The 57671-nt window shown below is 58.1% G+C and carries 50 protein-coding genes and 1 other RNA gene (2 of these 51 cut by a window edge); 23 read left to right on the top strand and 28 right to left on the bottom strand.

Translation table 11 applies throughout. The features are described from left to right. On the top strand, positions 1-261 hold the final stretch of the coding sequence (gene cfa / locus KZO83_RS04625; protein ID WP_247619919.1) for a cyclopropane fatty acyl phospholipid synthase. 906 nt of this gene lie to the left of the window's left edge; the window shows 261 of its 1167 coding nt (coding positions 907-1167); its start codon lies beyond the left edge, outside the window; its stop codon occupies positions 259-261. A 105-nt stretch (positions 262-366) separates the two neighbouring features. Here the strand turns inward: cfa and pstB are convergent, their stop codons facing one another. The 5 genes from pstB to KZO83_RS04600 all read right to left on the bottom strand — a co-directional run bounded on the left by pstB (position 367) and on the right by KZO83_RS04600 (position 6175). Beyond that, positions 367-1260: a phosphate ABC transporter ATP-binding protein PstB gene (gene pstB / locus KZO83_RS04620; RefSeq protein WP_247619918.1), complete on the bottom strand. Its 894-nt coding sequence runs from the start codon at positions 1258-1260 to the stop codon at positions 367-369. A gap of 26 nt (positions 1261-1286) precedes the next feature. Then, a complete protein-coding gene (gene pstA, locus KZO83_RS04615) occupies positions 1287-2453 on the bottom strand; it encodes a phosphate ABC transporter permease PstA (protein WP_247619917.1) in 1167 nt (388 codons plus the stop codon). A 17-nt stretch (positions 2454-2470) separates the two neighbouring features. Next, positions 2471-3721, bottom strand: a complete 1251-nt coding sequence (gene pstC, locus KZO83_RS04610; RefSeq protein ID WP_040243824.1) for a phosphate ABC transporter permease subunit PstC — start codon at positions 3719-3721, stop codon at positions 2471-2473. Positions 3722-3842: 121 nt separating this feature from the next. Continuing rightward, positions 3843-4862 carry a PstS family phosphate ABC transporter substrate-binding protein gene (locus tag KZO83_RS04605; protein ID WP_040243826.1) on the bottom strand — a complete coding sequence of 340 codons (1020 nt, stop codon included), beginning with the start codon at positions 4860-4862 and terminating at the stop codon, positions 3843-3845. 95 nt (positions 4863-4957) lie between these two features. After that, positions 4958-6175, bottom strand: a complete 1218-nt coding sequence (locus KZO83_RS04600; RefSeq protein WP_040243827.1) for a Bcr/CflA family multidrug efflux MFS transporter — start codon at positions 6173-6175, stop codon at positions 4958-4960. 241 nt (positions 6176-6416) lie between these two features. Here KZO83_RS04600 and KZO83_RS04595 point away from each other — a divergent pair, with 241 nt between their 5' ends. Then, positions 6417-8105, top strand: coding sequence for a methyl-accepting chemotaxis protein (locus tag KZO83_RS04595; RefSeq protein ID WP_247619916.1), 1689 nt, complete (start codon positions 6417-6419; stop codon positions 8103-8105). Positions 8106-8161: 56 nt separating this feature from the next. Here KZO83_RS04595 and KZO83_RS04590 read toward each other — a convergent pair whose 3' ends face one another. The 8 genes from KZO83_RS04590 to KZO83_RS04555 form a co-directional block, all read right to left on the bottom strand. Beyond that, positions 8162-8677, bottom strand: a complete 516-nt coding sequence (locus KZO83_RS04590) for an STAS domain-containing protein (RefSeq protein ID WP_075369136.1) — start codon at positions 8675-8677, stop codon at positions 8162-8164. Then, positions 8670-9809, bottom strand: a complete 1140-nt coding sequence (locus KZO83_RS04585) for a PP2C family protein-serine/threonine phosphatase (protein WP_247619915.1) — start codon at positions 9807-9809, stop codon at positions 8670-8672. The genes KZO83_RS04590 and KZO83_RS04585 overlap by 8 nt, the downstream gene beginning before the upstream one ends. A gap of 15 nt (positions 9810-9824) precedes the next feature. Next, on the bottom strand, positions 9825-10574 hold the full coding sequence (locus KZO83_RS04580) for an MlaA family lipoprotein (RefSeq protein ID WP_075369134.1): 750 nt from the start codon (positions 10572-10574) through the stop codon (positions 9825-9827). Then, on the bottom strand, positions 10574-11716 hold the full coding sequence (locus tag KZO83_RS04575) for a beta-ketoacyl-ACP synthase III (protein ID WP_040243834.1): 1143 nt from the start codon (positions 11714-11716) through the stop codon (positions 10574-10576). The genes KZO83_RS04580 and KZO83_RS04575 overlap by 1 nt, the downstream gene beginning before the upstream one ends. A gap of 49 nt (positions 11717-11765) precedes the next feature. Then, on the bottom strand, positions 11766-15749 hold the full coding sequence (hrpA, locus tag KZO83_RS04570; RefSeq protein ID WP_247619914.1) for an ATP-dependent RNA helicase HrpA: 3984 nt from the start codon (positions 15747-15749) through the stop codon (positions 11766-11768). Positions 15750-15831: 82 nt separating this feature from the next. Continuing rightward, the gene (locus tag KZO83_RS04565) at positions 15832-17523 is read right to left on the bottom strand and encodes an AMP-binding protein (protein WP_040243837.1); all 1692 of its coding nucleotides are present in this window, start codon (positions 17521-17523) and stop codon (positions 15832-15834) included. Between the two features lie 354 nt (positions 17524-17877). After that, positions 17878-19695 carry a VWA domain-containing protein gene (locus KZO83_RS04560; protein ID WP_247619913.1) on the bottom strand — a complete coding sequence of 606 codons (1818 nt, stop codon included), beginning with the start codon at positions 19693-19695 and terminating at the stop codon, positions 17878-17880. 39 nt (positions 19696-19734) lie between these two features. Further along, complete coding sequence (locus KZO83_RS04555) at positions 19735-20190, bottom strand: hypothetical protein (RefSeq protein ID WP_178998079.1); 456 nt, start codon at positions 20188-20190, stop codon at positions 19735-19737. Positions 20191-20238: 48 nt separating this feature from the next. Between KZO83_RS04555 and KZO83_RS04550 the strand changes: the two genes are divergently transcribed. Further along, positions 20239-22335 carry a S9 family peptidase gene (locus KZO83_RS04550; RefSeq protein WP_247619912.1) on the top strand — a complete coding sequence of 699 codons (2097 nt, stop codon included), beginning with the start codon at positions 20239-20241 and terminating at the stop codon, positions 22333-22335. 71 nt (positions 22336-22406) lie between these two features. On the opposite strand, the gene KZO83_RS04545 is transcribed toward KZO83_RS04550, so the two are convergent. The 7 genes from KZO83_RS04545 to KZO83_RS04515 form a co-directional block, all read right to left on the bottom strand. Continuing rightward, entirely contained in the window at positions 22407-22853 is a 447-nt protein-coding gene (locus tag KZO83_RS04545) for a YcgN family cysteine cluster protein (protein WP_247619911.1), read from the bottom strand. Between the two features lie 3 nt (positions 22854-22856). After that, positions 22857-23147: a YcgL domain-containing protein gene (locus tag KZO83_RS04540; RefSeq protein ID WP_247619910.1), complete on the bottom strand. Its 291-nt coding sequence runs from the start codon at positions 23145-23147 to the stop codon at positions 22857-22859. A gap of 12 nt (positions 23148-23159) precedes the next feature. Further along, positions 23160-24287, bottom strand: a complete 1128-nt coding sequence (rnd, locus tag KZO83_RS04535) for a ribonuclease D (protein WP_247619909.1) — start codon at positions 24285-24287, stop codon at positions 23160-23162. A gap of 29 nt (positions 24288-24316) precedes the next feature. After that, complete coding sequence (gene recR, locus KZO83_RS04530) at positions 24317-24928, bottom strand: recombination mediator RecR (RefSeq protein ID WP_247619908.1); 612 nt, start codon at positions 24926-24928, stop codon at positions 24317-24319. Positions 24929-24931: 3 nt separating this feature from the next. Next, positions 24932-25258, bottom strand: a complete 327-nt coding sequence (locus tag KZO83_RS04525; RefSeq protein WP_040243846.1) for a YbaB/EbfC family nucleoid-associated protein — start codon at positions 25256-25258, stop codon at positions 24932-24934. A gap of 45 nt (positions 25259-25303) precedes the next feature. Beyond that, positions 25304-27352: a DNA polymerase III subunit gamma/tau gene (gene dnaX, locus KZO83_RS04520; protein ID WP_247619907.1), complete on the bottom strand. Its 2049-nt coding sequence runs from the start codon at positions 27350-27352 to the stop codon at positions 25304-25306. Between the two features lie 1200 nt (positions 27353-28552). Beyond that, complete coding sequence (locus tag KZO83_RS04515; RefSeq protein ID WP_247619906.1) at positions 28553-29317, bottom strand: hypothetical protein; 765 nt, start codon at positions 29315-29317, stop codon at positions 28553-28555. Positions 29318-30299: 982 nt separating this feature from the next. Here KZO83_RS04515 and KZO83_RS04510 point away from each other — a divergent pair. From KZO83_RS04510 to KZO83_RS04470, 9 genes are all read left to right on the top strand, one after another. Continuing rightward, positions 30300-30770, top strand: coding sequence for a hypothetical protein (locus KZO83_RS04510; protein WP_247619905.1), 471 nt, complete (start codon positions 30300-30302; stop codon positions 30768-30770). A 483-nt stretch (positions 30771-31253) separates the two neighbouring features. Then, positions 31254-31502: a hypothetical protein gene (locus tag KZO83_RS04505; protein WP_247619904.1), complete on the top strand. Its 249-nt coding sequence runs from the start codon at positions 31254-31256 to the stop codon at positions 31500-31502. Positions 31503-31506: 4 nt separating this feature from the next. Further along, positions 31507-32778, top strand: coding sequence for a phage portal protein family protein (locus KZO83_RS04500; protein ID WP_247619903.1), 1272 nt, complete (start codon positions 31507-31509; stop codon positions 32776-32778). Next, the gene (locus KZO83_RS04495) at positions 32775-33134 is read left to right on the top strand and encodes a hypothetical protein (RefSeq protein WP_247619902.1); all 360 of its coding nucleotides are present in this window, start codon (positions 32775-32777) and stop codon (positions 33132-33134) included. The genes KZO83_RS04500 and KZO83_RS04495 overlap by 4 nt, the downstream gene beginning before the upstream one ends. A 3-nt stretch (positions 33135-33137) precedes the next feature. Beyond that, positions 33138-33521 (top strand): hypothetical protein, encoded by a 384-nt coding sequence (locus tag KZO83_RS04490; protein ID WP_247619901.1) that lies wholly within the window; start codon positions 33138-33140, stop codon positions 33519-33521. A gap of 3 nt (positions 33522-33524) precedes the next feature. Beyond that, positions 33525-33863: a hypothetical protein gene (locus tag KZO83_RS04485; RefSeq protein ID WP_247619900.1), complete on the top strand. Its 339-nt coding sequence runs from the start codon at positions 33525-33527 to the stop codon at positions 33861-33863. A 23-nt stretch (positions 33864-33886) separates the two neighbouring features. After that, positions 33887-34897 carry a major capsid protein gene (locus KZO83_RS04480; protein ID WP_247619899.1) on the top strand — a complete coding sequence of 337 codons (1011 nt, stop codon included), beginning with the start codon at positions 33887-33889 and terminating at the stop codon, positions 34895-34897. Positions 34898-35209: 312 nt separating this feature from the next. Then, entirely contained in the window at positions 35210-36700 is a 1491-nt protein-coding gene (locus KZO83_RS04475; protein WP_247619898.1) for a terminase large subunit domain-containing protein, read from the top strand. Between the two features lie 40 nt (positions 36701-36740). After that, a complete protein-coding gene (locus tag KZO83_RS04470; protein WP_247619897.1) occupies positions 36741-37130 on the top strand; it encodes a hypothetical protein in 390 nt (129 codons plus the stop codon). A gap of 855 nt (positions 37131-37985) precedes the next feature. Here KZO83_RS04470 and KZO83_RS04465 read toward each other — a convergent pair. The 3 genes from KZO83_RS04465 to ffs all read right to left on the bottom strand — a co-directional run bounded on the left by KZO83_RS04465 (position 37986) and on the right by ffs (position 40458). Further along, positions 37986-38690, bottom strand: a complete 705-nt coding sequence (locus KZO83_RS04465; RefSeq protein WP_247619896.1) for a DUF5677 domain-containing protein — start codon at positions 38688-38690, stop codon at positions 37986-37988. 218 nt (positions 38691-38908) lie between these two features. Beyond that, positions 38909-40288 (bottom strand): site-specific integrase, encoded by a 1380-nt coding sequence (locus KZO83_RS04460; protein WP_247619895.1) that lies wholly within the window; start codon positions 40286-40288, stop codon positions 38909-38911. Between the two features lie 73 nt (positions 40289-40361). Further along, an RNA gene (ffs, locus tag KZO83_RS04455) (signal recognition particle sRNA small type) lies at positions 40362-40458 on the bottom strand. A gap of 224 nt (positions 40459-40682) precedes the next feature. On the opposite strand from ffs, the gene KZO83_RS04450 reads away from it, so the two are divergent. After that, complete coding sequence (locus KZO83_RS04450; RefSeq protein WP_247619894.1) at positions 40683-41906, top strand: ATP-grasp domain-containing protein; 1224 nt, start codon at positions 40683-40685, stop codon at positions 41904-41906. A gap of 69 nt (positions 41907-41975) precedes the next feature. Further along, entirely contained in the window at positions 41976-43961 is a 1986-nt protein-coding gene (locus KZO83_RS04445; RefSeq protein WP_247620181.1) for a hypothetical protein, read from the top strand. Positions 43962-44072: 111 nt separating this feature from the next. Here KZO83_RS04445 and KZO83_RS04440 read toward each other — a convergent pair whose 3' ends face one another. The 3 genes from KZO83_RS04440 to KZO83_RS04430 are packed head-to-tail and all read right to left on the bottom strand — an operon-like array spanning position 44073 to position 47022. Next, positions 44073-45587, bottom strand: a complete 1515-nt coding sequence (locus tag KZO83_RS04440) for a tripartite tricarboxylate transporter permease (protein WP_247619893.1) — start codon at positions 45585-45587, stop codon at positions 44073-44075. After that, positions 45587-46039, bottom strand: coding sequence for a tripartite tricarboxylate transporter TctB family protein (locus tag KZO83_RS04435; protein ID WP_178998070.1), 453 nt, complete (start codon positions 46037-46039; stop codon positions 45587-45589). The genes KZO83_RS04440 and KZO83_RS04435 overlap by 1 nt, the downstream gene beginning before the upstream one ends. Continuing rightward, positions 46036-47022, bottom strand: coding sequence for a Bug family tripartite tricarboxylate transporter substrate binding protein (locus tag KZO83_RS04430; RefSeq protein WP_178998069.1), 987 nt, complete (start codon positions 47020-47022; stop codon positions 46036-46038). Before KZO83_RS04430 ends, KZO83_RS04435 begins: the two co-directional genes overlap by 4 nt. Before the next feature lie 199 nt (positions 47023-47221). Here KZO83_RS04430 and KZO83_RS04425 point away from each other — a divergent pair, with 199 nt between their 5' ends. From KZO83_RS04425 to KZO83_RS04405, 5 genes are all read left to right on the top strand, one after another. Beyond that, complete coding sequence (locus KZO83_RS04425; protein ID WP_040243857.1) at positions 47222-47812, top strand: helix-turn-helix domain-containing protein; 591 nt, start codon at positions 47222-47224, stop codon at positions 47810-47812. After that, positions 47809-48498, top strand: coding sequence for a response regulator transcription factor (locus tag KZO83_RS04420; protein WP_247619892.1), 690 nt, complete (start codon positions 47809-47811; stop codon positions 48496-48498). The genes KZO83_RS04425 and KZO83_RS04420 overlap by 4 nt, the downstream gene beginning before the upstream one ends. Then, positions 48495-49877, top strand: coding sequence for a sensor histidine kinase (locus KZO83_RS04415; RefSeq protein ID WP_247619891.1), 1383 nt, complete (start codon positions 48495-48497; stop codon positions 49875-49877). Before KZO83_RS04420 ends, KZO83_RS04415 begins: the two co-directional genes overlap by 4 nt. Further along, the gene (locus KZO83_RS04410; RefSeq protein WP_247619890.1) at positions 49874-50974 is read left to right on the top strand and encodes an ABC transporter substrate-binding protein; all 1101 of its coding nucleotides are present in this window, start codon (positions 49874-49876) and stop codon (positions 50972-50974) included. The genes KZO83_RS04415 and KZO83_RS04410 overlap by 4 nt, the downstream gene beginning before the upstream one ends. Before the next feature lie 83 nt (positions 50975-51057). After that, positions 51058-51816, top strand: a complete 759-nt coding sequence (locus tag KZO83_RS04405) for a TlyA family RNA methyltransferase (protein ID WP_247619889.1) — start codon at positions 51058-51060, stop codon at positions 51814-51816. An 11-nt stretch (positions 51817-51827) separates the two neighbouring features. Here KZO83_RS04405 and mscK read toward each other — a convergent pair whose 3' ends face one another. Next, on the bottom strand, positions 51828-55313 hold the full coding sequence (mscK, locus tag KZO83_RS04400; RefSeq protein ID WP_247619888.1) for a mechanosensitive channel MscK: 3486 nt from the start codon (positions 55311-55313) through the stop codon (positions 51828-51830). A 116-nt stretch (positions 55314-55429) separates the two neighbouring features. Between mscK and KZO83_RS04395 the strand changes: the two genes are divergently transcribed. The 4 genes from KZO83_RS04395 to KZO83_RS04380 all read left to right on the top strand — a co-directional run bounded on the left by KZO83_RS04395 (position 55430) and on the right by KZO83_RS04380 (position 57582). Beyond that, entirely contained in the window at positions 55430-56494 is a 1065-nt protein-coding gene (locus KZO83_RS04395) for a phospholipase A (protein WP_247619887.1), read from the top strand. 83 nt (positions 56495-56577) lie between these two features. Further along, positions 56578-56910: an ElaB/YgaM/YqjD family protein gene (locus tag KZO83_RS04390; protein ID WP_247619886.1), complete on the top strand. Its 333-nt coding sequence runs from the start codon at positions 56578-56580 to the stop codon at positions 56908-56910. Beyond that, positions 56910-57305: a phage holin family protein gene (locus KZO83_RS04385; protein ID WP_178998064.1), complete on the top strand. Its 396-nt coding sequence runs from the start codon at positions 56910-56912 to the stop codon at positions 57303-57305. Before KZO83_RS04390 ends, KZO83_RS04385 begins: the two co-directional genes overlap by 1 nt. Beyond that, positions 57292-57582 (top strand): YqjK-like family protein, encoded by a 291-nt coding sequence (locus KZO83_RS04380; protein ID WP_178998063.1) that lies wholly within the window; start codon positions 57292-57294, stop codon positions 57580-57582. The genes KZO83_RS04385 and KZO83_RS04380 overlap by 14 nt, the downstream gene beginning before the upstream one ends. Positions 57583-57626: 44 nt before the next feature. On the opposite strand, the gene KZO83_RS04375 is transcribed toward KZO83_RS04380, so the two are convergent. Continuing rightward, positions 57627-57671: the 3' portion of a nucleoside-diphosphate sugar epimerase/dehydratase gene (locus KZO83_RS04375; RefSeq protein ID WP_247619885.1), read on the bottom strand. 378 nt of this gene lie beyond the right edge of the window; only the last 45 of its 423 coding nucleotides appear in the window; its start codon lies beyond the right edge, outside the window; it ends in the stop codon at positions 57627-57629.

The following is a 57671-nucleotide window of genomic DNA, read 5'->3' as shown; positions in this document are numbered from 1 at the left end:
GACGCAGCCGGGGGCCTGTTCGTCACCGAGGACCTACACAACTTCGGTGCCGACTACGACAAGACGTTGATGGCCTGGTGGGAGAACTTCGAAGCCCATTGGCCACAATTCAAGGAACGCTACGGCAACGAGTTCTACCGCATGTGGCGCTATTACTTGCTGTCATGCGCGGCAGCTTTCCGGGCCCGGGACATCCAACTGTGGCAATGGGTGCTGGCCAAGCCAGGCGTGCTCGGCGGGTACCAACGCATCACGGCGTAAGCACGGCTTGCCGTATACCCGGTGTTCGTCAAGCACCGCAAGCCGGGTAGCTACACGCAAAAGGGCGCCGAAGCGCCCTGCAAAATCACCTGTTTTATCAGGCCATTAACCGTAACGACCGGTGATGTAGTCTTCTGCCTTTTTGGTATGCGGGTTGGCAAACATTTGCTTGGTGGCGTTGTATTCGATCATCTCACCAAGGTGGAAAAACGCCGTGTAATCCGCCACGCGTGCCGCCTGCTGCATGTTGTGAGTCACGGTCACGATTGTGAAGTCCTGCTTGAGCTTATCCATCAGGTCCTCAATCGTTGCGGTGGAAATCGGATCGAGCGCCGAGGTCGGTTCGTCCATTAGGATGACGTCGGGACGCACGGCAATCGCACGCGCGATGCACAAGCGCTGCTGCTGACCGCCGGATAGCGACGTGCCTGGCTCATGCAGCTTGTCCTTGACCTCATTCCATAGTCCCGCATCGCGCAACGCGCGCTCCACCAGTTCGTCCTGGTCGGCCTTGCGGCTGACCATGTCGTGCATGCGCGGTGCATAGGCAACGTTTTCGAAGATCGACTTGGGAAACGGATTGGGCTTCTGGAACACCATGCCCACACGCCGGCGGAGTGCTACTTCATCCATGCCGCGGGCATTGACATCGCGGCCATCCATTTCCACTAGTCCCTTGATCCGTACGCTGCTGATCAAATCGTTCATACGGTTGAGACAACGCAGAAAGGTGGACTTGCCGCAGCCCGACGGACCGATCAAGGCCGTGACGGTATTTGCAAACACATCGATGCTGATGTCATCCAGCGCTTGGTGCTCGCCATACCACAGACTGAGATCGCGCACGCGTACGCTTAAATTTTCTTCGACGCTTTCGTTACGTGTTACCGGCTGCCCCTTGTCGGGTGTCGCGTCGCTATATTGGCCGCGTACGGTATCACCCGACGCCAAGGATTGATCTTGCTGAGGCTGAAAGTTTTGCAGGGTCGTATCGTTCATGGCGATGATGTCCTGTCGGAAGTCGCTTACCAGCGACGTTCGAATTTGTTGCGTAACCACACGGCGAGCGCATTGAGAAAGATCAGCACCGCCAGAAGCACCAGAATGCCGCCCGCTGTCTTCTCGGCGAAGGCACTATTCGGCTCACTGGCCCAAGTGAATATCTGCGCCGGCATGACCGTCGAGGCGTTCGTAATCGAGATCGAGGCATCGGGAATGAACGCCACCATGCCCACGATAATCAGTGGCGCGGTTTCTCCCATGGCTTGCGCCAGACCGATGATCGAACCGGTCAGTATGCCCGGCAGCGACACCGGCAACACGTGATCGCGCACCACCTGCCAACGTGAACACCCCACGCCAAATGCCGCGTGACGAATACTATCCGGCACACTGCGAAGCGCCGCGCGCGTCGAAATGATAATGACCGGCAGCGTCATCAGTGCCAGGGTCAACCCACCTACCAGCGGCGAGGAGCGAGGCACCCCGAAGAAGCTGATATAAATTGCCAGCCCCAGCAGGCCGAACAGGATGGAAGGGACGGCCGCCAGGTTGTTGATATTGATTTCGATGAGCTGAGTCAGCTTGTTGTCGGGGGCGAACTCCTCGAGATACACGGCCGTCATCACGCCGATCGGAAAGCATACCGCCATGGTGACCAGCATGGTCATTACCGTGCCGATAGCCGCCGAAGCAATCCCCGCCAGTTCCGGCATCTTGGAGTCACCGGTGGTAAAGAAGGTGGTATTGAACTTCAGCTCCGCCCGCCCCTCTTCGACCAATGCTTGGAGCGTTTCCTTGTCGGCGGGACGCAAGCGGTCCTCATTGCCCTTGAGATACTGATCGACACGGCTATCGGCGATGACCCACTGCGTCTGCGTCGTGCCCATCAGCGCCGGATTGTTTTCCATTTTCCGCGGCAAGGGCCGGAAAAACCCGCGCGAGATCAGCGGGCGCACATCTTCATCGACCGCGGCTAACGGCAACTTCTGGGACTGCTCGTCGTAGCTGACCTCGACCTGTATCTGCGCTTGCTGGAAAGCGGGCCATCCCCGCACCACCATGTCGGAAATGAAGACCACCAGAAACGCCGCCGATAGAATCAAGGCGCCCATGGTCATCCATTTCATGCGCGCCGAGCGCCGGTGGCGCTTCTTGAGCTGCGCGGAAATTTCTTCGAACGATTGGCTCATGCTCTCGACCTATCGGATTACAGGTTGTTGACGCGATACTTCTCGCGGAAGCGGCGAATCATGAACACCGACACCACATTCAGCGTCAGCGTCACGATGAACAGCACCAGTCCCAGGGCAAAGGCCGAGAGTGTCTGGGCGCTTTCGAATTCTTGATCGCCGGTCAGCGCCGCCACGATACTTACTGTCACGGTCGTCATGTCTTCCAGGGGATTGGCGGTCAGGTTGGGACGCATGCCAGCCGCCATGACCACGATCATGGTTTCCCCCAAGGCCCGAGAGACAGCCAGCAACGAGGCCGATATGATCCCCGGCGCGGCGGCGGGCACGACCACGTTGCGCACCATTTCGGCCTTGGTGATCCCCAGAGCCAAAGCCCCTTCCCGCAGGCTGTTGGGGACCGAGTTGATAACATCGTCGGAAAGCGAGGAGATGAATGGAATGATCATGATGCCCATCACCAAGCCCGGCGCCAGCGCATTGGAATAGGAGGCATCCAACCCGAACAGCCCTGCGATATCCACCACCAGCGGCGCCACGGTCAAGGCCGCGAAGACGCCATATACCACGGTGGGGATCCCCGCCAGCACTTCGATGACCGGCTTGGCCGCCTTGCGAATGCGCAAGGGCGCGAACTCAACCATGTAGATGGCGGCGCCCAGGCCGAAAGGAATCGCTACCAACATGGCGATCAAGGTGATCATGAAGGTACCGGCGAAGAGCGGAATCGATCCGAACTGCGCGGCACTGCCGCCCTCGTCGCCACGTCCGGCGGCGGATAGGAAACTTGCGCCGGGATTCCAGGTAGTACCGGTTACGAAGTCCCAGAAGCTGTGCATCTGGAAGAAGCGTAGCGCCTCGCTAATGATCGACAGCAAAATGCCCAGCGTAGTGAGAATCGAGATCATCGCCGCGGCGGCCAACAGCTTACGAATGACGCCCTCGATGGCGCGGCGCGCATGGAAATCGGAGCGCACCTGATTCAGCCCCATAACCAGGCCAATCAAGGCAATGACCAGGCTCGCTGCCAACAGATAAAACGTGGGGATATCCGCCCCCATCAGTAACAGAACAAACGCCCCCAGGGCGCTGACCAAAAGCGCCGGTCCGGCGGTAACGAGTACCGCGAACCACGCATATTGATCCGGCTGTGCATGCATAGTCGTGCCCGTGGCCCGCACGCGCGCGGCCTTGGCGCGACTCAGCGTGAAAGCGATTCCGCCTAGCACCACGAGTACCGCGCAGAATAGCAGGAAGACGATATTCATCGGCCTATCGGTCTCTCAAGATAACGTTGCTCCCAGAGGGAGGCTTCAAACTCTCGCGGGACGTCACGCAAATGGGCCGGCAGCAAAAGCCGCCGGCCACTTCATCGGTCCGCGTACGGCCTTACTTCAGATCGCTGAGTTCGAGACTCTCGCGATCTTCGACATCGCTACGCGCCTGCTCACGTGCGTCCTCGGGCAGCGGGATCAGACCCAGGCCCTTGAGGTAGCCCATCGGGCTGATCATCTGCTCGCTCATGAACAGGTCGACGTACGGATATACGGCCGGCACGCTATCGGCATGCTGATTCTTGACGTAGAAGAACAGCGAGCGCGACACCGGATACTCACCGGAGCTGATGGCTTCGGGCTCGGGGGCCACGCCATCGATGCTCGCGGCAGTCAGGACATCGGCGTTCTCTTCAAGGAAGGAATACCCGAAGATACCGAACGAAGTCGTGTTTTCCTGAAGACGCTGCACGATGAGGTTGTCGTTCTCGCCGGCGTCGACGTAGGGACCGTCCTGACGGATGTCGGTATAACCTTCACCGCCGTAGGCGTCCATGTCCTCGGAAGCGGCTTCCATCACCAGCTCCTCGAAAGCATCACGGGTGCCGGAAGTGGTCGGCGGACCGTACACCATGATCTCGCGATCCGGGAGAGAGGGATCGATATCGCTCCACTTGGTGTAGGGGTTGTCGACCAGCTCGCCGTCCTGAGGCACCTTGGCGGCCAACGCGAGGAAGAGCTGCTCACGCGTGAAATTGACCGGCTCGTTGGCGTTGGACTCGGCGAACGCGATGCCGTCATAACCGATTTTCGCTTCGGTGATGTCGGTCACACCGTTTTCCTGGCAACGCTCGAATTCGGAGGGCTTCATGCGACGCGAGGCGTTGGTGATGTCCGGCGTGTCCAGCCCGACCCCATTACAGAACAAACGCAGACCGCCGCCGGACCCAGTGGATTCGATGACGGGCGTCGGGTAATCGGTGGTCGCGCCGAACTCCTCGACGACGTAGCTGGCGAACGGATAGACGGTGCTGGAACCGACGATGCGTAGCTGCTCGCGTTCCTGCGCCTGGGCGGCACCCGCGACGCTCATCACGGCAGCGGCCAACGCGGTAGTCTTGAGGATACGGTTCATGCGGGTAACTCCTGTCGATGAGAGTGTTCAACCTTCGCGACACCTAAGATGCCCAATGAAGATGACAGCTTCATGACAGAAGTGAGCGATTTTCCCTAACGACTGACGACGGCCTCTTCGCTCTCGCTCCCACGTAGAGCGCGACCGGCCAGCAAGCGCACGCCGATATTGCCCAACAGCGAGGCCCCCAGCATCGTGAGTACCGTCGGCCAGGCACTGGCAATCTCGAAGGCCCCCACCAGCATGCCGGCAAACGCCCCACTGGAAAATTGCAAGCATCCCTGCAGAGCCGTCGCCGTGGCACTCATCTTCGGAAAGTGATCGAGCATCGAGGACATCGCATTCGGCGCGATCAGCCCCTGCATCCCTACGAATACCACCATCAGCGGCGCCACGCTGTAGATAGAATCCATCCCGGACAGGATCAATGCCACTAGCGCCACGCCGGCGCACAATTGGATACCCAGCCCCACCACGAGGTTTTGCTGCGGGGTACGCTTCTTCAACAGGTGGATGTTGAGGCGATTGGAGGACGCCATGACCAGGATATTGGCCCCGAATACGAACGGATAGACAGCCGCCGATAATCCATAATGCTCCATATACAGATAAGGCGAGCCAGTGATGAACGCGAACATGCCCGCGAATGACATCGACACCGCACAGATATACCCCATCGCCTCGCGATGACGAAGCACGCTGGCATAATTGCCCAGCACTTGGCGTGGCGACGGCGCATCGGGATCGCGCCCGTGGGTCTCAGGTAGCCGTGTGCCCAAGAAGAACAACAGGAATGCCGCGTACAAAGCCAGAAACAGGAAAATCGACTGCCAATTGAAAATCCCCAGCAGCACGCTCCCCACCGTGGGCGCCACGAGCGGCGCCAGCATCAGAATCATTGCCATGGTCGACATCACCTTGGCGGCCTCACGTCCGCTGAAACAGTCGCGCACGATGGCCGCCGAGTTGACCACGCAGGCACCGCCGCCCAGGGCCTGGACGAAGCGCAGTCCCCAAAGCGTTTCCAGCGACGACACCTGCATGATGCCCAGACTGGCGAGTAAGAACACCACCAGACCGGTCAATAGCACCGGGCGTCGACCCAAGCGATCCGACAGCGGCCCACATAACAGCTGTCCGATCGCGAACCCGAAAAGGAACACGCTCAGCGACAGTTCAGTATGGTGAACGCTGGCATTAACCGCCTCGGCAAGCGTGGGCATGGCAGGCAGGTAAGCATCGATGGCAAAAGGCGCCAGAGCGGTGTTGGCCGCCACCAGCAAGGCCAATCGCCGCGCATTGAGTTGAGTCACGAAATCTCCCGAAAAACATACATCGCCGTGCAGGCGCCCTGAAGGGGCGGCACGCTCATGAAAAAGGCTAACCGCTAGTGTGCTCATCATAGCCGATTACGGTCTCGCTTGGGACCGAGCATCGGTGCGTGTGTCCATAAATCGAAACAATCCCGCGCCATCATGACAGCCGCTTTGCAGTGCTCGGCGACGTCACGAGCCTGCCTTTCTTCGATCTCAAAAAGATACAGGGACTGCCATCATGCGCGTTTACTTGCCTCGCCGTTTACCGCCGCTGACGATCCGATCCATCAGTATGTTGGTACTGGGCGCGTTCAGTTTGATGGTGATCGCCGTCGGCTTGTTGGGGGGATATACATTGCATGTCGGTCAACATGCCTTCGATACACTCGATCGTCTAAACGCCGAACGTACCACTGTACTCGAGGATGTTTATGTCGATACATTGCGCGCCCAATTGGCCATGAATCGTGCCGCATCGTTACTTGAGCGTCCGTCATTCGACCCTCCCGGGCCAGTCATCGATGAGGCCGAGGCCTTGATGAACCGGGCACAGGACACTTTCAAGCATCTAGAACCTACGTCCTCTTCTCCGGCGCTCGAGACGTTGGGCCAACGCTTTCACTCTCTGCTCAACACTGGAATGTCCTTGCAGTTGATGCAGCTTCAAGAAGCCAACGAACGCCTCGACGCCGGTGACAATACGGCACGCGACCTCAGCGGCTATCGTTCCGGCCAGTCACGCTTGCATGATATGAACGCCGCTTTCATGGGGAGCGCCGACGCCTTCATGGCCACCAGCCAACAGCGAGGCGCGACCCTGGTCGATGACTTCGGCATCATGGCCGACACGCTCCGATTCTTGATCGGCGCCGCCATTGTCGCCTCGCTGATCGCCATTGCCTTCGTCATGTGGGGCATAACGCGACGCGTGGTGACACCGCTCAATGGTCTAATCGAGCATTTCGAGCGCATTGCCGAGGGGCGTCTGGATAGCCCCGTCACTGCCCGGGGACAACGCGACGTTCGCCGCCTGTTCGAAGCGCTAGACGGCATGCGTCAGCGCCTCGCTGCCAACGTCGGCGAGGTTCGCACCAGCAGTCAAACGATCCACCGTGATACTCAGCGTATCGCCGAGGACAGCCAAGCCCTGTCCGCCCGCACCGAGCGACAAGCTGCGGCCCTGGAAGAGACCGCCGCCAGCATGGCACAACTGACTGCCACCGTGGGACGCAATACCGAACACACCGAGCAGGCTGTTGCCTTGGCAACCACTGCCTCGCATTCAGCCGAACGCGGCCAGGAAGCCGTATCACAGGTCACCACGACCATGGACAACATCCATGCCCGCTCGCGTCAGGTCGAGGATAGCGTCGCCATGATCGACTCGCTGGCATTCCAGACCAATCTCCTCGCGCTCAATGCCTCGGTCGAAGCAGCGCGTGCCGGTCAACATGGCAGAGGATTTTCGGTCGTCGCCACCGAAGTCAGACGTCTCGCCAGCCAGAGCGCCGACGCCGCACGCGATATCCGCTCACTCACCGACAGCGCTCGACGCGACGTTGAAGCGGGTCGCCAACGCGTCAAGGAAACCGGTACCACCATTGGCGAACTCGTCGCATCCGTGGAACGGACAGCCCAGCTAATGCGCGAGATTGCCGACGCCAGTCAAGAACAACATCAAGGCATCGAGCAGATCGACCGCGCGATCGAGCAGTTGGAGCGGCTCACGCAGGGCAATGCCGCCATGGCCACTCAGGCCACGCACGCTGCCATTACGCTGGGGGAAGAAACTACACGCCTGCATGCCTCGGTACGCGAGTTCGTGCTCGAAGAAACCGACGACCGACCCGCCGTTGCGCCGTCGCGCGATAGGTTGCCGGCTCATCGAGACGACTCACCTCAGCGACAGAGCATCCACCAGCACTGACCGCCGCTCCATGACACGAGACTCGCACGTTGCGCGCACGCACCACTCGAAGGCTTTCAGTGGTGCGCCTTGGAACAATCCTTGTCGGATTTCTGCTCTTCGAGCAGGTCGACCAGCGGCTGGAACTCGTCGCGATTATGATCGCTCATGCGCATGAGGATACGATGTGCTTCGAGGATGCGTTGCTGCATGTCATGCTCATCGGCTCTCACCTGCGGCAACTCATCGAGGCTTGCCGGTTCGGTCAAAGGTGCCTCGAGCAAGGTGAAGTAACGTGAAAATCCCATGACGTCGAGCATACGGCGCACGTCGGGATGCTCAGCGACGATGGTCGGCGGCTGTTCGAGACGCCCCTGGACGGCCATCGCCACTTTGGCCAGAAAACCCAGTGCAGTGGAGTCGACATTCGTCGCCTCGCGCAGGTCGATCATCACCGCGACAAGGCCCGGGCTCTCAGCCACGCGCTGCGCCTGCTGATCGAGCGTCGCGCATAACGTCAGACGCACGTCACCACTGAGCTTGAGAACGAACACACCGGCGTCGAACGCCGCCTGAATACGCCCTTCATGCATGGTCGAATCCACTCAAAGTCATCACGGTGAGATCATCCGGCAGTTCATCGCCTAGCACGAGCCCCTCTTTCAACGCGTCCACCGACGCACAAGAGACAATTCGGTGTTTCAGTGCCTCGAGACGCTGATCGAGGGTATCTCCACCCAAGCACTCCAAGATGCCATCGGAGCACAGCCAAAGGCGGAATCGTTGCGGCAATGTACAGCCATAGGTCGGGAACTCGACATGGGGAAACAATCCCACCGGCGGCCCCTCGCCCTCGAGCACGCTGACTTCGCGATCCACTTGCAGAAAGGGCATCGGCATCTGCGCGCCGAGCGAATAGTGGAGATAGCGTTGCTCATGGTCAAGCACCCCGGCAAACACCGTGGCATGCTTGCCAATTCCCGTCTCCAAAAGCTCTCGATTGAGCTCCGTCAGGCAGCGCGCTGGGAAAGTCTCCGCCGCCTGTTGCGGCCACTGCGTCAGCCAGCGATTGCTGAGGTACTTGAGCAGCACAGTCACAAAAGCCGAGGACGCTCCGTGCCCCGAGACATCGACGAAATAAAAGAAACTGTAGCGTGCATCGCAACGCTGAAAGTCCAGAAAGTCGCCCGACAGATAAAGAGATGGCGCGAGCCAGTAATCGGCGCGCACGCCATGCAGCGTTATCGGACTAGCAGGCAGCAGCTTGCGCTGGATCTGCCAACCGGCCTGCTGGTCGAGACGCAGCATGGCCAGGTGGGTTTCCAGGCTTTCGTTGAGCTCGGCCAGGCGTTGGCGGTCGCGGGCATGCTCCTGAGTCAATCGATGATGTTCGATGGAGCGATCGATCAAGCGACGCAAGATATCGCCATGGCATTCCGGTTCGACCAGATAATCGACCAACCCAGCGTCCACGGCCTGCAGCAGGTCGCCATCGAGGCGTGTCTCGCTGATGACGATAGTCGGCCAGCGCGCGGCCAATGTGGCCCAGTCATCCCGTGCGACCGCCCGCACATGGGCAACTACCAAGGCCACATCGTCGGGTAACGCGTCTACGGACGTCGTCGCCAGTACGGCGAACTGCCCGCTTCCAATGAGACGTGCCAGCGCATCTCGCGATGCGCCGGGCGTGTCGAGCAGACCGATCAGAGTACGTGCGTTGGCCATGCAGGGGCCTCGGGATCAATCGGCGAAGGCGTCTTCGTCGTATTCGAAATCGTCGCCGAAATCACCGCTGGCGAAGGGATCTTTTCCCGTTTCACCGTCGTTGACCTCATAGCGCCGGTTCTGGAGATACGCATCACGAATGAAGCTGTAACGGTCACCGCTAATCAGCTCTTCGCGGTCAAGGAGTCCTGCTCGGGTATCGATGAGATCGACGAAACGCAAACCATAGCGCACCGAATCTTCTTCGACATAGGTCACCGGGTCGGTATACCAATCCACGGGTAATCCCGAGGTATGGCGCAGCGTGCGTCCGCCCAACACCGGCAAGACCACGTAAGGCCCTTCGCCGACGCCCCAAGTGGCCAACGTCTGGCCGAAATCTTCTTCGCGCTCGACGAGACCCATGCGTGAGGCTGGGTCGAGAATGCCACCGATCCCCAGGATGGAATTGATCACGAAACGCCCGGACGCCACACCGGCATTGGCCCACTTCCACTGCAAGACGCTATTGACCGTGGTGCCAATCTCTCCCAGGTTGCTGAAGAAATTACCGACCCCCGACTGAACCGGCTCGGGGGTTACATAGTCATACCCTTGAGCAACGGGTTTCAACGCATAACGATCCAGTGTGTCGTTGAAAGCGAATACCTTACGGTTATATCCCTCCCAAGGATCGTCGGGATTGGCGTCCGTCTGGCCCTGCGTCGCGCAGCCGCTTACCGCCGTCACTACGCATGCCGCGGCCAGCAACTTGGTCATTTTCATCAAGCCTTCACCTTCCGCAATAATATATTGCCCGCACTGTAGCCCGCTCCGAACGAACAGACCACCCCCACATCCCCCACGGCTAGATTGTCGCGGTGCAGATGAAAGGCGATGATCGAACCGGCAGAACTGGTGTTGGCATAACGGTCGAGAATCACCGGTGCCTCGCTTTCGTCAGGGTCGCGCCCCAACACGCGCCGGGCGATCAGATCATTCATATGACGATTGGCCTGATGCAGCCACAATCGCTTGAGATCACGAGGTGCCACATTCTGCGCCTCGAGGTGAGCGCCAATCAACTCGGCCACCAGCGGACACACCTCCTTGAAGACCCGACGACCTTCCTGCACGAATAACTTATCGGCAACGAACGCCGGTTCGGCATCGATCCTGTGCTCCGTCACCCGGTCGAGAAAGCCGAAATTGTTGCGAATCGCGTTCGAGAAACGCGTCACCAGGCGCGTGCTCATGACCTCGAAGCGCTCCTCCGCTCGCGCTACGTCATCGGCCTCCAGCAGCACCGCCGTACACGCATCGCCGAAGATGAAGTGACTATCGCGATCGCGGAAATTGAGATGCGCCGAGCAGATCTCCGGGCTCACCACCAGCACGCGCTTGGCGCTGCCGGCGCGAATCGCATTGTTGGCGAGATCGATGGCGAAAGTCGCGCTGGAGCACGCCACATTCATGTCGAAAGCGTACCCGCCAGCGCCCAATGCCGCCTGCAGCTCCACGGCGATGGCTGGATACGCACGCTGCAGGTTGGAGCATGCCACGACCACCATATCTAATGCGTCGGGCGTGACCGCAGCATTGGACAGCGCCTGGCGCGCCGCTTCCAAGCCCATCTCGGCCTGCACGCTGAGCTCGTCATTGGCGCGTGGTGCCAATTGTGGACGCATGCGGTCGGGATCGAGGATCCCCGCCGCCTCGACCACGTAGCGGCTATGAATTCCCGAAGCCTTGACGATGAACTCGCTGCTCGAATGTTCGAGTGGCTCGCGATGTCCATCTCGAATCGCCTCGTGGTGGCGCGCGTTCTCAAGGTCCACCCAGGCGTTGAACGAAGCCACCAACGTCGCGTTGTCGATGGCGTTGGGGGGAGTATAAAGCCCCGTTCCGGTGATGACCGCGTGCGTCATGAGCGTGCTCCCAGGTGCGCTTGTCGTGTGGTCGTTAGAGGGCGCAGTGTCACTGCTGACGTCCCGTCAGTTCCGCCCAGCGACGTTCGAGACGCTTGTCCGAGACCGGCGCCAAGGTGCCGAGCTGCTGGGCAAATAACGACACCCGCAACTCCTCGATCCACCAGCCGAACTCGATGAAACGTGGGTCGCGACGCCCCTCGCGCCGATCGGCCTCGAGGCGCGCGTGCAGGCGCTCCTCGAATTCATGCACCTGCTGCATCGCGGCCTGGTCACGGTTGCGTTCACGCGGCGCCTTTTCGAGGCGGATCAGCGCTGCTTGCATGTAGCGCGGATACTGCTCGAGCCAGGCTTCAGCGTCGCTGATGAAGCCGGGATACACCAGACGTCCCATCTGGGCTTTCAAATCACTGTAGACCAAGGCCAAGGACAAATTGAGGTTGCCCTTGAGCGCCTTGGTCACTTCAAGATGCCCCTCCAGGGCCTTCTGGAGGGTCGCGATCAGGGATTCGGCATGCGCGACGAGCTCGCCTCGCGTGACCTCGATGCGCGCCTCCAGGGCCTGGCGATCACGCGGCAACGGATCCACGGCGACAACTTGCAGGAAGACCGCCTCGATCAGGTCGTCGACGAGTTGTTGTTTGCTGCCCACCTTGGCGAACAGCAACGCACAGCGGTCAACGCCCTTGAGCTCGCGGGCAAGATAGCGCACCTGCTCGGGCAGGCGCAGCATCGCTGCGCGCTTGACCCCATGACGATGCACCGCGTGTGCCTTGTCTGGATGATCGAAGGATTCAATCGCCAGACTCTCGCCCTGATCGACCAACGCCGGATAGGCCTCGACGCGAATCCCCGCCTGCTGTGTGGAACGCGATTCGGGGATCGCCTGTGCCGGTAACTCGTCCAGCGCCTCAGCCGTCGGCCCACTCGCCGCCAGGGCCTTCGCGCCTTGACTTGCCGCCTCATCGAAACGCTGCTTGAGGGCGCTCAAGTCACGCCCTTCGCCGAGCACCTTGCCGTCATGATCGACCACGCGCAGATTCATGACCAGATGCGCCTCGAGGGCCTCGGTATGCCAATCATCAGGGCCCAAGCGCACACCGGTGCGTCGACGCAGGAACTCGCCCAGCGCCTCGGTCAACGGACGCTCATCGGGCACCAGCGTTGCCAGAGCAGCATCTACCCAGTCGGGAATCGGCACCACCTGGCGGCGAATCGCCTTGGGCAGCGTCTTGAGCAGCGCGATGCACTTCTCGCGCAACAGCCCCGGCACCAACCACTCGAGTCGCCCTTCGGGCAGTTGCGACAGCATCGCCGCCGGCACCGTCAAGGTCACGCCGTCGTCGGGCTGTCTCGGCGCGAAGTGATAGCTAAGCGGATAACGCACGCCATTGTGTACCAACACATCGGGATAGGCGTCCTGCGTGATTTCCTCGGCGTCGCGCGCCATCAACGTGTCACGGTCGAGCTTGAGTACGTCGGGTGCCTCGCGCTCGGCCTTCTTGCGCCAGCGCTCGAAGCTACGCGCGCCCGCGACATCCGCCGGCAAGCGCGCATCGTAGAAGGCGAACAGCGTTTCCTCGTCGACCAGAATATCGCGCTTGCGGGCGCGGTCTTCGAGTTCCTCGACGTCGTCGATCAAGGCGCGATTGTGCTGGAAAAAATCGGCCTGACTGCGATACTCGCCTTCCACCAGAGCGCGGCGTATGAATATCTCGCGTGCCTCCACCGGCGCCACCTTGGCATAGTCGACGCGCCGCCCGGTGACGATAGGCAGGCCGAACAACGTGACCTGCTCGAAGGCGACGACCTGGCCGCGCTTCATTTCCCAATGCGGCTCGCTGTGGCTACGCTTGATCAGATGCTCGGCCATGGGCTCGACCCAGGCCGGCTGTATGCGTGCCACGTCACGCGCATAGAGTCGCGAGGTTTCCACCAGCTCGCCGGCCATGACCCACTTGGGCGTTTTCTTGGCCAGCCCCGAGCCGGGATGAATCATGAACTTGCGATTGCGCGCCCCCAGATACTCGCGATTTTCCTGCAGCGTCCCCAGATGCGAGAGCAGCCCCGACAGCAGCGCCTTGTGCAGGCGTTCGCCATCGACGCGCGGATGCGCCGTCGCAGGGGCGTCTTCCTTGGGTGGCAGCACCGCGCTGGAGGACTCAAGCCCCATGTCGCGGGTCAATTGCTTGAGCTGTCGGAAGGTATCGTGCCACTCGCGTAGTCGCAGATAACTCAGATAATTGTCACGGCACCAACGCCGCAGTTGGTTGCCGGACAATGTCTCGCGCGCATGCTCGACGCCATGCCAGAGATTCAGCCACGCCATGAAATCGGACTCGGGGTCCTGCCACTGGCGATGCTTCTCGTCCGCCGCCTGGCGCTTGTCGGCCGGGCGGTCACGCGGGTCCTGAGCGGCCAACGCGCTGACCACGATCAAGGTTTCGCGCAAGCTACCCTGCTCGGCGCCGGCCAGCACCATGCGCGCTAGGCGTGGGTCGATGGGCAAACGGGCCAGGCGCCGCCCCAGCTCGCTCAGGCGATTGTCGGCCCCCACGGCCCCCAGTTCGTAGAGCAGGCGATAACCGTCCTTGACGAAGCGCGAATCCGGCACGTCGACGAACGGAAACGCTTCGATATCGCCGAGTTTCAGTGCCAGCATCGACAAGATCACCGAAGCCAGATTGGTGCGCTGAATCTCGGGTTCGGTATAGGTCGGCCGCGCCAGGAAATCTTCCTCGCTGTAGAGGCGGATGCACACGCCCTCGCTGATACGCCCGCAACGCCCCTTACGCTGGTCGGCGCTGGCCTGGCTAACCGGCTCGATGGGCAGCCGCTGGACCTTGGCGCGGTAGCTGTAACGGCTCATGCGCACCAGACCGGGATCGATGACATAGCGAATGCCCGGTACGGTCAGTGAGGTTTCGGCGACATTGGTGGCCAGCACGATGCGGCGTCCGGTGTGCGACTGGAACACGCGATTCTGCTCGGCATTGGAGAGTCGCGCATAGAGCGGCAGGATCTCGGTGCCCCGCAGATCGGCACGCCGCAAAGTATCCGCCGTCTCGCGGATTTCCCGCTCACCGGGCAGAAAGATCAAGACATCGCGCGGCCCGCTGAACCAGCGCCGTTCGCGCTCGATGGTCTCGATCTCTTCCACCGCATGCAGGATGCCTTCCTGCAGGGAACGGTCTTCCTCGTCATCGGCATCGCGGACCAGCGGCCGATAGAGCACATCCACCGGGTAGGTGCGCCCCGACACCTCGACCACCGGTGCCGGTTTGCCTTCACGCCCGAAGTGTTGGCTGAAGCGCTCGACATCGATGGTCGCCGAGGTAATGATGATCTTGAGGTCGGGCCGGCGCTCGGTCAGGCGCTTGAGATAACCGAGCAGGAAATCGATGTTGAGACTGCGCTCGTGAGCCTCGTCGATGATGATCGCGTCATAGCGCGTCAGATCCGGATCGTTCTGCGTCTCGGCGAGCAGGATACCGTCGGTCATCAGCTTGACCAGGGTGCGCTCGTCAGTCTGGTCGGTGAAACGTACCTGGTAGCCGACCTGCGACCCCAGCGGTACTTCCAGTTCTTCGGCGAGGCGCGTGGCCACGGTACGCGCCGCCAGACGCCGGGGCTGCGTATGGCCGATCAGGCCACGCCGTCCCAACCCCAACTCGAGACATAGCTTGGGCAGCTGGGTAGTCTTGCCCGAGCCGGTTTCCCCCGCCACCACGACGATTTGATGTTCGTCGAGCGCCGCCAGCAAGTCGTCGCGCCGCTCGGCCACGGGCAGGTGCTCGGGATAGTTCAGCGTCAGCGGCTGGGCACGCCGCGCCGCCAAGGCCTCGCGCGAGCGCGCCAGATGCGTCTCGATCTCGCGTAGCGAACGGTCGATGGGTTTACCGCCGCGCGCGCGTCCTACCAGCTTGTCTAGACGCCGCCCTTGATCGTAGGCATCACGCAGCAGGCAGTCGTCGAGTTGCGCGCGCAGGTGCGCCAATTGATCGTGGGAATCGCTCGTCGGTGTCGTGCTCAAGGGCGCCTCATCAAATCAGCAAAACGGCTCGCCTCCATGGGAAGGCGAGCCGTCAATTGTAACGCCAAGGCCGACCTCGCGCCTATGTTGCCCGATCCCCCGGCACCGATTCTTTGCCGCCCTGGTCATCGCGGAGTTCGCGGCGCAGCACCTTACCGACGTTGGTCTTGGGCAGCTCATCGCGAAACTCGATGAACTTGGGCACCTTGTAGGCGGAGAGTTCCTGTTTGCACCAGGCGCGCAAGGTTTCGGCATCCAGCGTCTCGTTGCGGCTCACCACGAAGAGTTTGATCGCCTCGCCGGAGGCATCGTCGGACACGCCGATGGCGGCGACCTCGATCACATCCTCGTGCGTGGCGACCACGTCCTCGACCTCGTTGGGATAGACGTTGAAGCCGGAGACGATGATCATGTCCTTCTTGCGGTCGACGATGCGCACGTAATCGTCGTCCTGAATCACGGCGATATCGCCGGTGCGAATCCAACCCTCGGCGTCCAGCGTCTTGGCGGTATCCTCGGGGCGATTCCAATACCCCTTCATCACCTGCGGGCCCTGGACGCACAACTCGCCGGGCTCGCCCCGCGCGACCTCTTCGCCTTCGGGCCCGACCACCTTGATCGAGGTACCGGGCACCGGCTTGCCGATGGTGCCCAGTTGAATACCGTCCGGCGGATTGACGCATACGATGGGCGAGGTCTCGGTCATCCCATAACCTTCCAGGATCGCGCAGCCCGTGACCTCTTCCCAACGTTTCGCGGCGGCCTTGGTCAGCGCCATGCCACCGGAAATGGTCAGCTTGAGGCGCGAAAAATCCAGGGCGCGAAAGTCCTCGCGCTGACACAGCGCGTTGAATAACGTATTGAGCCCCACGAAACCGGTGTACTCGGTCTTGCGCAGCGTCTTGATGAAGCCGTCGATATCGCGCGGATTGGGAATCAGCACGGTGTGATTGCCGGTGACCATGGTGAACAGGCAATTCACCGTGAAGGTGTAGATATGATAAACGGGCAGCGGTGCGATGATCGTCTCGCGCCCTTCCTCGATCAGTCCGGCGATCATCTGGCGAGTTTGCAGCATGTTGGCGATCAGGTTGCGATGCGTGAGCATGGTGCCCTTGGCGACGCCGGTGGTACCGCCGGTGTACTGCAATACGGCCACATCATCGGTCTGGCATGTCGCGGCGTCACTCGACTGCTCTCGCCCGCGCGTCAGAGCATCGCGAAAGCGTGTCGCCTCGGGCAATGTGTAGCGCGGCACCAACTTCTTGACGTGCTTGACCACGGCATTTATCAGCGTGCGCTTGGGAAAGTCATGCATGTCGCCGAGTTCGGTCACCAGCACGTGTCGAATCGCCGTGCGCGGCAGTATTCGCTCGAGCTTGTCGGCCATGTTGGCGAGAATCAGGATCGCCTTGACGTCGGCATCCTGAAATTGATGCGCCATCTCGCGCTCGGTATACAGCGGGTTGGTATTGACCACCACCAGCCCGGCACGCATGGCGCCGAAGATCGCCACGGGAAATTGCAGCACATTGGGCAACTGGATGGCGATGCGGTCCCCCGGCACGAGGTCGGTTTCCTCGCTGAGCCAGGCGGCGAAGTCCCGCGAGAGGCGTTCGAGTTCCGAGTAGCTCAGCGTTTGCCCCATGCAGGTGAACGCCGGCTTGTCGGCGAAGCGCCCGCAGGTGTGGACGAAGACCTCGTTGACCGAGGCGAACTCCTCCATTCCTTCGAGAGGCGGACCGGAAACGACCGGCGAGGTGGCGTGGCTCATCGTATATCTCCGCTGACCGAATCGACTTAATGGCGCCGACATTTATTATTGAATCTCGCGCCTGGGCCATGCTGAAAAACACAGGCTTTCCGCAAGATAGCGCGACACCCGCCACGACACCAGCCGCTTCGGCGCGCGTGATGAAACATTGTTCGACATCTGTCGGACAACATCATTGGCGGTGCCGTTTCCGTTATAACAGGCCAGCAGGAATTAAAACAGTCGATTGAAACTAACGTTCAACACCGTCCATCGACACATATTCACAAAGAACGGTTCACAAAGAACGGCTCACAAGGAACGGACGACAAAGAGCCCCGGCAATGATGCCGAGGCTCTAAACCTTGCTGGTTGTTATACCTGCGGTTCGTGGCGCCGCCGATGATGACGACGTCGGGAACGCCGGCGCAGCCTCCACAAGAGCACCAGCGCCAGTAACAGCGCGGCGAACACCGCCCAGGTCGTGGGGCGCTTGGCATAGGGTTCGACATGCGGTCTCAGCGCCTGCCACTCGTCGCCGGCCTTATCCCATAGTGCGCTGGCAAGAACGGTCAAACTGCTCTCTTCGCGCGCATCGCTTTCGTCATCTTGGGTGGCGGCAGTAGCGTCGTCCGGTAACGCTTCGGCCCGCGGCCCATCGCCATCGACATCGGCCCCGGAGACGCCGATACGCGCCTCGGGGTTGAGGCGCAGCGCGGGTAAGGCAATGGACCAGGTACGATCATCGAGTGTCACCGACACATCGAGATCCAGCGGCACCGATTGTTCGGGATCGATCTCCGGCAGCGCGACCTGCCATGTCCGCTCGCCATCGGGCACCACGTCGAGCGTTTCGCCCAACAGGTTCGCCGATATCTGCGTGTTGTCGACGTTCAGGCGCGGATGCTGCGCTTCCAGCGTGACCTGCGTGGCATCGTCGTTCAGCGTCGCGCTTACGGGAGTGACGACATTGACGCCCTGCACGCGCTCGCGCTGCCATGAGTCGCTATCGGCGTTGAGCACCAAGCGAGCATTGCCTGCCTCCTCGGGGGCCGCCAGCGTCCCCGTGAAGTGCCCATCGTTGTCGGCTTTCAAGGACGTGGAGGCCAGCGTTTCGTCATCGAGCCCGCGCAACGCTCCCCGCAGGCGTACGTCTTCGGGCAACGTATCGCCCTTGAGAATATCGCCATCGCGGACCAGCCAGGCATCGATCGGCACTTCGAAGCCCAGATACAAAGTCGGCGGCAGCGTGTCACTGCGCAATTGCAGCGGCGACTCGATGCTCACGCGGCTATCGCGTCCCACCGGCCCCTCGATATGCCACTCGCCCACCTGTGGCTCGGGCACGCGGATCAGGTCATAGCGCGGGTTGCTCTGCCAGAGCATATCGTCGGGATGATCGTCACGCGTGTAACGCTCACCGTCGGGGCCCACCAAGGCGAGTTCGGGCGCGTCTTCGTCGTGAAACAGCAGCGCATTGAAGCCCTCGACCTCGTCATCGACATCGAAGCTTCCCTTTTCAAGCGGCAACTGGTCGCTGGGCACGATGCGCTCGAGCACATCGAGAAACGCCCGCAACAATGCTTCCGGTGTTTCGGCCACCGCTGCCAAGCCACCTGTGGCCTGGGATATCCGCTCGAGCAACTCGCGATCCACGTTATGCGATAGAGCGATGGTATGCACCACCACATCGCGCGAGGCCAGCTCAGGCGCCAGCGAGGTCAGCAATGTCTCGCGCGACGCCGTATCGCGGGTACGTTTTCCCTCACCACTTCCCGGCAGATCGACCATACCGTCGGTCAACAGCACCACATGGCGTTTACCTCCCGGCGTGTCGGTGGCGTCACGCAGCACCCCTTCGATATCCGTGAACTGCTGATAGTCAACCAGTTGCGGGGCCAGCGACCGAGCACGTCGCCGCCATTGGGCGTCGACCTTGCCATCGGGCAAGGGATTGCGCACCTGCGAACCAAACGTCCACACCGAGCCACGCGTCTGCGAGGGCAACAAGGTCGCCGCCAGTTGCAGGGCCGAGGCCCTCAAGTTAGCGGGATCGTTGGCCTTCATGCTCCCCGAGACATCGAAAATCATGCGGACATCCGGTGTCTGGGATGCGGTAGAGTCCTGTGCCCAGGCGAGGGGCGAGAGCCCTCCGCCTACGCACAACAACAGAAACGCGAACAGCGCTCGCATGACCCTTCCTTCTTTTGTAATACGAATAATCAGAGAGTGTCAGTTGAGCACTGGCTCACGACGCCGAGCGTCGTCGTCCCGCGCATTTCCAGAGGTCGACTTACGCTGCTTGTCACCACCGCGTGGCCCGTCGTTATCATCACCGCTATGGCGCCGCCGGCGCCATATATACAGCAGCGCACCGAGCACACCGCCTATCGCCATGCCGACCAACAATAGCGGCGTGGCCACGGCAAGCTGTCCACCATCGCCTTGCAACACACCCACCGCAGCGACGACGATAGCCGGCGCGAGACCGGAATAATGCTCACCGTCTTCCAACAAAGGCGAGGTAAATGGCGCCACCGCCCATAACATCCCCGCGACTACACCCGTCACGACCCAACGCGGTAGCTTGGGCAAAAAGCGCACCCCGAGGTAGCCGGTGACCAGTACCAGCAGCGATAATACAAAGTAACTCAGCCACAACTGTGGCAGGGAATCGGAAATCAGCATCGCGTCCTCTCGCGTTCGATCTTTCTTCGACATGGTACACCGCTGCACATGAAAGCACAGCCGCACATCCCTGCGCTTCACGACGCGACCCAACTCTCGCCGGTCGCACGCTTCAAACGCAAGGACGATCCTCACTGGCATTGGCTGGAGAATCGCGACGACCCCGAGGTGGAGAGCTTTCTCGAGCAGGCCAACGCAGAGTCCACCGCCTGCTTCGCGCCCCTCGAGCCGCTCGTCGAGACGCTCTACGCTGGCCACCTGGCGCGTCGCGAACTGGCCGTCGATGGCCTGCGCACGCCACTCGATCACCATACCTATTGGAGCGAGACAGCCCACGACGCCGACTATCCGATATGGTGGCGCCACCCCAATCACGACGCATCTCAGCGTGAATGCGTGCTCGATGTCCAGGCCCGCGCCCTGCATCACGACTTCATGGAAGTCGCCGACATGGCCATCGCCCCCGATGAAAGCTGGCTAGCGTGGACCGAGGACACCAACGGCGACGAGAATTTCGACCTCTTCCTGCGCGCCCTGCCCGGCGGCGAACCCCGATGTCTGCTGACCGACATAGGTCCCGAGCTATGTTGCGCCGAGGACAACCGCAACCTGCTATTCACACGCTACGACGACACGCAGCGCCCCGACAGCATCTGGCGGCTGGATATCGAAAGCGGCAAAAGCGCGTGTCTGTTCCGTGAAATGGACGCCGAGTTTTGGGTGGGGCTCGGCAAGACCCGCTCACGCGCATGGCTGGTGCTGGAAACCGCCTCCAAGGACACCTCTGAGTGCCATCTGATCCCCGCGGCAGCGCCCGATGCGCCGCCGCGCTGCGTACGCGAACGCGTTAAAGGCGTTGAATACGGCCTCGAACATCGCCCCGGTCACTTTTACATCCTGCATAACCAGGGCGCACCGCACTTCCAGCTCGACGTCGCGACCGAGTCCACGCCGGGTGGCTGGACACCGCTGCTCGATCACCAGGAGCACCTGACGCTGGAAGGCGTCGATGCCTTTGCCTGGGGACTCGTCATCACCGAACGCGATCACCGCGAGGCCCAGGTGCATCTCAGTGTGGTCGCGCTCGATACGGATACGCCGATCAAGCGTCGCCTGCCGCTGCCCGAAGCTCCCTGCAGCCTGGTACTGGGCGATACACCCGACTTCGACACCCGCCGCCTGCGTCTACACGAGGAATCGTTCACGCTGCCGCCACGCTGGATCGAGCACGATCTCGATACCGATGTGCGCCGCCTGCTCAAAGCCCAGCCCGTGCACGGCGATCTTGCCCCGGCGCAACTAGTATGCCGCCGCCTGTGGGCCGAGGCACACGACGGAGAACGCATCCCGGTCTCCGTCGTGGCACGCGGCGACCTTATCGAGCAAGGCCCCCTGCCGACGTTGCTCTATGGCTATGGCGCCTACGGGGAAGTGCTCGATCCGTGGTTTTCCGTGGCGCGGCTCGAACTACTGTCACGGGGCGTGGCGTTCGCCGTCGCCCATGTGCGCGGTGGCGGCGATCGGGGCGAGCCCTGGTACTTGGCCGGCAAGCTGGCGCACAAGGAAAACAGCTTCCGCGACTTTCTCGCCGCGCGTCATGCCCTGGTAGCGAATGGCGTGGCAGATACCCATCGCATCGCCGCCTATGGCGCCAGCGCCGGTGGGCTGCTGGTGGGTGCCAGTCTCAATCTCGAGCCGGACGCGTTCTGTGCCGCCGTGCTCGACGTGCCATTCGTCGATGTGCTGCGCACCATGGAAAACCCCGATCTGCCGTTGACGACCGCGGAATACAGCGAATGGGGCAACCCCAATGAACCCGAAGCGAAACGCCGCATACGCGACTACTCGCCCCTCGACAACCTCGTCGCGCAGCCTTATCCCACGCTGTTCCTGCAAGGCAGTTGGCATGACTCACGCGTGCCCTACTGGGAACCGGCCAAGCTTTACGCGCGCCTGACCGAGATCGTCTCACAACTGCCCGCCGCCGAGCGCCGCCCAATCATGCTACGCACTGACATGGCGGCTGGGCATGGGGGTGCCTCGGGGCGCTTCAAGGCCTGGCACGACAATGCCCGCCAGGATGCCTTCCTGCTTTGGGCTCTGGGCCTCACCGACAACGAAATATCCGCTGAGGGCGCGGACTGACGCCCATAATGAAGAAGGCCCCGTACCGGGGCCTTCTTCATATCAATCACCTCTCCATGCCACCGAACACGTCATTGGCACGGAATGATGTCGATGATGTGATCCTCGAGCGCCTCATCGGCCACCTCACACTCACTCACCGCGAAGTGACGCACGCTCTTCTGCTTGCGATGCATACGCCGTGCATCGCCCGCGTTCAGCGGATGCCAGGCCGCGAGTTTGCGCCCCTCGGCCAATCGACGATAGGCACACGACGCCGGTAGCCAATGAAACGCCGCCAGGTTGTCTCGGGTCAACTTGGTGCATCCCGGCACGTGCTCGAAGCGATTTTCGTAATCGCTGCAACGGCACGTATCGATATCCAGCAGCTGGCAGGCCACGTTGAGCGTGGCGACATCGCCGCTCTCTTCGTCTTCAAGCTTGAGCAGGCAGCACAAACCGCACCCGTCGCAGAGGGCTTCCCACTCTTCATCGTCGAGCTCTTGGAGGGAAAAGCGCTCCCAGAAACGTTCACGCATGAATCAGTACCGTGCCTCAGTGGGCGCCTTGTATGAATCCAGCATGTAAGACTCGCGCGCCGGCGGCATCTGCAGGTAGAAGCCTTGTGTCTCGATGGCGGCCAGCACGTCGCTCGCCTTGGCCCGCGCTAGCGACTTGTCGTCACCGAGCATCATCACGGTCACCGATACCGGTTTGCCGAACCGCTCGAGCAGGGCTTCGGGAACATCCGTTAGCCCTCGTGCGCGATCCACGTATAAATACATCTCGTCGCGACGCGGGCTCTTGAAGATTTCACAGAGTCGTTTGGGCATCGTCTTCGCCTCTCAGTGATCGGCCAGTGCCTGGGTGAACGCCTCGGCCAGCAAGGTGCCACGCCAACCCTGGGGTAATGACAGCGGCACGCCATCCAGATCCGCCATCACCAGGGCTTCGAGATCGCGGCGATTGGCCAACACCTCAGGGGCGATGTCCAGGCGCTCTGCTTCGCGGTTGACGACAGTCTTGAGCGCCTTGAGCCGCGTCTTGAACGCCGCTGAATGCGGTGGTGGAAGCGGTGCCGGCAATGCGTCGTCATCGAGGTGAACGGCTTCCTGCACCATCGCCAGCAACGTATCGCCGTCATGTTTGATCAGTTTGGGCCTGACGCCTTCGACGGTCGAGAGCTGATAGCGGTTGTGCGGCATTTCCACCGCGATCGCGAACAGCACCTTATCGCTCGCCAGCCAGCCTCGAGGCAGATCGCGAAGGCGCACCTCGCCTTCGCGCCAACGCGTGAGCGCCTGATAAAGCGCCAGCTGACGCGGCTCGAGACGCCACAACTGGCGATGACGACGATACCACTGTTCATCGGCATCGCGATCGCGACGGTTGGCCTCGCATAGGCGCGCGCACTCTTCCTCCAGCCAAGCCAGGCGTCCCTGTTGTACCAACGCGTCACGCTGCGCCTGCCAAACGAGCGGCAGATAGACCACGTCCAGCGCGGCATAGCGTAGTTGTGAGTCGGACAAAGGACGTCGCAGCCAATCCGAACGCGTTTCTTCCTTGGGCAAGACATCGCCGGTCCAATGCTCGACCAGCCGCTGATAGCCCAGCGACGCCTGAGTACTCAGCAAGCTTTGAGCTACCTGCGTATCGGCGATCGGCGCAACGGCCACATCCGCCCAACTCTCCAACACTTCGAGATCCTCGCCGCTGGCATGCAGCAACTTGAGCGGTCCGCCGGCACCCAGGAGCGTCTGCAGAGCACTATCGGCCGCCACGACTTGCGGATCGATCAGGAAAACCTCATCGCCGCCGGCGTAGAGCTGCACGAGCGCTGCAATGGGAAAGAACGTCGACTCGCGGTGAAATTCCGTGTCCACCGCTAGCCAATCGGCGTCGGCTAGCGTCTCACACGCCTCGGCCAGCGCAGTGGGCGTTTCCACCCAGCGAATCTCGAAACTCGGGGGCATCCCGTATCCTTAGTTGACGATAATGAGGGTCAGCTCGATTCTTGCGCGAACGGCAAACGACCATTGAAGGCGCGGCTCAGCGTGCCGCCATCCACGTATTCCAGCTCGCCCCCCATGGGCACGCCATACGCCAGGCGCGACAGACGCACGCCAGTCCCGCGCAGTTGTTCGGCGATATAGTGCGCAGTGGCTTCGCCTTCCACGGTGGGATTGGTGGCCAAGATCAATTCCTCGATAGCGCCGTTTGCGAGCCGCTCATCGAGCTGATCGAGCCCAATGTCCTCGGGGCCGATGCCGTCCAGCGGCGACAAATGGCCGTGAAGCACGAAATAGTGACCGCGATAGCCGCCGGCCTGCTCGATCGCCAGCATGTCGGCCGGCGATTCGATCACGCACAGCAGCCCTTCATCGCGCCGCGCATCCTCGCAAATGGTGCATAGCGGCGTTTCGGTCAGCGTTCGGCAGCGCTGACAATAGCCAACCTGCTCCAACGCCTCGCCCAACGAGGCAACAAGCCGACGGCCGCCATCGCGGTCGCGCTCCAGCAGATGCAGCGCCATGCGCTGCGCGGTCTTGGGACCCACGCCCGGCAACACACGCAGCGTCTCCAGCAGTTGATCGACGAGAGGAGAAAACGCCATCGCTTAGAACGGCATCTTGAAGTCCGCCGGCAGGTTCATCCCGGCGGTGACTTCTTCCATACGCTCCTTGGATGTCGTCTCGACCTTGCGCACCGCGTCGTTGACGGCGGCAGCCAGCAAGTCCTCGAGCAATTCCTTGTCCTCTTCCATCACCGAGGGGTCGATATTCACGCTACTCACGTCGTGGCGACCGTTCATGGTGACTTTGATCATACCGGCCCCGGCCTCGCCCGTGACTTCGGTTTCGGCGATTTCCTCCTGGACCTTCTGCATCTTTTCCTGCATTTCCTGGGCCTGTTTCATCATGTTGCCCATTCCGCCCTTCATCATGGTCATATCCTCAAGGAGTTCTAAAAAGTCAAGGCCGCCAACGACTTACGCATCGGAAGCGGCGCCATCGTTCGGCGTCACGCTGCGTTCCAACAAGTGGGCGCCAAAATCATGTTCTAGCATCTGAATATGCGGGTCGCGGCGCAATGCTTCAACCGCTTGGGCATGACGCTCTCGCGCCAGCCGCTCACTTTGCGAACGCGGTGTATCCAGCTCCTCGGGCAGGGCCGCGACCGTGACATTCAAACGCCGCTCGACGCCCTGATCGGCCAAAGCCTTGGTGAGACGCTCGATGTGGACATCGGCCAGCATCGCCCCCTGCGAGGGGTCCAGCCGTAGCGCCAGCGTTTCGCCGTCGTCGTGCTCGACGATGCAGTGCGCCGCCAGGTTACGCGTCAGGCCACCCAGCGGCAGCGACTCGAAAACCGCCAGCCAACGCGCGTGGTCGAAAGTCCCCGTCTCGGGCCTGGCGGCGACAGGCGCCGGCGTCGAGGGCTCGGGATCAGACTCATCCGCCTCTTCAGTGGCACTCACCGCCGGAGGCTCCGGGGCAGCCGCAGGTGGCTCGGAGGCGGCTGGCGCCGCCGCATCGTCGAGCGCCCAAGGCGGTGCATCGTCCACATCGGCAACGCCAGCGGCGTCCGCCTGGCGTTGCGCCTCGTCTTCGAGCGCGGCATCGACAGCGTCATCAGGGGCTTCGGCCACCGGAGCCGGCATCTCCTCCTCTACTGCGGGCGTCTCGACTTCAGGTACGGCGGCCGCAGGCAGCTCGTGCGGTGCATGGTTACCGCTATCACCCGCTACGGGACTGCTATCATCCGCCGCGGGCGCCTGAGTCACGGGAGGTGACGGCTCGCTAGACGAAGGGGCGACGGCAGGCGACGGCTGGCTAGGTGCAGGCTCAGCCGCTGCGGGCTGGCCGGGCGCGGACGCCGCCGGCGTGCTCGCTGCGGCCTCGCCTTCCGCCGCACCACGAATCGGCAACGGCGTCTGTGGCGGCTTGGGTACGCCCTGGGGGCGGAATGCCAGCATGCGCAGCAGCGTCATCTCCAGCGCAGTACGCGGGTCCGGCGCGCTCTCCATGTCGCCGCGCCCTTGCAGCGCGATCTGGTAATAGAGCTGCACATCCTCAGCGGTGAAGCGCGCGGCCAACGGCAGCAGGGTATCGCGGTCGCCGTGGCCGTTATCCAGCGCATCCGGCACCATCTGGGCGATGGTCAGGCGGTGGAAGATGCCGGCCAGATCGTCGAGGATACCGCCGAAATCCGGCCCCTGCTCGGCCAGGCTGGCGACTTCTTGCAGCACCCGCGCGGCATCGACCTCCGCCAGCGCCTCGGCCAATGCCAACAGGTGACGATGATCGAGTGTGCCCAACATGGCCGCGACATCGGCATGACGCACCTCACCCTGCCCGAAAGCAATGGCCTGGTCGGTCAGACTCAAGGCGTCGCGCATCGAGCCCTCGGCGGCCTTGCCCAGCAACCACAGCGCTTGCTCGTCGAAGGTCACCGACTCGGCTTCGAGAATATGCGTCAGATGCCCGACCACGCGCTCCGGCGGCATATTCTTGAGCGTAAACTGCAGGCAACGCGAGAGTACCGTCACCGGGAGCTTCTGCGGATCGGTGGTCGCCAGCAGGAACTTGACGTGGGGCGGCGGCTCCTCGAGCGTCTTGAGCAGCGCATTGAAACTGTGCGAGGAAAGCATGTGCACCTCATCGATGAGGTACACCTTGTAGCGCCCCTGGGTCGGCGCGTACTGCACGTTGTCGAGCAGCTCGCGCGTATCCTCGACCTTGGTGCGGGACGCGGCATCGACCTCGATCAGGTCGACAAAACGCCCCTCGTCGATCTCCCGGCAGGTTTCGCATTCACCGCACGGTACCGAGGTCACGCCCTGGCGGCAGTTCAGGCACTTGGCAAGAATCCGTGCCAGCGTCGTCTTGCCGACCCCGCGCGTGCCGGTAAACAGATAGGCATGGTGAAGACGCCCCTGATCGAGCGCATTGACCAGCGCACGCGAGACATGCTCCTGGCCAACCAGTTCGTGAAACGTGCGGGGGCGCCATTTGCGGGCCAGAACCTGGTAACTCATACCGTCGGGATGTCCTTGCAGATCGGGCCGATTCCCACCTGGCAGCACCAAGCACTCGACACAGAGGGGAAGATCGTTAAAGCGTCCATTCTAGCGGGTAGCGAGAACTTCGACGAGGGGCGAGTCGACATCGAGGTCGAACAGCAATACGGGGAGACGAAATGGAGGCGGCCCCATCAGCCACATCCCGGCACATTATTAGCCAAAAATACCGATTGGCTTCCGATTAATGGCGACACCTTAACAACTTGATAAAAAAGACTTTTCTAGCTATCTGTCCGTGAAGACCTATCTACAGCTTACCATAGAATTAGGCATGAGGGGCACCCTGAATGGACCACCATTTTGGACCACCTCAAGCGTCATGAATGGTTCTCATTATCGCTCTTTTTTACGGTCTTTGGAGCAACCCAAATACAGCCCTAGCCCTCCTAATCGATCCCTCCGTTCTTCCCTGTCACGCTTGAAACGCTTGGTCGGTTTCCTGTTGGTGTTCACGGCTATATCGCCATGCTTTTCAAAGTCAGTTGTGGTTGGAAAACTCATGTGGTCGATCCTCCTTTAATATCTAATGATTCTCATTTGCCTTCACGGGCTGTATAAGAGCTTTTAGTTGGGGCTTGATGCCTGATAAGCCATGGTTTACACCTAGGCCAAATCAAAAACATTCCGATAGGTACGCTATGAAATTGCAAACCTTAGCCATCGTCCTACTCTCGCTGCTTCCTGCCGTCAGTCATTCTGCCTCTTACATAACTGAAGAATTCAAACAAGGAACCTCCATATCCGTTCTATACACATGCGCCATCATTGGACATAAAACGGGCAAGGCCCCCGACTCCTTAATACTATTATCGAAAACGGTAAACGCAGCTAATATCGAAACAGAAAAATCTGGAAAATTACTAGACGATGCAAACACATGGTGGGAAGAAGAAAGCCAAAACTATTATTTAGACAGCATGTGGCAAGGTATGTGTGAACGCCCCATGAACAACATACGTAGGACATTACAATAGCTATTTAATTTCCTGAGTCACTCAAAGTTCACATGAGCCATTGTAAGGGGTTACTGGTAGGAAGGCCCTGCTTGCCCCATTGAAAGCCCTTGTGTGGCTTGTGCGGGCGCTCTCGCCCTATGTGTAGCTAGAGTTTTGGTCTTCCAAGTCATTCCCGCTCTATCTGACTTGGAATTATTGCTTATGCGGCTTCTGAAAATATTACTTGTTCTTCGATACGCTCAACCTCTCTCACCAGTCCAGCATCAAATTCTGGCGCTATGCTCTGGTAGGCTTCGACCAAATAAGGCATACACAAGCCAAGAGCCTGCTTGTAGCGTCTGGCCTGCCTCTCACCGACATTGATAACCTGCTGAACTCCTTTGGTTGTGATTTCTTTAAGCTCACGCAAGCAATAGAGCATGGAAAGGACACTCAGGCTGTCAGCGTTATTTTTCGACTGCCACAGACCACGAAGATATTCGTTCCTTGTCACACCAGCGGGTGAAAGAAGCCACTCCCCGTCATCATCATGTTTCCTGACCGTGAAAGCCGCGTTCAACTCCTGTTTTGAATTACGGTCGCATTTATCAAATAAGACTCTCCAAGTCATTACAACAGGGCATTCGACAACTGGATTCGGAGCAACGATCTTGTCTGAGCGATGCTTCCTTGAATACCAATTGAGCCTTGCCACACCCTCCAATACGTTCAAGGCTTCATCAGGAATGTCGGAAACTTCCATGCAACACCACATGAAATCCAGAACCTCATTCGTGATACTAGAAGGCTTTGGGCCACGTTTTGAATTACGGTCGCATTTATTTAAATCAATTCCCAGTGAATTATCAAGTTCGATTTCAAGAGTCTCGAAGGCTACAATACAGTTCCTTGATTTGGTCCTTGTAAGCCTTGCCTTGAGTGCTGGCATATCTTCAGGATGATACACATCGGTATGTTCTGTCATTAATTAGCTCCTTCTTATATTTTAGGCATAGCGTCTCCCACAGTTGGAATAACCGTGTTGCAAATTTGCCATGGTATTGAAGATTTATCGAAGAAAAGAAATGAGTGAGGTAAGACCCCTCACGACTCAAATACCCTTCAAGAAAATCTTCAGTGTTATTGAATATGTATCGGTAGATGGCACATGAAGAACACAGTCGTTTCACTCCGTACCGTTGTGCTCACGCGATACGTATTAAATATCCCTGTCGAGCATTTGCCTTGCGGCAGTATTCGACAAGACTCAGTGAGATTTCAGGCACAACTTATACCCACCAGTCAAAAGCTGAAGTGACAGTGTTTAATAAGCTAAGCCTGATGCAAGTCGAGCAGACACAAGAGAAGCCGGCAATGACCGTAGTGGTCAATCCGGTTTGTGGTTAAATCTCAACTTTACATCTTCAATGTAGCACAGATGAGAGTGATTGTCAATCGACAATTGAGGTTACACCCTGTCGAAGCCCTGCCGTTGCGGCAATCTCGACAAGTTTCTAGTTTCTAGCTCCCTTTCGAGTGGCACGATGTACGATGCACTCTTACCCGTGCCTTCCCTTCAATAATGTTTCAAACACCTTCAAGCACTGCCAGCCGTATGCCATACCTGTCGAAGCCCTGCAACTCGTTGAGAACACCCTCCCCTATTAACTCCACACGGCCTACACAAGCGCCGTAGATGAATTTTACAAACTTCCCGACTGCATCGTTTTAACTCTACTCACAACCACTCACAGGCCCCGCAGTGACCGTATTGTTATATATTTACAAATGATAAACATCCTCATTTGTATTGACATTTAGGCAAAGTTCTGTTACCATACTTATAAGATGGAGGAAAGCAAAAAACACCTTCCTCTATATCTCCTTCTAGCTTATTTCCAGCCATCTCATTGATTTGGGATGGCCGCTTTTGCTCGTTTATTTCACACCAACACAGGGGAGGCCCAATGAAAAGTCAGTCTACCGGGGATAACTCCCCTCAGATTATTAACGATTGCTTGAAGATTCACAGTGCTTCAAAGTTCTATAGCTTCATGAACAAACGTAACACCGCAAAGTTCACCAAGGGAGAATATAAGAAGATCTCCTTACTAGTCGATCAAATTGATTATGAGAACGTCATTCTAATGACTCGCAAGGGATTGTGTGAACTATTCGGCTGCAAAATCAACAATATTAATCGCACCCTACGGAACATAGATCACTTGATAGAGTATGAAACATCATGGGGTAACGATGAAGTTCCTCGTGGTTATATTAGGATCGTGGTAAATCCAGCATACGGCTGGAAACAGAGTGACAGACTCACGAGAGAACAAGCCATCCACAAATGGTATCTCATCCGTGGCCTGTCCGAGACTTCAAAGAAAGATTTCTATTGCACTACGCAATATCAAGAGTTACTTGATTTCACCTGAATGGTTGCCTCCGTTCAGATGTTAGCTGGCGGTTTTTCGTGTCAATATTGGCTGCCAGCCCCTCCTAGGGAGTTGCTTTAGTCTCCCTACCCAAGCCCAGCGAATATTGTCTTCAGTTTGTACACGGTGTTGTGAGCCGTGTTTTCGCTGGCCTCTAGTCATGCTTGTCTTAACCTTGCATGACTTCCCTAGAGCGGCTTACAACTAAACTGGCAATGTTATGGGGGCATTTCATTGTCGGCACCTCCTTGTAAGTCGCTCTACCTATTTCGTGGTTCATCGTGCCTTACGATGATACTTAGTGGAAAGTTGCGGTTCTACAGCATTTTCCTTCAATGCTAATTTATATTTATCACTTCTTTTCATCCCTCCGAAAAGTCGCTCTCCTTCTAGCGTCCTTAGATACAGGGCGGGTAGCCCCCGCCTTCTTTTTATTATTCCTCACCCCTTGTTGTGGGGTTTACCAGCAAGGGAGTCTTGAAAATGGCTAAAAAGCCCTACCAGAAATTAGACGATATACCAGCACACGTTTTCAGCAACAGAATGCTGACAGAGACACCAAGCCCTGAGCTTCGTGAATACCTACGTTACATGCTCGACCATCACCCCGACGATCTTTATTACCTGTACCAGCATTCTCAAAAGTACAAGCACCATGGCGGCGGGTGGCACATGGATTTCAAACGATGGCGAGGGAAGCTCGACAACGATCTAACAAAACAGGGAGCCTAACATCATGGTGAAATTCACCACACAAGAGACAACCCCAATTCACGTAGAAAACACGATTCTCCGTGAGACAAAGAAAGACTTGAGCATCGATAATGCTTTCCGCACGTTCCACGACATGGGATTCGACCCTGTTATTTCAGGTTCAATGCTTTTTATCAAGTCAGTCCTAGCCAAGAAATTCAAAATTAAGTATCACCCCAAAAGCACTACACGAGAGAAGGCAGTAATCGACGCTCTCAATACTTCGCTCGATAACCTTTCTCCATATGACATAAAGCGTTTCATGTACCATGTGCTTAGCTGTCTCGAATACGGTTCAAGCCTTCAGGAAATGGTCTTTGAGCGTGTAGACGGTTATCAAGTCTTCAAAGGATTCAGCCCTATTCACCTGAGCACAGTGAACCGCTTTCAGTTCAATCGTGGTGAGCTTGAAAAGGTTATTCTCGATCCAGCCGAGAATGATGGCCTTATCGAGCGTGTCGAGGAACAACAGAAAGAGATTGACGGCTCCAAGCTGCTTCTATTCAGCGTTCAGCCTTCTCAGGATTCCCCACTTGGTCAGAGTCTATTGAAAGGCTGCTACACGGCTTGGAAAGAGAAGAATGTGTACCGGGAGTACAGCCTAATCGGAACCGCTAAGAACCTGTCTGGCGTCCTGAGTGTTTCTCTCCCGTCAGAGTACATTACCAAGTACCTGACAGAGCCAGCCAGCGATGAAGCTGTTTACGTTGATTCGCTATTGCAACAAGCCGAGATGATGCACGCCGGGAAATCAAGCTATGTTGTCGTGCCCTCAGACGTGTACGAAGGCGGCCAGCAGCAGTTCCAGGTAGACACCATTGGTGGTGATACTAGTAACGACTATCGCGTAAATGACTCCATTGAACGTTGTAACCGTGAAATTATGCTCTCTCTCCAATCAATGCTATTGAGTCTCGGACAGGAAGGCGGCGGATCGGGGAGTTTCGCCCTTTCAGAGTCAAAGACCTACTTGCTAACGCTATTCGCCAAGTCTATTCAAGATTCAATCGCTGGTGTGTTCAAGAAAGCTATTCGAACCGCTTTCGAATTGAACGGAATCACCAGCCGTAACATACCTGATATTGAGTTTGAAGAAATCGAAGATGTTGATTGGGATACGTTCACTTCAGGTTGGCAACGTCTGCTAACGGCTGGCGGTGTAAACCCCGGTGAGAAGCTTGAAGACTTCTTCAGGGAGAAAGGCGGCGCTCCTACTTCAGCCAATGACCAGCCACGATTGGAGGATATTCGATGATTGATCCAAACACAGACATTGGAAGAACACGCCTCCTAACTGGTGATACGGCTACTGAAGAACTCGACCAGTATCTTCCAGATAATATCTATGACTGGTTCCTTCAGGACAACGAAGGGGACGTGTATGAGGCTGCAATAGCAGCCCTTGAGACGATCATTAACCAGTTGTCGTTAACCCCTGAAAGGTGGCGTATCGGTGACGCAAGTGAGAACAGAGCCAATATAGACACCCTAGAAAAGCGTCTCGACGCTCTCATCCTCAAGCGTAACCGGGTCAAAAAGACACCTGTTCCGATCCTCCTAAACACAGACAGAAAGGATTGGAGCGACTTTGAAGCCATCTTTGGAGAATAATTAATGAGCATCCTGAAGCGACTACAGGAATACCGAAAGCCTAAACGGAAACAACCAGAGCAGGAAGAGCAAGATACCGAAGATGAAAAAGACCTTGCTCAAATCGAAGAAGAGACAAGGCAACGTATTAAATCCTTCCTGTACGAAGACAGACTTGTCGAAGAACTTCTTCCCGCCTTCATGGCACTCAACGAATCGGAACACGCTGAAACCTTCTATGAGCTTATCGAAGCCAAAGAAACGGAATTGAATAACGTGTTGGACAACCCTGAATCATTCGAACAGGACTCAGACCCCGATAACGTTGAAGACCTACCAGAGCAGGAAGAAGAAACAGACGAAACAGATTACGTCTACCAAATCCTTGAACAAAAGTATGGAGAATGATCAATGGCTAAGATTGAAACCAATGTAACACAGAATGAAGGCTGGCTTGCCCAGCTTAACGGAGACTATGAAGTCCCGTTTGATGAAGTCGAGATTACTGCTAGTGGCGCTCTCGAATCAGGAACCGTTATGGCTACCGCTGGTAGTGCCGTAAATGGTTCAACTACCAATGTGCTAGGGATTCTTGCCGAAGACAAGCCGGCAGGCACCAAGCATTGCCGTGTAATGACTCGTGGCAATCCAAGCACTGTTAATGGCAAGGCACTTATTTATGGCAACGCTACCGTGGCTGACGTGAACAGCAAGCTTGAAGCCAAAGGCATCGTTGTAATCAACAAATAAAACAGACACAGGGAGAATAATTAATGAGTATTCTGAATAACACTGAAGTCCAGTCACAGACTGAGGCGATCAACAAGATCAAACCGCAGCCGGGCCTATTCGGCTCTCTCGGGCTCTATCGTGAACAGATGGTAGGTAGTGACGCGATTAGCTTTGACGTTCGTGATAATAACCTCCACGTCCTCTCAGACCATCTTCGGAATGTCGCCGAGAAGAACGTAACTGGTGAACGTCCGTATGATGTGCATACGATGGCACTACCCCACTACCCCGTTACTCGCACCATTGGCCGCGAGCGTCTGGCTGGTATTCGTGGCTTCGACCAGCAGAGCGAACAAACCGTTGCTCAGGCTGTCGCTGAAGAACTCGAAGTCCAAGTGGAACATCATGAGCTTCACCTAGAATATCTTCAGGCGCTTATGACTCTGACCGGACAGGTTGATACAGACCACTACGGTACTATCGATATGGCTACTGAATTTGGCGTCTCTCGTCCTACTCAGGCGCTTAACGATGGTTCCCTGACCGCTGACCTACGCGCAGCACAGCGAGTTTCCAAGGCTGGCCTTACCAACGGTGGCCGTATCGGTGGTTATATCCTGTTTGCTGGTGTCGATATGTTCGACCACATTGTCGGCTCTAGCGATGTTCAACAGGCTTATCAGTTCGACAATAGCGGTAATAACCCGCTTCGTCTTGAACTTGGTACTGTCGCCAATGGCTACAGCATGTTCCAAATGGGTAACGTGTCAGTGGTCCAGTATGATGACAGCTTCCAGAAAGCCGATGGTTCTACCGTCGATGTACTGACACCTGAAGCCGGTGTACTGGTTCCCCGTACCAAGCTGGGACGCGCCTTCTTCGGTCCTGAAAGCACCCTTGGCGGTCTTGGTAATGGTGGCGCTCGTCGTTTCGCCCGTAGCTTCCGCGATCCGCGCGATCGTTATGTTGAAGTTTCCAGCGAACAGAACAGCCTGATCGTTGCTGAACAGTTTGGCGCAACAGTGGAACTCTCCATTGGTACAGCCGCTTAATTGTTAGAGCTTTAGTAAGTTTTCCCATCGGAGCGTATAGCTCCTACCTGAATCTTTGTTGAACCAATCAAGTACAGATAAGGAAACGGATTCCAAGTCTGTATAGGACTTACTATTGCTCGAAACATAGTGAGCCGTCAAGGCTTACAGCCTAGGGGGAGTTGGGTTAAAGCCCTTCTCCCTTTTTTAATGCCTTTAATATCCGTTTGTGTTGCTCTCTCAGGCTTTTGAATATCCATATCAAGGCATCCATACCAATTAGTTATTCAAAGCCCTTAGAAAGCCGCATAAGAACACATACAAGGAGGAATAATGCCAAGAAAGAACACAAGAAACTATACCTTTTACCATAATCAAGAATCCCTATCAGAAATCCCGGTTATCGCACCCCTTTCAAAGAAACATGAACTCTATCTGAACGATGAAACTAATGACATTATCGTTTTCGGTGGCGCTGCCGGAAGTGGCAAATCCCAGCTCTCATTAATGAGGATTCTTCAGGCTGCCTTGTACGATTCCGATTATGTAGCGGGCATCTTGAGGAAGTCACAGCGAATGGTTAAAGGCGCTGGCAGTCTATGGGAGACAGGAAACAAACTGTTCAAGCCCCATGGTGTTACCAGCAACTCTATTGAAATGAATTGGCGCTTTCCTTCAGGTTCCTTTGTGAAAGCCCACTATCTGAATAACAACACTGACGATATGCAAGGGACACAGGTTACTGAATGGTTGGTTGATGAAGCCGCTCAGTGTGACGAGTCTGACGTGTGGTATCTCACCTCTCGCCTACGCTCTCAGAGTGATAGGAAGCACCAACTAAGAATGACGTGTAACCCTGACCGTGACAGCTTCCTTTGTGAATGGCTTCAGAAAGGCGGGTATCTATTGGAAAGTGGTTTACCCGATCCTGATATGGATGGTGTGACAACCTACATGCTCCAAATCAACGGGAACTTTGAGTTTTACAGTACTAAGGAAGAAATCAAAGCCCTTTACGGTACTGAGGCACAGAAACACGCCCTTTCCTTCGTGTTCTACGCTGCGAACATTTATGACAACCCTTATATGGTCAAACACCAGCCTGACTATGTGTTCAAGCTTGAGAACATGAAACGCCTTGAGCGTGAAAGACTACTTCTAGGTAATTGGTTCGCCACACAAGGCTCAGAAGGCTTTCTAAGGCGCGATCATTTCAAGGAAGTGTCATTGTCCGATGTTCCTTTGGATGCTCCTACAATGCGCTGTTGGGATATTGCGGGCACACTTCCAAGTGAGAGTTACCCTGACCCTGACTGGACTCGTGGTATCAAGTGTAGCTATGACAAGGAATCAGGTTGCTTTTACATTCTCGATATGGAAAGCATGAGGGATCGTGCCGCACACGTTGAAAAGCTAATGCTCGATACCGCTCGAAGGGATGGTAGAGACGTTTACCAAGGTATCCCACAGGATGCGGGGGCTTCAGGGAAACAAGTAGCACAGAGCAAGAAAGCTCGCCTCCTAGCACAAGGCAACAGAGCCGTTATTTGTAAGACCAGAGCATCCAAGCTGAACCGAGCCCAGGACTTCATGATTGCCGCTCAGGAAGGTTCTGTGTTCATTGTCAAAGGCGTATTCAGTTCAGACAACTATCGAGAGCTTGAAGCCTTCGATGGTAACAAGAACAACGGTGCGCACGATGACGTTATCGATACCCTTTCCGATTGTTACAACCAGCTTACCAAGGGAAATTTAATCAGCCCTATCAGGGTAAGTAAGGACAACAAGCGCCTTCAATCCCTTGGTGGCTCAACTCTATTATAAGTGAAACTTTAGCTCCTAGACGAAACTATAAGGATTCAACATGAGACGATCATTCTACAGGACACCTGTTGCTCTCTATATGTCTGCCAGTTATTACAATGAGATTGGCGACTATGTAGAAGGCTATAGCGAGCCTTACATTACTCGTGGCAACCTTCAGCCCTTCAGTGGTGGAAACAACCTGACCTTCACACAAGCAGGTCAATACTACACACAGGACTACAAGGTTTTATATCTGAGAGAGTATCCAAACTTCCCTGATGTTCCTAAAGACCAACAGGATGGAAGCTTGATAATGTACGCCAATGGAGAATGGTATCAGGCCGAAGGATGGATGGATTACACCACACCAGCCTCAGGACCAAAGCATTTCAAGTTTCAGTTTTCTGGTCTTGGTAGCGCCCCTGATATTACAGCACCAACGTTGTAAGACCCTTTAAGCCCACTCACTACCTTGGTGTTTGGGCTTTCTTTTTGTCTAGCATGTTACGTTTAGGAACTGAAGCTCCAATAGCATGTGGACTCACAGGGAGTTCTAGCACCACTCAAATACACTTCAAGGCACGAATGGTAATCTTGAGCTTCAATTTTCTTACAATCAGCCGTCAAAATAAGCCTTGAAGTGGTCAATGCTCAGCATACTTTGATTTCTGGTGTTTGCTTATTGCTAAAGATAGTGTCAGATACTTATTAAATACTTGTACCCTTGAGGCTTAGAGTGATTGGTGATTGTGTTAGTAAGTTTAGCTTGTCTTACTTCTTTGTCTTCTTTTATTTGTTTGCCTAGGAGCTATAACTATTACTTACCAAATACTCCTCATCAATAACTTTATCTAATCCCTCTACCCTTCCAATCTCCTTCACAATCATCCACTACCGTCAATACCCTGACCTCTCGCCTTTCAAGTTACTCCCTTATCTTCCAGCAATCAGGACCAGCCATTTACCCATTTAGAAATCACGCATTTAACATAATGGCTGTTACACGAACCCATAAGTTATTGATATTAAGCCTTATCCGCAGAACTATTAACAAGACAGTCTTGAATGTATATGGGTTCTGACTATCGAATTGCACTGATGGATTACAAATCAAAATAGCGTCAAAATGGAATTGTTAGAAAGTCTCGTCAAGGTAAAATAGTTAGGATTCAAGTCTATATAGAATGACTATGAAATACTGGCAATCAATAGAATTATACGATTGATTTTAAAGGGGGCATGCGGGCTTTGGCTAACCCCATTATACTCTAATCGGCATCGATAAAATATGTGCTAAGAGAATTCAAACTGTCGCCTCTGCGGTTTTCATGGCTCGCTGAATGTTCTCTCGCAACTCATTTACCAACTGTTCCCCTGTGTTCTGAGAGTCAAGAGTATACATAAGCGCAGCACAGGCAAGGTTAATAGCACTTAAGCAATAGAAATTATACAGCCCATCATCCACCGACCTGCCGAAGAGCACCTCTCTATTTTCACTGAAAAATTCTGCTATCGACTCTATTGACGCATGACTACTACCACTAAGCACATGATAAACTGTATAATATTCTTTCAACTCTCCAGCTTTCTTGAACTTATCTCGGAGGTTTAATGGTGATTTATTTTTTAGCAGTCCCTCAAAATGCTCAACCTTCCGCCTAGCTTCTTCTTCCGTCACATTCGCCATGTAGTGGTTGTCAGAACTGTAGTTTTTGTAGAACCGCTTTTCTTGGCTGTAAAAACGTAACTTCATGTCCTCTACATGGTCTTCGTCCTTAGCTATGCAAACAAGATCAACATAAGCTTCATAAGCAGACCTCAACAGAACAGGAGCCCCCGTCCCTGAGTTCCCTTTTAGTAGCTTTAAAGTCTCTTCAGCAAGGCTGTCTATTCTCGCATAGAGAGCGCAAATATACCTATTTTTGTCGGTCTTAAAATCAAGGCATCTTTGCCCTTGCTCCCTCAACTTAGTGTAGGTCCGCCAGTTAGTATGTAGCTTGGCCTTCACGATACCTCCATAAATTATTAGTTTACGCTTATTGTAATTACCTTGGAAGGCTCATTACCACAACTGAAATCCACCACATCGCCATGGGGCGCATATATGGCAAGCCCTCCCTTATCCTGACAGTATTCCAAGGCTACATCATACGGATTCTTACCCGGCTCCACAGGGATTGTGAGCGCAGCTAGAAGCATGGTCGTCGCCAGCATGGTGCTTACCCCTCATAGCTCGATTTGTTCAATGACAGGCTTCAGCACGCTTGGCTTGAAGTCCTTACCATACCGATTGATGGTGATACCGCCTGTCGTGTGCCCAAGGATGCCGCCAATCAGCGCCTCTGTTACACCCTTCTGCTTGAGATGGTCCGCTACGGAGTGTCTGAAGCTATGGAAGTCCCGCTTCTGGTCCCCATCTTTCAAGTCTAGCTGTTCTCTTAAGCGCCCAAACCACTTGGAAGGTGCCGCCGAGTAGCCATGCTTCTTATGTCTGACCAACTCAGGAAATAGCCGCTCGTGTCCATTGGCTCGCTGTCTCTCGACATACTCAAGGAATCCTAGCTCTATCAGCTTGGAGTGAATCGGTATCACCCGTTCCGTCTGGAAGGTCTTCAAGGTCTGGTCGGGCTTGCTCTCATTTATATGGATGCAAGGAATGCCGTCTATGGTCTTCACGTCCTCCAAGTACAACTGGCACAACTCATTCAGCCTTGCCCCTGTGTAGAGCCCAAGGTAAGGAAGCCAATACTTGAACGGCTTGGCCTTCTCCCTAAGCACCGATACCGTTTTGAAGATCGTTTCAAGCTCATCGTTCGTGAAGATGGCCCGGTACGTGTTCGCCTTGCGCCTCTGAACGATCTTCATACCCAGCATGGGGTTACGGTCTATGTGTTCCTCCCTGATAGCGAACTGAAAGACAGTCACAAGGTACTTCACGTAGTTGTTGTACGTGGTCACGCTGATGGTCTTGTCGGCGTTCTCGATGATGCTCTCAAGGCTCATATTCTTCTTGAGCAGGCGGAATACCAGTGGCGGGAGCTTCAAGGCTGTTTCTCGGAAGGTCTTGGCGTGGTTCAGGCTGAAGCTAGAGACCGGCATATCACCCACGATACGTATAAGAAGCCTTACTACGGATTCCTTATCGTCCAGTGTCTTCAAAGACACCCCTTCCCTTTCTTGGCTCTCTCGATACTCCTTGTTGATCTCGGACAGATACGGCCCCTGTGAAGGCGCTGGAAGGTCTTGAGGGGGATTGGTGGGGTCTGGTGGTGCTGTCGCTTGTGTGAGGCTTACCGGCTGGTTTGAGGCGTGCTGATAGGAGGGGAAATCGTTACTACCTGTTGGAATGCTGATATTACCAATAGGACTATTGGTCGTGTCTAGCTTCTCTCCCTGATATGCCCTTTCGAACGCGCTCTGAATGTTCACCATCAACCCACTGGAGCGGATGACAGCTTCACGCTTTGAGGTCGTGCGTAGAGAGCGGCGTATCTCGCGCTTACCAATGATAGGCCGGATGGCTTCAGGGACGACGATACGGAAGTAGAACAGCCCGTGACGAGAGCGGTACAGGTACGGAGCGTTTGAACGCTGGTATGAAGGCATTTTGGATCACCCTTTGGCTACTATTGAGAGCCAGAGAGCTAAAAAGCCTTTAAAATCAATAGGTTGGAGGCGGCCCCATCAGCCACATCCCGGCACACGCAGCCACCACTACCGTTGCTCCCTTCCGGGCCTGGCGGGGTTCGCGGTTTAGCGTTGCGGGAGGACCGACAGGGCCACCACAGTGCATCCGATTGACGAGCGCTTTTACAGGTCGCCACCGAAACGTTCGAACATGAGGAAAACGCCATGCGCTTTCAATGACTTGCCTCGAACGCCGCAGCACTATAACAGCGTGCTCGCCGGTCGGCAAGACATCAAACAATCCAGCGCCCACCCGGTATTATAGGCTAGGCTGGAAAGGCACGGCCCCTTCCCGCGTTCAAGGAGAATGACCATGGAAAAATCCCCCGAAAAGGGACATATCGCGCTTCTGGGCTGGAGCCTGAATGCCATCGAGGCCGCTGAGAACTTCGATCGCCGCTATGTCGTCGTGGCCCCCGAGTGGGCGGAAGACTACTGCCAGGAACACGCAATCCCCTACGTGCCATGGAACTTCGAGCGCCTCAACGATCGTTCGATGGAAATCGCCGAAACGCTGCAAGACATGGGCGTCGATGTCGCCATTCCCCTGTACGAGGAAACCGTCGAGTGGGCCGGCGCCATCAACTCGGTGCTGCTCGACAATCCCCGCCTTTATGGCCAAGCCCTGCTGCTGCGCGACAAGGCGCTGATGAAGCGCCGCGCGCAATTGGGTGGCATACGCGTGGGTATCTTCGAAGAAGCCCACGACAAGGAAGACGTCATCCGCTTCCTCAAGCGCGTCAACCAAACGCTGCTCAAACTCGATGGCGATCCCAACGACCCGATCCACCTCAAGGCCTTCGACAAAGCGGGCTGCCTGGGTCATCGCGTGATCCGCACGCCGGACGAGGTCGATACCATCCCCGAAGAAGAGTTTCCGGTACTGATGGAATCGCACCTGGACGGCTGGGAATTCGCCGTCGAGGCGTGGATCCACAATGGCAAGATCCGCTTTCTCAATATCTCCGAATACGTGACCCTGGGATATTCGGTGTTCGTCCCGGCGACACCGGAACTCGAAAGGTACCGCGAGTCGATCACCCGCCAGATCGAGAAACTGATCAAGACCTTCGATATCGATTTCGGCTTCGTGCATCCGGAATACTTCGTCACCAGCGATGGCGAGATGTACTTCGGCGAAGTCGCCTACCGCCCGCCCGGTTTCAAGGTCTTCGAGCTGCTCGAGCGGGCCTACGGCTTCAATGCCTACCAGGGGCTGATTCTGTCCTTCGATCCGAAGACCACCGAGCAGGAGATTACCGACTTCTTTCCCCGCGAAGTGGTCGATGCCAAGGGCGTCGCCGGCTGTTTCGGCGTTTATCCACGCCGCCGCGTGGTCAGCCGCCTGCAGATGCCCGAGGAAACCGAGGATCATCCCTACTTCGAGTCTCATGAATTGACCGCGCCGCTCGAGGAAACCGTCACCAAGCGGACGGCTTTCGGCACGCACTGGGGGCTTTTGTATTTCTTCGGCGATGACCCGCACACCATGCGAGATTTGCTCAAGCATCAGGAAGAGCTCGACTTCTATGTATAATCACGCCTGTACTCTTGGGCAAAAGGAGCCCTTGTGACGAGCCACGACGAACAAGCGCCAGATAACGCCATGCTGGACGCCGCGCTGGCCAAGCTCGACGAAGCAGTCGAGATCCTCGCCAATGCACGCGATTTCGCCAAGCCCGGCAAGCTACGCCGGGTCTTCGACGGCGCTCGCAAGGTGATGCTGCAACCGGGGGGCTGCGCCGCCATCGACACGCGCGCCCAAGCGATCGAGACCGCTGGGACCTTCGATGGTTCCGACTGGGCCAAACCGCAGATCCTAGTGCCATCGTTGACCGTGCACTCGCTGAAGAGCGCGGAAAGCGACATCGTGGTGCTCGAGGCGCTCAGCGAGTTGCGCTTGCTTGCCGTGGCGCAGGGTCGCTACGAACATGCGCTGATCTCCGCTGAGCAGGCGCACCACTACCTCACGCAGGTCCTGGCACTCAATCTCGAGCTGCTGTTTAGCGCACCCAGCGAAGCCGAGCGCGAAACCCAGGGCCGCTTGGCGCAGTTGACGCGTAGCCTGTTTACGCACCTGGCCGAAACCATCGGCTACGAACATGTCATCGACCAGTTGATCGACGAGATCTGGCGCATCCTTCAGCAGCGCCCCATCCAGGTCGAGGCGATCAAACGCATGATTACCCAGATCGCCATCTGTCAGGCCAATCCCGATATCGATCTGGGCGCCAGCGGCCAAGGGGCCGACCGCTTGGTCAGCAGCCTCTTCGGGGCTACCCAGGCGTCCCGCGAGGACCCTGGTGTCGAGATTTACCTCGAGCGCCTACAGGCAATGGATAGCGGTGCCCTGCAGTACGAGGCCACCGGCTTCGCCCGCGCCATGCACGATACTGGGCTGGTCTCGGCCTATCATGCGGTACTGCTGCGCCACCTGCTCGACCAGGGCGATCATCTTCTTGCCGAAGCGCTGGGCCTTTCAGCGACCGGGCGCGACTGCCTGCTCTGCTACCGCCAACTGATTCAGGCACTCATCGAGGAAAGCATCTTCCCCGAGACGCCCCAGGCGGTGTATGGGCTGGCGTTAATGCTCGAGCGCGGCATTCTCTACCAGCCGCCGGTCGCGCCCGCGCTGTGGCGCCAGATCGGTCTACCGGTCTCGGCCTGGTCGCAGGAGCGTATCCGCATGGCCTATGGCGACGCCGTGGCGCCCCGCGCGCGATTGCTTGAAGGCGTGCTGTGCATGCTCGGTCTGCCGCTGGGCGTCGGTCAGGGCAACAATCCGACCTGCCAGTCGGCCCGAGCGTTATCGATGTGGGCCTATAACGACCCTGACTATCTGTTGCAGATGGTCGCCTGGGCGGCCCGCGACGACGAGATCATCATGCATTTCGAGGGCATGCCGCTGTCGTCGATGGCCAGCCTATCCGGCGTGGCCACCGCCTTGCCGCTGGATCTCGACCCGGTATCGCTAATCGTGGTACCCCATCTCGACCGCATCTACGCCGAAATGGGCCGGCGCTGTGCAGGCCGTGAGGGCGATCCTCATCGCTGGGTCAATCCGGAATTCCATGGCTGGTGGGCCGGACGCGGCTTTCGTATCAATGTGGATGTCGAGACCGGCCAACTTCAGGACCTCGACACGTTCTTGCGTCACTTCTATGCCAGCTACCATCCGTATTACAACGGCAATCAGCCGCTGATACACCCGCAGCCTGCCGGCATCGCAGTGACCGACAGTGCAGCTCGTTTCATCGGCTGGCACGCCATCACCCTGCTGCGGGTCAATCTGGACCCTCAGGACGTGATGCGCGCCTACTTCTTCAATCCCAACAACGATAGCGGACAGGACTGGGGCGACGACACCAAAGTCAGCACCGCCGGTTGCGGCGAGCGCTTCGGCGAGGCGTCGCTACCCTTCGAGCAATTCGCCTCGCGGCTTTATATCTTCCACTACGATCCGCTGGAACACGGCGAACTGGCGCATATTCCTCAGGCCGAACTCGATCGCGTGATCGGCCATGTCTATCGCAGCTGGGGAGCCAATCGTGTCCCTGCCGCGGAACTACAGGCGCTTTCCTCCCCGCATTGAAGCCGTAAACGACATTCGCCCCCACCGGCATACCGGTGGGGGCGAACAACACGCATCGTACTTATCACATCGTACTAATTAAATCGTACTTATCAGACACCGGGGACCGAGTTAATCGACATTCCCCTGAGCGGCGCGCATGCGACGCCGTAGGATCGGCCCCACGACTACGGGCAACACCAGCCCGATGATGGCCAGCGCCCACAACGTGATCGACAGGCCGCTACTCCAGAGTACGCTCCAGTCACCGTTGGAGAGTGTTAGCGCGTGGCCGAGATTCTTTTCCATTTCCGGCCCCAGCAACAAGCCCAGAATAATCGGCACCAGCGGGATCTCCAACTTGCGCAGGATATAGCCCGCCACGCCGAAGGCCACCATGAAATAGAGGTCGAAGGCAGAATTGCTGATCGAGTAGATGCCTACGAAGGCCACCATAGTGACGATCGGCAGCAGATACTTGGGCGGCACCGAGAGCAGCTTGACGAAGATGCCTACCAGCGGAATGTTGAGCAACAATAGCAAGAAGTTACCCACCAACAAGGCAGCGATGACCCCCCACACGATGTCGGCATTCTGAGTGAACATCATCGGCCCAGGGGTGATATTCATCGAAATCAGCAGCGCCAGCAGTACTGCCGTCGTGCCGCTTCCCGGCACGCCGAGCGTTAGCATGGGTACCAAGGCGCCGGAGGATGCCCCGTTATTACCCGCCTCGGGCGCCGCAACACCGCGCGGATCGCCCTCGCCGAAATGCCCTTTGCTGCCCAGAATTTTCTTTTCGAGGGTATAGCTGATGAAGCTACCCAGCGAGGCACCGGCCCCCGGTAACACACCGGAGATAAAGCCCAGCACACCGCCACGCAGCGTGGTCGGGAAAATGGAGCCGATCTCTTTCCAAGACAGCGAGAGCTTGTTGACCTTCATCGGCCCTTTACCCCCACCGGCACGGCTTTCAATGAAGAACAGCAACTCGGAAATCGCGAACAAGCCAACGATGGCGATGATGAAGTCGATGCCCTCGTAAAGCTCCAGCACCCCAAAGGTATAGCGTTGGGTCCCCGTGCTGTCGATACCCACCGTCGCGATCATCAACCCGATAGCCGCGGCCAGGATCGTCTTGACGGGATTCTTGCCCGTAATGCCTCCCAAGGTAGCAAAGGCCAGCACAAACAACGCGAAATACTCCGCAGGCCCAAACGTCAACGCGAACTTTGCCAGCAACGGCGCCAGCAAGATAAGGCCGATAGTAGCGATCAAACTCCCCATGAAGGAGGCAATCGCCGAGATCGCCAGCGCTTCGGCGGCCTTGCCTTTCTGGGCCATCGGGTAACCGTCGAGACAGGTCATCATCGCCGGCTCATCGCCAGGAATATTGAGCAGTATCGACGAGATGCGCCCGCCATACATGGCCCCGGCATAAACGGAGGTCAGCATGATCAGCGCAGTTTCCGGCGGCAAGCCTAGCGTAAAGGCCAGCGGGATCAGGATGGCCACGCCATTGGCAGGCCCCAACCCCGGCAACGCCCCGATCAAGGTACCTAGAAAGGCCCCGATCAAGGCGAACATCAGGTTGTGCGGCGCCAACGCGACGCCAAACCCATCAATCAGATAGCCCAGGGTTTCCATCAGCTTCCCTCCAGTACACTCAGCACGCCCAGCGGCAGGGACAAATCAAGGCCGATCGTAAATAGAAAATACACCACGATGCCCGCGATCAACCCCGTGGCGTAGGCGCGCATTGGAGCGGCGCCCATGCGCCAGCACAAGGTGCCGACAGCCAGGGTCGTGGTGATGATGAAGCCTAGGGGCTGAAGCAACAGCACATAAGCGATCAACACCACCACGGCGATCAGCAATTCCAGCCCCGTGCGCGCCGGCGGCCATTTTGATCCCGGATCGGGTTTGACGATCAGATACAAACTACTTAGCGCGAGTACCACGGCCAGCAAGATGGGAAAGGTCTCGGGCCCAATGGCCTCGCCTCCTCCGAATGGTTCGGGAAACTGAGTGGCGCCCCAGCCGTACGCGACGGCCAGGACGAGCATCAGTAGACCGAAGACGCGGTCATTGCATTTCATTTAACCAGTCCGATTTCCTTGGAGAGCTCTTGGATATCCTGGATCTGCTTTTTCACGAATTCGTTGAACTCATCGGCGCTCTTGTGGAACGGCATCAACCCATTCTTCTTCATGAGTTCTTTCCATTCGTCGCTTGCGTAGACGGTGTCCATCGCATCGATCCAGTACTCACGGGCGTCATCGGAAATATCCGCCGGCATGTAAAAACCACGCCAGTTGGGGCCCAGCGCATCGATCCCCTGCTCACGTGCGGTAGGAATGTCGCTGAATTCGCCGGGCAGGCGCTCTTCAGAGAGCACGGCCAGAATGCGCAAGTCACCGGACTCCATAAAGCCTTTCGCTTCGGAAATATCACCGGTAAATGCGTCCACGTGGCCACCCACCACCTGCGTCAGCGCCTCGCCCCCATTGTTGTACGAGAGATAGGGAATCTTCGGCAGCTTGTCGACGTCAGCCGCTTTCGCCGCGATCAGCACCTTGAGATGGTCCCAGCCGCCCTTGGCACTGCCACCGGCGAACTTCACGGCACGCGGGTCGTCCTTGAGGGCATCCATCAGCTCATTGAGGTTTTCGTACTCGGAATCCTTGCTGACCGCGATGACGCCATAATCGGCCCCCAGCGCACCGATCCAATTGACCATGTCAGCATCCAGGCCCTGAAACTGGCCCTGCGCCAAGCGCGTGGTGGTTGCCGTCGAGGCGGCGACCAGCAACTGCTCGTCTCCGGCACGCTTGCTCACGGTATGGGCATAGGCGACCCCGCCGCCGGCGCCGGCCATATTGATGGTCTGCACGCTGCGCGGCACGAGGTCGAGATCCTCGAGGACATTGCCAATGCTACGGCACGTGAAGTCCCAGCCGCCGCCCGGATCAGAGGGCGCGATGCACTCGACCTTGCCGGACGGTTCGAAAGCCATGGCCGTACTGGCACCCAGTGTCAGCGCGGCCGCCATGACGATTTTGAGCGGCGTTTTGAAAGCCATTGTTGTTATCCCCTTTGAGCGAGAATTGAAATGGGTTGCAGGCAACCTGACACTTACCTTACAGTTCTGTAAGGCAGAACAACGTTCCCTTGAGCAGAAAACTAGGCGTGTCATGCGCGAGCGTCAACGCTCGCACCGCCGTTCAAGACTAAAGTTGAATATCGCCATTGCGGCACACAAATACCTTGGGAGACCCGCCATGGCGCAAGATCGGGTAGAAGCTGTCGAACGTGCACTATCTGTCATGGAAGCCTTCGACACGCAGCATGAAAGCCTGTCCTTGGCCGAGCTGGCCGAGGCCACCACACTCTATAAAAGCACGCTTTTACGCTTGCTTGGCTCGCTGGAGCGTTACGATTACGTGCAGCGCGATGCCCGCGGGCGCTATCGCCTGGGGGCTACGCCAGCGCGCTTGGCCCGCCGCCATGTGCCCTCGCGCCAGCTGGCCAGCCTGGTGATGCCGGTTCTCGAACGTTTATGCCACGACACAGGAGAAACCGCCGCGCTACTGTCATGTGAGGAAGGCCAGATGGAATGCCGCTTGAGCACCTTGCCGGACACGGATCTGCGCCATGCGTTGCGCCCCGGCTACCGCTGGCAATGGCAGGACGGCGACCCCTCTTTGGCATTGCCGGGCGGGACGATGATCTGCCAAGCGGTCCCCGATACCGCGTACTGGTTGAGCCTTTCCGGCCCCAAGGGACGCTTGCCCGCCCGCGAGGCGAGGCGCGCCCTGCAAGAAGCCGCGGCACGATTGAGCCAACGCGCATTGCAGGACTATCCGTCATGAGCCACGAAACCATCGCGCCCCTGTTACTGGTCGAAGACGATGCCCTGCTAGCCAGTACGTTGTACGACGCCCTCAGCCTGGCCGGCTATCGAGTAGACGCCCTAGAGGACGGCGACGCCGCATTCACGCGCCTCGCCGCTCCCGACCATGGCCATGCCTTGGTCCTGCTCGATCTCAACCTGCCAGGCCGTGGTGGCCTCGAGATACTCGATGCCATGCGTCGCCACGACCGCGACACGCCAGTCTTGATCTTGACCGCACGCGGCGCCATCGAGGACCGCGTCAAAGGGCTCGACCTGGGCGCCGACGACTACCTGGCCAAGCCCTTCGCCCTGGACGAACTGGAAGCCCGGGTGCGGGCCCTCCTGCGTCGGCGTCAGCACGACGACGGCACACAGTTGCATGTCGGGGCGCTGCATTTCGATACCCTGACGCAACGCTTTACCCTCGACGACGTCCCGCTCGAACTGCCGCCCCGCGAGCAACGCCTGCTGGCCTACCTGATGCGCCATGCCGGCGAACCAGTGGAAAAAGCCCACCTGCTCGAACACGTCTTCGCCGAGGAAACGCTCGGTGACAATGCCATTGAGGTCTATATCCACCGTCTACGGCGACGTCTTGCAGATTCGTCGCTAACACTGCGCACCGTGAGGGGGCTGGGTTATCTGCTGGAGAGCGACGCGTGAGCCCACCGGTCAACTCCCCCAGCCTCTACCGGCGACTGCTGATCTGGCTGCTGGTGCCCATGTTGGCTCTGGGCACTGTGATGCTCGTTCAAGCCTATCTGGCCTCGCGCGATACCGCCGACCGGGCGTTCGACCGACTGCTCGAGTCGGCCTCGCTCTCCATCGCCGAGCAGGTCAAACGCCAGCAAGGCCAATTATGGATGGATCTTCCCCCGGCCGCCCTGAAAATGCTGGCCTCGAACGCCGAAGAGCGGGTCTTCTATGCCCTTTACGATGCCCATGACAACTTCATCAGCGGCAACGCCGAGCTACCGCGCATCGATGACGGCCAAGGCAACATGCGCTTCACCAACATCCAGTGGCACGATATGGCACTGCGCCTCGGCGTGCGGCGCTCGCAACTCGAAGGGTGGCGCGACCGCCAGCCTTTCGAGGTCCGTGTAGCGCATACCCGCGAAGGCCGCGAGGCACTGACGCAGACGCTGTTCCAGGGCAGCATGCTACGTTTGATCGCCATGGCGATGTTGGCCATTGGCGTGGTGCTGCTCGGGGTACGCATGGCGTTGATGCCCCTGACCCAGTTACGCCGAGCAATTCGCGCCCGCGACCCGCGCACTCTGGCACCGCTCGACTTGCCTCTCCCCCGAGAACTCGCCGAGCTACGTGAGACCCTCAACGACCTGCTGGCGCGCATGCGCCGCGTGCGCGCCAACCAGGAACGTTTCATCGGCGACGCCTCACACCAATTACGCACCCCACTGGCGGGGCTTTCGGCACGCGCCGAGCTTGCCCTGCGTCAGAACGACCCTCGCGCCTGGCACGATGCACTCGGCGTCATGCGCGGCAGTGCCGACAAGACCGCACGCCTCGCCTCGCAGCTGCTGTCCCTGACGCGCCTCAACAATCCCGAGTCGATGCCGGAAGCCCGCGACATCGATCTTTGCGACATCGCGCGGCAGGCCGTACGCGACGCCCTGTCGAGCTGTCATCGCGCAGGGATCGACCTGGGCGTCGAGACACCGTCACATGCCGTCATCCAGCGTGCAGTTCAATGGCAGCTCGCCGAGGCTCTGGCCAACTTGATCGATAACGCCAGCCGCTACGGCGCATCGCGTATTACGGTACGCGTCGGCGAGACCCCGACGCGTCTCGAGGTCGAGGATAACGGCCCCGGCATCCCCGAGGCGCAACGCCTGCTGGTGCTACGCCCCTTTCATCGGGGCATGGAAGGCGGCCAAGGCTCGGGGCTTGGGCTGGCGATCGTCGACGGTATCGCTCGCGCCCATGCCGCCAGACTCACCCTGGTGCCGGCACGCCCGAATGCCGAATCTCAGGGCTTGCGCGTGCGCTTGCATTTCACCGAGGACTCAACACCATGACCACGCCATGTCGCTTACTCGCGCACTGGGTCGTCGCCCTCACCGGCTTGATGCTATCGGCCATGGCGCTGGCCGACGACGCCCATGTGCTGCGTTACGCCGCCGCCCACGAGGCCACCGCGCAGCCACTGGAAATTTACGGCGCGCTAGACAATGATCTGATGGCCCCGCTACTTGCCGACTTTCATGCGCGCTATCCCGATATCGACCTCACCTACCGCAACCTGACCACGCTCACGTTGTACCGGCGCTTCCTGGCAGAAGACGAGGCTTCCGCCGATGTCGTCATGTCCTCGGCGATGCCCTGGCAATACCAACTCGCCAACCGTGGCCATGCACAGGCGTTGACCACCTCCGCAGCCAGGCAGTGGCCTCAGGCATCTCGCTGGCGCCACGAATTGTTCGGCTTCACCTTCGAACCCGTGGTCATCGTCTATCGACGCGATGCCCTCGAGGGCGCCACACCACCGGATAGCCACGAAGCCTTGCTGCGCTTGCTCACCCACGAACGCCAGCGCCTAACAGGCCGCGTGGTGACTTACGATCCCTGGCGCAGCGGCGCCGGCTATACCTATGCCACCGAAGACGCGCACATGTCACCGCGCTACTGGGAACTGGTGGCCGCCTTGGGCGGCGTGAAAGCGGCGCTGGCCGATACCACCGGCGAAATGCTCGACGGTCTGGCCGACGGACGCTACGCCGTCGGCTATAACTTGCTGGGTTCTTATGCACGCGATTTCGTGGCCGATCACCCGCAACTGGAAATGGTCATTCCCAGCGATTATGCCCTGGTGACACAGCGCCTGGTGCTGATTCCCAAGCGCGCGCCCCACCCCGAGACCGCCGAGCGCTTCGTCGATTATCTTCTCAGTCGTCAAGGTCAGCAGGTGATCCGCGACAAGACGCCCCTCGGGGCGGTACACACCGCACTCGAAGGCGAAGGCACTGCCCGTGACTTACGCAAGACCCTTGGCGATGCCCTTCACCCGATCGCCATCGACCCCAGCCTGCTGGCCACGCTCGACACCCTCAAGCGCCACTCGCTGCTCGAGCGTTGGCAGCGCGAGTACACGCGACTCAGCGACAACGGGCCGTGACCGCATGAACGTCACGCGGCCTCGCGCTATACTACACGGCGTTTTATCGACGCCTTTTTATCAATTCCTCCAGCGGTGTGGGCATGCAACGTCTCGACCATCTTCTCGTCGCCCAGGGTTGGGCACGCTCACGCACGCGGGCCCAGCGTCTGATCCGTCATGGGCGCGTCACGCTGGTCTCGACGGAGCCTCCGCGCACGCTGACCAAGCCCAGCGAGAAAGTCGCTGACGACAGCCGTTTCCAGCTCGCCGACGATCCGGAGGAACGCTACGTCTCGCGCGCCGGTCTCAAGCTGGAGGCCGTGCTCGAGACGCTGGGACTTCGCCTCGAAGGCATGACGGTAATCGATGTGGGGCAATCCACCGGCGGGTTCACGGATTGCGCTCTGCGCTACGGCGCCGCGAGCGTAGTGGGGATCGAAGTCGGGCGCGACCAGCTCGACGCATCGCTGCGCAAGGATGAGCGCGTTATCTGCTTGGAAGGCGTCAACGCCCGCGCGCTTCCCCAAGAACGGCTCGCAGCCCTGGCGCCGGAAGGACTCCACGTGGCGGTCATGGACGTTTCCTTCATCTCGCAGACCTTGATCCTGCCCCAGCTCGCCGCCGTGCTATCCCCTGGCGCGCACCTGGTATCACTGGTCAAACCGCAATTCGAGGTCGGCCCCCACAAGGTCGACGCCCACGGCATCGTCCGCGATCCGGCGCTTTACGCGACGGTGGAAGCTCGCATCCGCGAGAGTTGCGCCGATGCCGGCTTCGAGATCCGCCACTGGCAGGAAAGCCCGCTGCGCGGCGGCGATGGTAACCGCGAGTTCCTCCTGCATGCGGCCAAGAGCCTCTGACGGCTGCCTCCTTATTCATCGCTGTCAGCCGTACCGTCTCCGCCGTGGCCGCGACCGGTATCGGCATCCTCGATTCCCTCGCGTCGCGCCGGCCTCGATGTCGACACCTCACCGCCCAATGGGGCATCCGCCTGGGGCTGCGAACTTATCCAGGCCTGCCGCCCCGACGCATCGTGCAGCCAGACATCCATCTGATTGAACGCAATGCGGATGCCATGCTCGTGGAACAAGGCATCGAGGCGTCGATTGATTTCATCACTGGCATACAGGCGATCCATCAAGTCGTTGACGAAGATCCGCAACTCGAAGCTGAACGCCGTCGCGCCGTATTCGAGGCAAAATATCTGCGGCTCGGGCTCCCGCAACACGCGTTGATTTTCTTCGGCGGCCTGGCGCATCAGTCGATGGACCTGCTCTAGGTCAGAGCCGTGTGAGACACCATAGGTCAGCACCACCCGCGTGATGTTGTCGGAAAGCGACCAATTGATCAGTTGATCGGTGACGAAGGTCTTGTTGGGAATGATGATTTCCTTGCGGTCGAAATCCGTCACTGTGGTGGCGCGAATGCGGATGCGGCTGACCGTCCCGTGCAAGTTCCCTAGCGTGATGGTATCGCCGATACGCACCGGGCGTTCGAACAGAATGATCAGCCCCGAGATGAAATTGGCGAAGATTTCCTGTAGCCCGAAGCCCAGCCCTACGCCCAGTGCGGCGACCAGCCATTGCAGCTTGTCCCACGACACCCCAAGCGTTCCCAACGACACCACGACCCCCGTCCCCACGATGGTGTAGGACAGAAGCGAGGAAATGGCATAGGCACTGCCCTGCTTGAGGCTCAGGCGCGAGAGCACCATGACCTCCAGAAGCCCGGGTAGGTTGCGCGCCATCATCAGGGTCAACGCGACCAGCACCAGTGCCGTGAGAACATCGGCCACGGTGATCGGGCTGGTGGTCATTGCCTCGCCCTGGCCACGCTCGATCTGCCACACGGTGACGTTATCGAGATAAGACAAAACGCTCAGCAAATCCGCCCACACCACGTACAGCACCAGCGTGAAGCCCAAAAACAGGATCAGCTTGGACAGCCGCAGCGACTGCTGATTGACCTGCTCCATGTCCAGCGGTGGCTCTTCGACCACTTCGAGTCCGCTTTCGGTGTCCTCCTTGGCCTGCGCACGGCGACGCGCCACCGCACGCCGATATGCCAATCGCCGCGCCGCGACCGCCAAACCGCGGACGACCGCTGCCTCGACGAGAATCCACAGCCCGAGAATATAGAGTGAGGTGATGAAACGTCCGACCAAACTGAGCGCGGTATACTCGAATCCCATGACGATCAGGCCGGCGAGTATCAAAGGCACGATCGATAACGCCAAGCCCAACAGGAGACGGAAGAGCTTGAGGCCGAAAAACGGCACATGGGCGAGGATCAGACGCACCAATACCACCGTCATCGTCACCAGTCCCAGCAGCAGCAACAGCAGCGACAACGGCCGCTCCGCCAGACGCACATCGCTATAGGGCGCGACGTTGCTGATCAAAATGACCGGAATCAGCGCGATACCCAGCCACAGCAACAAGTGCCGCAAGCGCAACACGTATTGCGGCGACCAATGAAAGTGGCGCGCCGCCACCCCGTCGGCGACCAGCAAGCGTCGCGACCAAGCGACGACGCCCCATGCCAGCGCTAGCTGCAACAGCGCGGCGCCCAACATGACGGCAAACCCATGACCGCCCAAGTTGAGCACGCCGCCGATGGCCGCCAACGACAAGGGACCATGTGCTGCGAGCAATGCGTTGAGCGCAATCGCCCGGGGCGTATGCATCTGAGTATCGCGCTTGAGACGCCCGACTTCCTCGTGAAGTCGAAGTAGAGACGCCTTGATACGACGCCGCAACAACAACAGCACAGCGGAAAGCAGCAACAGCGGTAACATGGCAAACGCCTCAGCATCGGGCCGCTGCCACGCGGACACCAACGCCGAACGCCAGTCACCCTGCATCATGGCTTGCCACAGCGTGCGTGGAAATTGCTGCAGCCATGTCAAATCGAGGGGCCGTCCGTTGGCGACCCAAAAAAGCTGCTCTTCAATGGTCGCACGTAGCGCGCCGCTGATCTCCAGCAACTGCTGCTGATTGAGCTGCTGGTTGATGGCAATCGTCAGCAGGTTGCCGTATTCCTCGTCGAGCTGATCGAGCAACTTGCGGCGCGACTCGAATAGCTTTATCAGCGCCTCGCGCAGGCCCGGGGCGTCGTCGATATCCGCTTCGGCAAGGCTTTTATCAGCGAGTTGCTGGGGACGACGCAGCACATCGCGTTGCTGGGATAGATCGAACTGACGCAAACGCAGGTCGGCAATCTCATCTTGCAAACCGCCTAGCTCATCCACCTCGGGTAACGACTCACGCTGCTCGCGGAGGATGCGCGACAGCAGCAAGCTACCGCGAATCGCATCGATTTGTTCATTGAGTGTGCGCTGGACCTGACGTACACGGTCAAGCTGTGTACGTGTTTCGATCCCTTCACGCACAAGGTCGTTAGCGCGGTCGGTCACCTCCAGCAACTCACCGCTCAAATCACGGTTGACCTGCTGAACCTTTGTCAACACGGGATGTGAAGCGATGGCCTCGGCATCTTCGCGGCCGACATCGGCGATAGCCTTCTCCGACTGCTCACGCCGCTCACGGTCCAGCGCCGACTGTAACGCCGACAATTGGTCTTCCTGGAGCGCGATGCGCTTTTCCAACACATCGCGCTGTTGCATTGCCAGCTCGCGCAGCCGAGTGTTGTGAGAAAGCTCGCTCTGATGCCACTGCGCGCGGCGTTCCGCCAATGCCTGCTCGACTCGGTAGCGGTCGCGTTTGGCCAGCTCCACCTCGTTGGATTCTTCGACGTCGTCCAGATCGGCAAGTTGAGACTGGCGCGTATCGGCACGCTCCCGAGCTTCGGCGATCGCCGTTTGGGCGCGCTCCGGCAGGGTCTGGGCGCTGATCAACTGGGCGTTGACGTCCGCTAGACGGCTTTGCAGCGTCTCGAGCTGCTCTAGGGCATCGCCGGTGCGCTCGCGCAATGCGTCCAGCGATAAATCGCCAAGATCGCGCTCACTCGGTGACGCTGACGCCTGTTCCAGCCGCTGCAGCTGTTGCGTCAAGGATTTCGATTCCTGAGGCGCGTTCTCCGCACGCTGCTCGAGTGCGTCGAGTTTAGCGTCGACCGTGTCGAGCTCTTTCAGCGCCTCAAGCGCCGCGCGAGTATCGTCTATGGCCGCGCGCTGTTCGCTATTGGGCTGCTCAAGGGACTGCAGCCGATCCAGGCGCGTCGTCAACGCGTCGTGTTCAGGTAACGCCGACTGCGCCGAGGCGTCGCCAACCGCCCACAGCAGGCAAATCGCCACATATGCGATACAATGGCTGACACGCCACTTGGCATGCGCACGCCCATGCCGCCCAGGCCAGTACTGCCAAGCGAATAAATGATGCCAGCGTCGACACGACATGCTCTGTCCTCGTCCCCATGCGTTGCGCCGATTGTCGGTGCGTGACACGCACATGGCAATCTTGTGCGGATATTTGCGTTCTATCGCCAGCGTGATAGAAACATTAACGATGACCAATGCTCGCCATCGACAAGGTACTAAATGACATGGAGTCACCACGCCCCTGCTTGCCGATTCTCGTATTGCTCACGCTCGTGCTGTCCGCCCCTGCGCAGGCTGCCAACACCCTGAGCGACAGCGAGCGCGAGGCCATTGAAGCACGTGTCCAGTCACTGGAAGCGGAGCTTAACGAGTTGCGTGACACTTTGGCCGACGACGCCACGACCACGGAGGTCGACGCCACGCCCGAAGAACGCGAGGCACAGAAAGTAGAAACCCGTGCCGACAAACGTCGCGAGCTGGAACGCGAGTCGTCTCGTAATCCTCTGGCAGTAACCACGTATCGGCGCAACTATCTATTGCCGTGGGCCTACAACGCCAATCCGGATCAAGACCGCTTCCGCCAGGTCAGCGATGCGGCCAACGCCGATAGCGCCGAGGTCAAGTACCAGTTGAGCTTCAAGGTCAACCTGATCGAAGACCTGTTCGACGATAACGGCGATGTGTACTTCGCCTACACCCAGCGAAGCTGGTGGCAAGCCTACAATTCCGAAGCGTCGGCACCGTTTCGCGAGACCAACTACGAACCCGAGGCTTTCATCAGCTTCGATAACCGTATGAGCGCCCTAGGCTGGACCAATACCATCAATCGCATCGGCTTTGCTCACCAGTCCAACGGCCGCTCCGACCCGTTGTCACGTAGCTGGAATCGTGTCTACGCCGATATGGTATTCCAACGCGGCGAGTGGGCGGTGAGTGTCGCGCCCCACTGGCGAGTTCCCGAGAACGAGGAAGACGACGACAATCCCGACCTTCAGGACTATATCGGCTATGGTGACATCACCATGGTGCGCGCTTTCGGCGATCAGGAAATTTCTCTGCTGATGCGTGGCAATCCCGGCAAGGACCATTACGGCGCCCAGCTGGACTACTCGTTTCCGCTATTCGGTAAGGTGCGCGGTTACGTTCAGTATTATCACGGCTATGGCGAAAGCCTAATCGATTACGACCACAGCAATCGCCGCATAGGGCTCGGTTTCAGCATCAACACCTTCCTGGCCGGCATTCCTGGCCTAGAATAGCGATGCAGGCCAGGAAGGGCTGTTGATACGTCTGCTTGGCCTGCTATGCTGAAGACGCCATTAACCTGTCAGAGGAAGACACCATGACCATGCAGCCTACCGGCGGCCAACGCGAAAGCGAAGCTTCCACCGACCAGCTCAAGGATGACCTGCGTCATCTGTCACAGACCGTTGAAGAACTGGTCAAAGCGACAGCTGACGATTCTCGCGGCCACATCACCGAGGCACGCGAGCGTGCTCAACAGCGTCTCAGCGAAACGCGCGCTAAGCTTGAAGCCCGCGGTGAAAAATTCTACGAAAGCGCACGCGACCAGATGGATTGCTGTGATCGTTACGTGCGTGACAATCCCTGGACCAGCATCGGCATCGGCGCTGGTGTCGGGGTCGTCATTGGCTTGCTCATCGGGCGTCGCTAATGGCGGATCGCCAGGGACCGGCGGAGCGCGTCATCACCTCGGCGCGCCGTCTGCTTTCCAATGTGATTGCCACAGGCGAGACGCGTTTGCGTCTCGCTGTGCTTGAGCTTGAAGCCGAACGTGATCGCATGCTCAGCCTGCTATTGCTGGCAGGTGCCGCGCTGATCACCTTCTCGTTCGCCCTCGGCATGCTGCTTTTAATGCTGGTGGTACTGTATTGGGAAGATCATCGCCTACTAGCCATTGGCGTTTGCGCGGCTGTACTGTTCATCATCACCGCATGCTTTGCGTTCGGTGCCAAGCGCATCGCCAAACGTCGGCGCCTGATGCAGTCCACCTTGAGTCATTTGGAACAAGACCGCCAAGCGTTGGGAGGCTCTCGTGAATCGTCGTGAGCGCGCCGCGGAACTCGAATATCTCGAGACCCGTATCCTGCAGCAGCGTCTCGATATGGGGCATGCGCTGCATGACTGGCGTGATGCCACGGCGCCTATCGATCATGGCTGGCAACGCTTGATGCAGTGGCGTGCGCCCTTGATCGGTGGCTTCGGCCTACTTGCGGCGCAGGGCGTGCGACGTCCCAGGTCCACTCGCGCCTGGATGCGCCGCGGGCTCTCGACCTTCTTGTTGGTCAATCGAGTGCGCGCCTTGTACCGCCTCACACGCCGTTAGTTTCCGCGATTGCATGAAGCCCCCGTTCGGGGGCTTTTTCATATTCAAAAAGTCAGCCGGCGCGTCAGCTCGGCATCGATATCCTCGTC

Origin of the sequence: Chromohalobacter moromii (assembly GCF_023091865.1) — a bacterium.
In the GTDB taxonomy this organism is placed as follows: Bacteria; Pseudomonadota; Gammaproteobacteria; order Pseudomonadales; family Halomonadaceae; genus Chromohalobacter; species Chromohalobacter moromii.
Note: the sequence above shows the minus strand (reverse complement) of the source record. Positions and strands in the feature narration are given on the sequence as shown.

What these genes read in the sequence shown, in the direction of transcription:
- KZO83_RS04585 (WP_247619915.1), bottom strand. Translation starts at nt 9,809, where the DNA reads ATGGCCAACGCACGTACTCTGATCGGTCTGCTCGACACGCCCGGCGCA.
- KZO83_RS04575 (WP_040243834.1), bottom strand. Translation starts at nt 11,716, where the DNA reads ATGACGCACGCGGTCATCACCGGAACGGGGCTTTATACTCCCCCCAAC.
- KZO83_RS04410 (WP_247619890.1), top strand. Translation starts at nt 49,874, where the DNA reads ATGACCACGCCATGTCGCTTACTCGCGCACTGGGTCGTCGCCCTCACC.
- KZO83_RS04475 (WP_247619898.1), top strand. Translation starts at nt 35,210, where the DNA reads ATGCCAAGAAAGAACACAAGAAACTATACCTTTTACCATAATCAAGAA.
- pstC (WP_040243824.1), bottom strand. Translation starts at nt 3,721, where the DNA reads ATGAATATCGTCTTCCTGCTATTCTGCGCGGTACTCGTGGTGCTAGGC.
- mscK (WP_247619888.1), bottom strand. Translation starts at nt 55,313, where the DNA reads ATGTCGTGTCGACGCTGGCATCATTTATTCGCTTGGCAGTACTGGCCT.
- KZO83_RS04595 (WP_247619916.1), top strand. Translation starts at nt 6,417, where the DNA reads ATGCGCGTTTACTTGCCTCGCCGTTTACCGCCGCTGACGATCCGATCC.
- KZO83_RS04500 (WP_247619903.1), top strand. Translation starts at nt 31,507, where the DNA reads ATGGTGAAATTCACCACACAAGAGACAACCCCAATTCACGTAGAAAAC.
- KZO83_RS04525 (WP_040243846.1), bottom strand. Translation starts at nt 25,258, where the DNA reads ATGATGAAGGGCGGAATGGGCAACATGATGAAACAGGCCCAGGAAATG.
- KZO83_RS04510 (WP_247619905.1), top strand. Translation starts at nt 30,300, where the DNA reads ATGAAAAGTCAGTCTACCGGGGATAACTCCCCTCAGATTATTAACGAT.
- KZO83_RS04405 (WP_247619889.1), top strand. Translation starts at nt 51,058, where the DNA reads ATGCAACGTCTCGACCATCTTCTCGTCGCCCAGGGTTGGGCACGCTCA.
- KZO83_RS04565 (WP_040243837.1), bottom strand. Translation starts at nt 17,523, where the DNA reads ATGAGCCACGCCACCTCGCCGGTCGTTTCCGGTCCGCCTCTCGAAGGA.
- KZO83_RS04560 (WP_247619913.1), bottom strand. Translation starts at nt 19,695, where the DNA reads ATGCGAGCGCTGTTCGCGTTTCTGTTGTTGTGCGTAGGCGGAGGGCTC.
- KZO83_RS04425 (WP_040243857.1), top strand. Translation starts at nt 47,222, where the DNA reads ATGGCGCAAGATCGGGTAGAAGCTGTCGAACGTGCACTATCTGTCATG.
- KZO83_RS04460 (WP_247619895.1), bottom strand. Translation starts at nt 40,288, where the DNA reads ATGCCTTCATACCAGCGTTCAAACGCTCCGTACCTGTACCGCTCTCGT.
- KZO83_RS04420 (WP_247619892.1), top strand. Translation starts at nt 47,809, where the DNA reads ATGAGCCACGAAACCATCGCGCCCCTGTTACTGGTCGAAGACGATGCC.
- KZO83_RS04485 (WP_247619900.1), top strand. Translation starts at nt 33,525, where the DNA reads ATGGCTAAGATTGAAACCAATGTAACACAGAATGAAGGCTGGCTTGCC.
- pstA (WP_247619917.1), bottom strand. Translation starts at nt 2,453, where the DNA reads ATGAGCCAATCGTTCGAAGAAATTTCCGCGCAGCTCAAGAAGCGCCAC.
- KZO83_RS04435 (WP_178998070.1), bottom strand. Translation starts at nt 46,039, where the DNA reads ATGAAATGCAATGACCGCGTCTTCGGTCTACTGATGCTCGTCCTGGCC.
- KZO83_RS04450 (WP_247619894.1), top strand. Translation starts at nt 40,683, where the DNA reads ATGGAAAAATCCCCCGAAAAGGGACATATCGCGCTTCTGGGCTGGAGC.
- dnaX (WP_247619907.1), bottom strand. Translation starts at nt 27,352, where the DNA reads ATGAGTTACCAGGTTCTGGCCCGCAAATGGCGCCCCCGCACGTTTCAC.
- KZO83_RS04540 (WP_247619910.1), bottom strand. Translation starts at nt 23,147, where the DNA reads ATGCCCAAACGACTCTGTGAAATCTTCAAGAGCCCGCGTCGCGACGAG.
- KZO83_RS04480 (WP_247619899.1), top strand. Translation starts at nt 33,887, where the DNA reads ATGAGTATTCTGAATAACACTGAAGTCCAGTCACAGACTGAGGCGATC.
- KZO83_RS04605 (WP_040243826.1), bottom strand. Translation starts at nt 4,862, where the DNA reads ATGAACCGTATCCTCAAGACTACCGCGTTGGCCGCTGCCGTGATGAGC.
- KZO83_RS04385 (WP_178998064.1), top strand. Translation starts at nt 56,910, where the DNA reads ATGGCGGATCGCCAGGGACCGGCGGAGCGCGTCATCACCTCGGCGCGC.
- KZO83_RS04440 (WP_247619893.1), bottom strand. Translation starts at nt 45,587, where the DNA reads ATGGAAACCCTGGGCTATCTGATTGATGGGTTTGGCGTCGCGTTGGCG.
- KZO83_RS04390 (WP_247619886.1), top strand. Translation starts at nt 56,578, where the DNA reads ATGACCATGCAGCCTACCGGCGGCCAACGCGAAAGCGAAGCTTCCACC.
- KZO83_RS04495 (WP_247619902.1), top strand. Translation starts at nt 32,775, where the DNA reads ATGATTGATCCAAACACAGACATTGGAAGAACACGCCTCCTAACTGGT.
- KZO83_RS04580 (WP_075369134.1), bottom strand. Translation starts at nt 10,574, where the DNA reads ATGAAAATGACCAAGTTGCTGGCCGCGGCATGCGTAGTGACGGCGGTA.
- KZO83_RS04430 (WP_178998069.1), bottom strand. Translation starts at nt 47,022, where the DNA reads ATGGCTTTCAAAACGCCGCTCAAAATCGTCATGGCGGCCGCGCTGACA.
- KZO83_RS04550 (WP_247619912.1), top strand. Translation starts at nt 20,239, where the DNA reads ATGAAAGCACAGCCGCACATCCCTGCGCTTCACGACGCGACCCAACTC.
- KZO83_RS04515 (WP_247619906.1), bottom strand. Translation starts at nt 29,317, where the DNA reads ATGACAGAACATACCGATGTGTATCATCCTGAAGATATGCCAGCACTC.
- KZO83_RS04555 (WP_178998079.1), bottom strand. Translation starts at nt 20,190, where the DNA reads ATGCTGATTTCCGATTCCCTGCCACAGTTGTGGCTGAGTTACTTTGTA.
- KZO83_RS04545 (WP_247619911.1), bottom strand. Translation starts at nt 22,853, where the DNA reads ATGCGTGAACGTTTCTGGGAGCGCTTTTCCCTCCAAGAGCTCGACGAT.
- KZO83_RS04445 (WP_247620181.1), top strand. Translation starts at nt 41,976, where the DNA reads ATGCTGGACGCCGCGCTGGCCAAGCTCGACGAAGCAGTCGAGATCCTC.
- KZO83_RS04470 (WP_247619897.1), top strand. Translation starts at nt 36,741, where the DNA reads ATGAGACGATCATTCTACAGGACACCTGTTGCTCTCTATATGTCTGCC.
- rnd (WP_247619909.1), bottom strand. Translation starts at nt 24,287, where the DNA reads ATGCCCCCGAGTTTCGAGATTCGCTGGGTGGAAACGCCCACTGCGCTG.
- pstB (WP_247619918.1), bottom strand. Translation starts at nt 1,260, where the DNA reads ATGAACGATACGACCCTGCAAAACTTTCAGCCTCAGCAAGATCAATCC.
- KZO83_RS04395 (WP_247619887.1), top strand. Translation starts at nt 55,430, where the DNA reads ATGCTCGCCATCGACAAGGTACTAAATGACATGGAGTCACCACGCCCC.
- KZO83_RS04490 (WP_247619901.1), top strand. Translation starts at nt 33,138, where the DNA reads ATGAGCATCCTGAAGCGACTACAGGAATACCGAAAGCCTAAACGGAAA.
- recR (WP_247619908.1), bottom strand. Translation starts at nt 24,928, where the DNA reads ATGGCGTTTTCTCCTCTCGTCGATCAACTGCTGGAGACGCTGCGTGTG.
- KZO83_RS04590 (WP_075369136.1), bottom strand. Translation starts at nt 8,677, where the DNA reads ATGCATGAAGGGCGTATTCAGGCGGCGTTCGACGCCGGTGTGTTCGTT.
- KZO83_RS04505 (WP_247619904.1), top strand. Translation starts at nt 31,254, where the DNA reads ATGGCTAAAAAGCCCTACCAGAAATTAGACGATATACCAGCACACGTT.